54 protein-coding genes (2 of these 54 cut by a window edge) are annotated in these 56589 nt (G+C 61.2%); 28 read left to right on the top strand and 26 right to left on the bottom strand.

Annotated elements, in window-relative coordinates:
- Positions 1-1854: the 3' portion of a DNA polymerase I gene (gene polA / locus ACKJSM_RS20110; protein ID WP_410238627.1), read on the top strand. The gene continues 951 nt to the left of window position 1, outside the view; only the last 1854 of its 2805 coding nucleotides appear in the window; its start codon lies beyond the left edge, outside the window; the stop codon is at positions 1852-1854.
- 332 nt (positions 1855-2186) lie between these two features.
- Here polA and yihA read toward each other — a convergent pair whose 3' ends face one another.
- Entirely contained in the window at positions 2187-2837 is a 651-nt protein-coding gene (yihA, locus tag ACKJSM_RS20115) for a ribosome biogenesis GTP-binding protein YihA/YsxC (protein ID WP_085696556.1), read from the bottom strand.
- 191 nt (positions 2838-3028) lie between these two features.
- On the opposite strand from yihA, the gene ACKJSM_RS20120 reads away from it, so the two are divergent.
- The 7 genes from ACKJSM_RS20120 (at position 3029) to ACKJSM_RS20150 (ending at position 10370) form a co-directional block, all read left to right on the top strand.
- Positions 3029-3334: a c-type cytochrome gene (locus ACKJSM_RS20120; protein WP_236180025.1), complete on the top strand. Its 306-nt coding sequence runs from the start codon at positions 3029-3031 to the stop codon at positions 3332-3334.
- A 32-nt stretch (positions 3335-3366) separates the two neighbouring features.
- Positions 3367-3978: a c-type cytochrome gene (locus ACKJSM_RS20125; RefSeq protein ID WP_236180023.1), complete on the top strand. Its 612-nt coding sequence runs from the start codon at positions 3367-3369 to the stop codon at positions 3976-3978.
- A 200-nt stretch (positions 3979-4178) separates the two neighbouring features.
- Positions 4179-4820 carry a thiol:disulfide interchange protein DsbA/DsbL gene (locus tag ACKJSM_RS20130; protein ID WP_236180021.1) on the top strand — a complete coding sequence of 214 codons (642 nt, stop codon included), beginning with the start codon at positions 4179-4181 and terminating at the stop codon, positions 4818-4820.
- 14 nt (positions 4821-4834) lie between these two features.
- A complete protein-coding gene (locus tag ACKJSM_RS20135; RefSeq protein ID WP_236180019.1) occupies positions 4835-5713 on the top strand; it encodes an endonuclease/exonuclease/phosphatase family protein in 879 nt (292 codons plus the stop codon).
- Positions 5710-7800: a GGDEF domain-containing protein gene (locus tag ACKJSM_RS20140; RefSeq protein WP_410238628.1), complete on the top strand. Its 2091-nt coding sequence runs from the start codon at positions 5710-5712 to the stop codon at positions 7798-7800. The genes ACKJSM_RS20135 and ACKJSM_RS20140 overlap by 4 nt, the downstream gene beginning before the upstream one ends.
- A 101-nt stretch (positions 7801-7901) precedes the next feature.
- Complete coding sequence (locus ACKJSM_RS20145; RefSeq protein ID WP_236180015.1) at positions 7902-8681, top strand: N-acetylmuramoyl-L-alanine amidase; 780 nt, start codon at positions 7902-7904, stop codon at positions 8679-8681.
- Between the two features lie 72 nt (positions 8682-8753).
- Positions 8754-10370 carry an EAL domain-containing protein gene (locus ACKJSM_RS20150; RefSeq protein WP_410238629.1) on the top strand — a complete coding sequence of 539 codons (1617 nt, stop codon included), beginning with the start codon at positions 8754-8756 and terminating at the stop codon, positions 10368-10370.
- Here ACKJSM_RS20150 and ACKJSM_RS20155 read toward each other — a convergent pair.
- Positions 10367-12157: an ATP-binding protein gene (locus ACKJSM_RS20155; RefSeq protein ID WP_410238630.1), complete on the bottom strand. Its 1791-nt coding sequence runs from the start codon at positions 12155-12157 to the stop codon at positions 10367-10369. The genes ACKJSM_RS20150 and ACKJSM_RS20155 overlap by 4 nt on opposite strands.
- A gap of 10 nt (positions 12158-12167) precedes the next feature.
- Positions 12168-13514: a sigma-54-dependent response regulator transcription factor AlgB gene (gene algB, locus ACKJSM_RS20160; RefSeq protein WP_236180009.1), complete on the bottom strand. Its 1347-nt coding sequence runs from the start codon at positions 13512-13514 to the stop codon at positions 12168-12170.
- A 427-nt stretch (positions 13515-13941) separates the two neighbouring features.
- Here algB and ACKJSM_RS20165 point away from each other — a divergent pair, with 427 nt between their 5' ends.
- From ACKJSM_RS20165 to ACKJSM_RS20185, 5 genes are all read left to right on the top strand, one after another.
- Positions 13942-14226, top strand: coding sequence for a hypothetical protein (locus tag ACKJSM_RS20165; RefSeq protein ID WP_236180007.1), 285 nt, complete (start codon positions 13942-13944; stop codon positions 14224-14226).
- A gap of 67 nt (positions 14227-14293) precedes the next feature.
- Entirely contained in the window at positions 14294-14458 is a 165-nt protein-coding gene (locus ACKJSM_RS20170; RefSeq protein ID WP_003177151.1) for a DUF1328 domain-containing protein, read from the top strand.
- Positions 14459-14460: 2 nt separating this feature from the next.
- Positions 14461-14925: an inhibitor of vertebrate lysozyme family protein gene (locus ACKJSM_RS20175; protein ID WP_410238631.1), complete on the top strand. Its 465-nt coding sequence runs from the start codon at positions 14461-14463 to the stop codon at positions 14923-14925.
- A gap of 697 nt (positions 14926-15622) precedes the next feature.
- Positions 15623-16954, top strand: a complete 1332-nt coding sequence (gene gltP / locus ACKJSM_RS20180) for a glutamate/aspartate:proton symporter GltP (RefSeq protein WP_236180004.1) — start codon at positions 15623-15625, stop codon at positions 16952-16954.
- Between the two features lie 102 nt (positions 16955-17056).
- Entirely contained in the window at positions 17057-18286 is a 1230-nt protein-coding gene (locus ACKJSM_RS20185) for a nucleoside recognition domain-containing protein (RefSeq protein ID WP_236180002.1), read from the top strand.
- A 3-nt stretch (positions 18287-18289) separates the two neighbouring features.
- On the opposite strand, the gene ACKJSM_RS20190 is transcribed toward ACKJSM_RS20185, so the two are convergent.
- The 9 genes from ACKJSM_RS20190 to ACKJSM_RS20230 all read right to left on the bottom strand — a co-directional run bounded on the left by ACKJSM_RS20190 (position 18290) and on the right by ACKJSM_RS20230 (position 28467).
- A complete protein-coding gene (locus ACKJSM_RS20190; RefSeq protein WP_410238632.1) occupies positions 18290-18916 on the bottom strand; it encodes an ABC-type transport auxiliary lipoprotein family protein in 627 nt (208 codons plus the stop codon).
- The gene (locus ACKJSM_RS20195; protein WP_236179998.1) at positions 18913-19851 is read right to left on the bottom strand and encodes an MlaD family protein; all 939 of its coding nucleotides are present in this window, start codon (positions 19849-19851) and stop codon (positions 18913-18915) included. Before ACKJSM_RS20195 ends, ACKJSM_RS20190 begins: the two co-directional genes overlap by 4 nt.
- Before the next feature lies 1 nt (position 19852).
- Complete coding sequence (locus tag ACKJSM_RS20200) at positions 19853-20656, bottom strand: ABC transporter ATP-binding protein (RefSeq protein WP_410238633.1); 804 nt, start codon at positions 20654-20656, stop codon at positions 19853-19855.
- Positions 20653-21801 carry an ABC transporter permease gene (locus tag ACKJSM_RS20205; protein ID WP_179693144.1) on the bottom strand — a complete coding sequence of 383 codons (1149 nt, stop codon included), beginning with the start codon at positions 21799-21801 and terminating at the stop codon, positions 20653-20655. The genes ACKJSM_RS20200 and ACKJSM_RS20205 overlap by 4 nt, the downstream gene beginning before the upstream one ends.
- A 55-nt stretch (positions 21802-21856) precedes the next feature.
- The gene (locus tag ACKJSM_RS20210) at positions 21857-22885 is read right to left on the bottom strand and encodes a DUF5924 family protein (RefSeq protein ID WP_236179995.1); all 1029 of its coding nucleotides are present in this window, start codon (positions 22883-22885) and stop codon (positions 21857-21859) included.
- 76 nt (positions 22886-22961) lie between these two features.
- Positions 22962-24353 carry a M16 family metallopeptidase gene (locus ACKJSM_RS20215; protein WP_410238634.1) on the bottom strand — a complete coding sequence of 464 codons (1392 nt, stop codon included), beginning with the start codon at positions 24351-24353 and terminating at the stop codon, positions 22962-22964.
- Positions 24354-24447: 94 nt separating this feature from the next.
- Entirely contained in the window at positions 24448-26106 is a 1659-nt protein-coding gene (locus ACKJSM_RS20220; protein ID WP_236179991.1) for a Na/Pi cotransporter family protein, read from the bottom strand.
- Between the two features lie 214 nt (positions 26107-26320).
- On the bottom strand, positions 26321-27088 hold the full coding sequence (locus ACKJSM_RS20225) for a TerC family protein (protein WP_236179989.1): 768 nt from the start codon (positions 27086-27088) through the stop codon (positions 26321-26323).
- Between the two features lie 71 nt (positions 27089-27159).
- Positions 27160-28467 (bottom strand): CitMHS family transporter, encoded by a 1308-nt coding sequence (locus tag ACKJSM_RS20230; RefSeq protein WP_236179987.1) that lies wholly within the window; start codon positions 28465-28467, stop codon positions 27160-27162.
- Positions 28468-28791: 324 nt separating this feature from the next.
- On the opposite strand from ACKJSM_RS20230, the gene ACKJSM_RS20235 reads away from it, so the two are divergent.
- Entirely contained in the window at positions 28792-29193 is a 402-nt protein-coding gene (locus tag ACKJSM_RS20235; protein ID WP_236179985.1) for a GFA family protein, read from the top strand.
- Here ACKJSM_RS20235 and ACKJSM_RS20240 read toward each other — a convergent pair whose 3' ends face one another.
- Positions 29194-29520 (bottom strand): DOPA 4,5-dioxygenase family protein, encoded by a 327-nt coding sequence (locus ACKJSM_RS20240; RefSeq protein ID WP_011331757.1) that lies wholly within the window; start codon positions 29518-29520, stop codon positions 29194-29196. It lies immediately after the preceding gene.
- An 84-nt stretch (positions 29521-29604) separates the two neighbouring features.
- On the opposite strand from ACKJSM_RS20240, the gene ACKJSM_RS20245 reads away from it, so the two are divergent.
- A complete protein-coding gene (locus ACKJSM_RS20245; RefSeq protein ID WP_410238635.1) occupies positions 29605-30264 on the top strand; it encodes an NAD(P)-dependent oxidoreductase in 660 nt (219 codons plus the stop codon).
- A gap of 4 nt (positions 30265-30268) precedes the next feature.
- On the opposite strand, the gene ACKJSM_RS20250 is transcribed toward ACKJSM_RS20245, so the two are convergent.
- Complete coding sequence (locus ACKJSM_RS20250; RefSeq protein WP_410238636.1) at positions 30269-31219, bottom strand: choline sulfate utilization transcriptional regulator; 951 nt, start codon at positions 31217-31219, stop codon at positions 30269-30271.
- Between the two features lie 114 nt (positions 31220-31333).
- On the opposite strand from ACKJSM_RS20250, the gene betC reads away from it, so the two are divergent.
- The 3 genes from betC to ACKJSM_RS20265 all read left to right on the top strand — a co-directional run bounded on the left by betC (position 31334) and on the right by ACKJSM_RS20265 (position 35453).
- Positions 31334-32848: a choline-sulfatase gene (betC, locus tag ACKJSM_RS20255; protein WP_410238637.1), complete on the top strand. Its 1515-nt coding sequence runs from the start codon at positions 31334-31336 to the stop codon at positions 32846-32848.
- A gap of 16 nt (positions 32849-32864) precedes the next feature.
- A complete protein-coding gene (choX, locus tag ACKJSM_RS20260; RefSeq protein WP_410238638.1) occupies positions 32865-33782 on the top strand; it encodes a choline ABC transporter substrate-binding protein in 918 nt (305 codons plus the stop codon).
- A gap of 102 nt (positions 33783-33884) precedes the next feature.
- Positions 33885-35453 (top strand): SulP family inorganic anion transporter, encoded by a 1569-nt coding sequence (locus ACKJSM_RS20265; RefSeq protein ID WP_410238639.1) that lies wholly within the window; start codon positions 33885-33887, stop codon positions 35451-35453.
- 7 nt (positions 35454-35460) lie between these two features.
- Here ACKJSM_RS20265 and aroE read toward each other — a convergent pair whose 3' ends face one another.
- Together aroE and hemF are read right to left on the bottom strand one after the other, a co-directional pair.
- The gene (gene aroE, locus ACKJSM_RS20270; protein WP_236179966.1) at positions 35461-36282 is read right to left on the bottom strand and encodes a shikimate dehydrogenase; all 822 of its coding nucleotides are present in this window, start codon (positions 36280-36282) and stop codon (positions 35461-35463) included.
- A 9-nt stretch (positions 36283-36291) separates the two neighbouring features.
- Positions 36292-37206 carry an oxygen-dependent coproporphyrinogen oxidase gene (gene hemF / locus ACKJSM_RS20275; RefSeq protein ID WP_236179964.1) on the bottom strand — a complete coding sequence of 305 codons (915 nt, stop codon included), beginning with the start codon at positions 37204-37206 and terminating at the stop codon, positions 36292-36294.
- Positions 37207-37353: 147 nt separating this feature from the next.
- Between hemF and ACKJSM_RS20280 the strand changes: the two genes are divergently transcribed.
- Entirely contained in the window at positions 37354-38331 is a 978-nt protein-coding gene (locus ACKJSM_RS20280) for a quinone oxidoreductase family protein (protein ID WP_410238640.1), read from the top strand.
- A 23-nt stretch (positions 38332-38354) separates the two neighbouring features.
- Here ACKJSM_RS20280 and ACKJSM_RS20285 read toward each other — a convergent pair whose 3' ends face one another.
- The 8 genes from ACKJSM_RS20285 to ACKJSM_RS20320 form a co-directional block, all read right to left on the bottom strand.
- Positions 38355-39686 carry a phenylacetate--CoA ligase family protein gene (locus ACKJSM_RS20285; protein ID WP_410238641.1) on the bottom strand — a complete coding sequence of 444 codons (1332 nt, stop codon included), beginning with the start codon at positions 39684-39686 and terminating at the stop codon, positions 38355-38357.
- Positions 39643-40911 (bottom strand): aminotransferase class I/II-fold pyridoxal phosphate-dependent enzyme, encoded by a 1269-nt coding sequence (locus tag ACKJSM_RS20290; protein ID WP_410238642.1) that lies wholly within the window; start codon positions 40909-40911, stop codon positions 39643-39645. The genes ACKJSM_RS20285 and ACKJSM_RS20290 overlap by 44 nt, the downstream gene beginning before the upstream one ends.
- Positions 40908-42002 carry a DUF3419 family protein gene (locus ACKJSM_RS20295; RefSeq protein WP_236179950.1) on the bottom strand — a complete coding sequence of 365 codons (1095 nt, stop codon included), beginning with the start codon at positions 42000-42002 and terminating at the stop codon, positions 40908-40910. The genes ACKJSM_RS20290 and ACKJSM_RS20295 overlap by 4 nt, the downstream gene beginning before the upstream one ends.
- Before the next feature lie 42 nt (positions 42003-42044).
- Complete coding sequence (locus ACKJSM_RS20300; RefSeq protein ID WP_410238643.1) at positions 42045-42779, bottom strand: iron-containing redox enzyme family protein; 735 nt, start codon at positions 42777-42779, stop codon at positions 42045-42047.
- Entirely contained in the window at positions 42757-43428 is a 672-nt protein-coding gene (locus tag ACKJSM_RS20305) for a hypothetical protein (protein ID WP_236179945.1), read from the bottom strand. The genes ACKJSM_RS20300 and ACKJSM_RS20305 overlap by 23 nt, the downstream gene beginning before the upstream one ends.
- Positions 43429-43699: 271 nt before the next feature.
- Complete coding sequence (locus ACKJSM_RS20310) at positions 43700-44257, bottom strand: L-threonylcarbamoyladenylate synthase (protein WP_236179943.1); 558 nt, start codon at positions 44255-44257, stop codon at positions 43700-43702.
- Between the two features lie 54 nt (positions 44258-44311).
- Entirely contained in the window at positions 44312-45412 is a 1101-nt protein-coding gene (dprA, locus tag ACKJSM_RS20315) for a DNA-processing protein DprA (protein WP_410238644.1), read from the bottom strand.
- A 79-nt stretch (positions 45413-45491) separates the two neighbouring features.
- Positions 45492-46517, bottom strand: a complete 1026-nt coding sequence (locus ACKJSM_RS20320; RefSeq protein ID WP_410238645.1) for a LysM peptidoglycan-binding domain-containing protein — start codon at positions 46515-46517, stop codon at positions 45492-45494.
- 169 nt (positions 46518-46686) lie between these two features.
- Here ACKJSM_RS20320 and def point away from each other — a divergent pair, with 169 nt between their 5' ends.
- The 5 genes from def to ACKJSM_RS20345 are packed head-to-tail and all read left to right on the top strand — an operon-like array spanning position 46687 to position 51250.
- Positions 46687-47193, top strand: coding sequence for a peptide deformylase (gene def / locus ACKJSM_RS20325; RefSeq protein WP_039764933.1), 507 nt, complete (start codon positions 46687-46689; stop codon positions 47191-47193).
- 56 nt (positions 47194-47249) lie between these two features.
- Positions 47250-48209 carry a methionyl-tRNA formyltransferase gene (gene fmt, locus ACKJSM_RS20330; protein WP_410238646.1) on the top strand — a complete coding sequence of 320 codons (960 nt, stop codon included), beginning with the start codon at positions 47250-47252 and terminating at the stop codon, positions 48207-48209.
- The gene (rsmB, locus tag ACKJSM_RS20335) at positions 48206-49516 is read left to right on the top strand and encodes a 16S rRNA (cytosine(967)-C(5))-methyltransferase RsmB (protein ID WP_410238647.1); all 1311 of its coding nucleotides are present in this window, start codon (positions 48206-48208) and stop codon (positions 49514-49516) included. Before fmt ends, rsmB begins: the two co-directional genes overlap by 4 nt.
- Positions 49517-49538: 22 nt before the next feature.
- Positions 49539-50915, top strand: coding sequence for a Trk system potassium transporter TrkA (gene trkA, locus ACKJSM_RS20340; RefSeq protein WP_236179934.1), 1377 nt, complete (start codon positions 49539-49541; stop codon positions 50913-50915).
- Positions 50916-50935: 20 nt separating this feature from the next.
- Positions 50936-51250, top strand: a complete 315-nt coding sequence (locus tag ACKJSM_RS20345) for a tetratricopeptide repeat protein (protein WP_410238648.1) — start codon at positions 50936-50938, stop codon at positions 51248-51250.
- Positions 51251-51301: 51 nt separating this feature from the next.
- Here ACKJSM_RS20345 and ACKJSM_RS20350 read toward each other — a convergent pair whose 3' ends face one another.
- Both ACKJSM_RS20350 and tag read right to left on the bottom strand, forming a co-directional pair.
- A complete protein-coding gene (locus ACKJSM_RS20350) occupies positions 51302-52189 on the bottom strand; it encodes a lysophospholipid acyltransferase (protein ID WP_410238649.1) in 888 nt (295 codons plus the stop codon).
- Positions 52190-52229: 40 nt separating this feature from the next.
- Positions 52230-52787 (bottom strand): DNA-3-methyladenine glycosylase I, encoded by a 558-nt coding sequence (gene tag / locus ACKJSM_RS20355; RefSeq protein WP_064592405.1) that lies wholly within the window; start codon positions 52785-52787, stop codon positions 52230-52232.
- 80 nt (positions 52788-52867) lie between these two features.
- Here tag and glyQ point away from each other — a divergent pair, with 80 nt between their 5' ends.
- The 4 genes from glyQ to ACKJSM_RS20375 form a co-directional block, all read left to right on the top strand.
- Entirely contained in the window at positions 52868-53821 is a 954-nt protein-coding gene (gene glyQ / locus ACKJSM_RS20360; RefSeq protein WP_003187265.1) for a glycine--tRNA ligase subunit alpha, read from the top strand.
- The gene (gene glyS / locus ACKJSM_RS20365; RefSeq protein WP_339486214.1) at positions 53818-55872 is read left to right on the top strand and encodes a glycine--tRNA ligase subunit beta; all 2055 of its coding nucleotides are present in this window, start codon (positions 53818-53820) and stop codon (positions 55870-55872) included. The genes glyQ and glyS overlap by 4 nt, the downstream gene beginning before the upstream one ends.
- Before the next feature lie 4 nt (positions 55873-55876).
- The gene (gene gmhB, locus ACKJSM_RS20370) at positions 55877-56416 is read left to right on the top strand and encodes a D-glycero-beta-D-manno-heptose 1,7-bisphosphate 7-phosphatase (protein ID WP_339486771.1); all 540 of its coding nucleotides are present in this window, start codon (positions 55877-55879) and stop codon (positions 56414-56416) included.
- Positions 56417-56498: 82 nt separating this feature from the next.
- A protein-coding gene (locus ACKJSM_RS20375; protein ID WP_236179929.1) for a lysophospholipid acyltransferase family protein crosses the window boundary here: on the top strand, positions 56499-56589 show its beginning. The gene runs 689 nt beyond the window's last position; 91 of the gene's 780 nt are visible here — the first part of the coding sequence; it begins with the start codon at positions 56499-56501; its stop codon lies off the right edge, out of view.

The following is a 56589-nucleotide window of genomic DNA, read 5'->3' on the forward strand; positions in this document are numbered from 1 at the left end:
GTGCCTGCCGCTCCGGCTGATGCCGTGTACGAAACCATCCTCGACCAGGCGCGATTCGACGTCTGGCTGGAAAAGCTGAAGAACGCCAAGCTGTTCGCCTTCGACACCGAAACCACCGGCATCGACGCGCAGCAGGCGCAACTGGTCGGGCTTTCCTTCGCGGTGCAGGCTAATGAGGCGGCCTATATCCCGCTGACCCACTCCTACATCGGCGTGCCGGAGCAGCTGAATCGCGACACCGTGCTGCGTGCGCTCAAGCCGATCCTCGAAGACCCGAACAAGCTCAAGGTCGGCCAGCATGCCAAGTTCGACATGAACATCCTGGCCAACTGCGCTATCGGTGGCGATCAGAATGCAGGCATCACCGTGCGCGGAATTGCCTTCGACACGATGCTCGAGTCTTACGTGCTCAACTCCACCGCCACCCGTCACGACATGGACAGCCTGGCGCAAAAGTACCTGGACCACACCACCGTGAGCTTCCAGGACATCGCCGGTAAAGGCGCCAAGCAGCTGACCTTCGACCAGATCGCTCTGGAACAGGCCGGGCCGTATGCCGCCGAAGATGCCGACGTGACCCTGCGCCTGCACCAGACGCTGTTCGAGAAACTCAGCGCCATCCCGAGTCTGGCCAGCGTGCTGACCGACATCGAAATTCCGCTGGTGCCGGTGCTTGCTCGCATCGAGCGCCAGGGCGCGTTCGTCGACGCTGAACTGCTCGGCATTCAGAGCATTGAGCTGGGCAACAAGATGGTCGCGCTGGAGCGTGAAGCCTTCGAGATTGCCGGTGAAGAATTCAACCTAGGCTCGCCGAAGCAACTGGGCGTGATCCTCTACGAAAAGCTCGGCCTGCCGGTGCTGAAGAAAACCGCCAAGGGCCAGCCGTCCACCGCCGAGGAAGTGCTGGCGAAACTGGCCGAAGACGACCACCGCTTGCCGAAAGTGCTGATGGAACACCGTTCCATGAGCAAGCTGAAGAGCACCTACACCGATCGCCTGCCGGAGCAGATCAACCCGCGTACCGGGCGTATTCACACTTCTTACCATCAGGCCGTTGCGTCGACCGGTCGTTTGTCGTCAAGCGATCCGAACCTGCAGAACATCCCGGTGCGCACTGCCGAAGGCCGGCGCATCCGTCAGGCTTTTGTCGCACCGAAAGGCTACAAACTGCTGGCGGCGGACTACTCACAGATCGAACTGCGGATCATGGCCCACCTGTCCCGCGACGAAGGCTTGATGAACGCCTTCCGCAACAACCTGGACGTGCACACCGCCACCGCCGCCGAAGTGTTCAAGGTCGAACTGAACGAAGTGACGTCCGATCAGCGCCGTGGCGCCAAGGCGATCAACTTCGGTCTGATCTACGGCATGGGCGCACAGAAGCTGGGCAAGGACATCGGCGTCGACACCAAGACTGCCAAGGCCTACATCGACACCTACTTCGCGCGCTACCCCGGTGTTCGCGATTACATGGATCGCACCCGCGCCCAGGCAGCGGATCAAGGCTATGTGGAAACGATCTTCGGTCGTCGCCTGTATCTGCCGGACATCAACTCCAACAAGCCGCAGGAACGCGCCGCCGCCGAACGCACGGCGATCAACGCGCCGATGCAGGGCACCGCAGCGGACATCATCAAGAAAGCCATGGTGGCGGTGGATAACTGGCTGAGCGCTTCCGGGCTGGACGCCAGGGTCATCCTGCAGGTACACGACGAATTGGTGCTGGAGGTTCGCGAGGATCTGGTCGATCAGGTTCGCGAAGAGATTCGCGTGCATATGAGCGAAGCGGCGAAACTGGACGTGCCGTTGCTGGTTGAAGTGGGGGTTGGCAACAACTGGGACGAGGCGCACTGAGGCCTCTGGAACGGGGTTTTGCCGCGGCACAACGTCGCGGCAAAGGCATCGGAAAGCGCTTAGGTCTGATCGTTCTCGAGCTTATTCCAAAGTTTTTTGAAAAGAATCTGAACTAATCTTGCGCCAGAGCACTCAGAGATACTGAATGGCTGGTGAAGCCCTTCGATGCTCCTATGTTGTGTTAAGTGTTGGCAGATATCTGAACCCCGCCCTAGCGGTTCGGAACTTGAACCCCGGAACTTCTCCCTCCCCATATGAAGTCCGGGGCTTTTTTTGCCTCAAAACTGCCTGTGGCGCAGCCATGCAGTGCCACAGGCAGTTTTGAAATCCCCTTATTCTGCCTCGGTCGCCGCTTCGGCGCCTTTGTCCGCCAGTTCCATCCAGCCCGCCAACACAGTGTAGGCCTCTTCCAGGCCCATGCGTTTTGGGGCGGAGAACAGTTGGATCGTCACTTGATCGCCCCACCCTTTACGGATTTCCGACTGCACCTTGAGCAGCGTGTTCTTGGCTGCGCCGTAGGTCAGCTTGTCGGCTTTGGTCAGCAGGATGTGCATCGGCATGCCGGCGGCAACGGCCCAATCGAGCATCAGCAGGTCGAAGTCGGTCATTGGATGACGGATGTCCATCATCAGAATCAAACCCTTCAAACTCTCGCGGCCGCCGAGATAAGCCTCGAGGTGACGCTGCCAGTGTTGCTTGAGCGGGATCGGTACTTTTGCATAACCGTAGCCCGGAAGGTCGACCAGACGCCGTTCATCGTCTAGCTTGAAGAAGTTCAACAGCTGTGTGCGACCCGGGGTTTTCGAGGTGCGCGCCAGGCTGGCGTGAGTCAGAGTATTCAACGCGCTGGATTTACCGGCGTTGGAGCGACCGGCGAACGCCACTTCGAAGCCTTCGTCGTCGGGGCACTGATCGACCTTGGCGGCACTGAGCATGAACGTGGACTGTTGGCACAGGCCGAGGATGGGATTCTTGAGTTGCATGGGATTTCCGATGTGGGCGGCGCCGGGATTAGGCGCGGAACGCGGTGTCGCTTCCGTTTCAGTGGCGCCAGTATATAATGCCGCAGATTTTGTGTGTGCTTTGTCCCAGCGAAGGATGAAGTTCACGAGAGCGACAGACCTTTATTGCGCATTAGAACGCAGAACGCTCTCAACCCTGAAAAGGTCGTTTTATGACGAAATGGCTGCTGGCTGCCGGAGTCTTGATGCCGCTTTACAGCGCACAGGCTACACAGGATCCGGAAGCCGTGTACAACCGTGTTTGTGGAGCCTGTCATTCCGGCCAACTCCCCATGGCGCCCAGAAGAGGCGATCAGGCAGCTTGGACGCCGAGGTTGGCGAAAGGTATGGAGACGCTGGTGCAACACGTGACCCAGGGTTTCAAGGCGATGCCGCCGCGTGGTTTGTGCATGGACTGCAGTGCCGAGGATTACCAGGCCCTCATCCTCTGGATGAGCGAGAGTAAGCCCGGTCCATAACTCTTAACCCTTAGCCGTAGTTGGATTAGCTGATGAACAAACTGATCGTGAGTCTGCTGTTGACCGTGGGAATCTCAGGCTTCGCCCATGCCGCCGGTGATGCAGCCGCAGGCCAGGCAAAAGCCGCCGTATGCGGCGCCTGCCATGGCCCGGATGGCAACAGCATGGCGCCAAACTTTCCAAAACTGGCCGGACAGGGTGAACGCTACCTGACCAAGCAGCTCCACGACATCAAGTCGGGCAAGCGCACCGTTCTGGAAATGACCGGCCTGCTGACCAACCTGAGCGATCAGGACATGGCCGATATCGCCGCCTACTTCGCCAGCCAGAAAGGTAGCGTTGGCGCCGCCGATCCGAAGATCGTCGCTCGCGGTGAGGCCCTGTTCCGCGGCGGCAACCTCGAGAAAGGCCTGCCAGCCTGCACCGGTTGCCACTCGCCGAACGGCGCCGGCAACGCAGCCGCCGGCTTCCCGCACCTGGGTGGCCAACACGCTCAATACATCGCCAAACAGCTGACCGATTTCCGCAAGGAAGAAGCCGGCCGTAACAACGACGGCGACGCGATGACCATGCGCACCATCGCCCGTAAGCTGAGCGACGAAGACATTGCGGCAGTCTCCAGCTACATTCAGGGCCTGCACTAAGACGCACGATCCGAGCGTTGCGTGCGATGGCCAGCGCCTGCCACGTTAACGCTCGATTAATCCGTCGCAGCAAGTATAAAAAGGGTGGCTTTGGCCGCCCTTTTTTGTGGCCGCTGCCGTTACACTACAGAACTCATGCCCGCCAGGATCTGTCTGAAAACAGGTCGCGCGAGGCGACCAAAATTGTCCAGGAGTAAAGCATGCGTAATCTGATCATCAGCGCCGCCCTCGTCGCTGCCAGCCTGTTCGGCGTGACCGCCCAGGCCGCCGAAGCCCCTGCTGCCCCTTACGTCGAACTGAGCAACCCGGTACCGGTCGCCGTGCCTGGCAAGATCGAAGTGGTCGAGCTGTTCTGGTATGGCTGCCCGCACTGCTACGCGTTCGAGCCGGTGATCAATCCATGGGTTGAAAAACTGCCGTCCGACGTCAACTTCGTGCGCATTCCTGCAATGTTCGGTGGCCCATGGGACGCTCACGGCCAGCTGTTCCTGACCCTGGAAGCCATGGGCGTCGAGCACAACGTGCACGCAGCCGTTTTCAACGCAATCCAGAAAGAACACAAGAAACTCACCGACAAGAACGACATGGCCGACTTCCTCGCCACCCAAGGCGTGGACAAGGAGAAATTCCTGGCGACCTTCGATTCGTTCGCGATCAAAGGGCAGATCGTGAAAGCCCGCGAGCTGGCCAAGAAATATGAAATCTCCGGCGTTCCCACCATGATCGTCAACGGTAAGTACCGCTTCGACATCGGCTCCGCCGGCGGCGCCGAACAGGCACTGAAGCTGGCTGACCAACTGGTGGCCAAAGAGCGAGCGGCCAACAAGGCAGCTGCCAACTAAGCGCGGCAATCGCCATGCGCCGCTGGGGGTCCGAACGCGTCGTCGGCCTGCATGATCCGCAGGTCAACGAACATCACCTGGAATCGACGGGCCTGCCCGCAGACAGCCGTCTGCGCTTGCTCAGCTTCAATATTCAGGTCGGCATCAGCACTGAGCGCTATCGGCACTATCTCACCCGCAGCTGGCAGCATCTGCTGCCGCACCCCGGGCGCTCCACCAATCTGCAAAAGATCGGCAATCTGCTCGGCGACTTCGATCTGGTCGCCCTGCAGGAAGCCGATGGCGGCAGCCTGCGTTCAGGCTACGTCAATCAAGTCGAACACCTGGCTCACCTCGGTGCCTTCCCCTACTGGTATCAACAGCTCAATCGCAACCTTGGCCGACTGGCCCAGCACAGCAATGGCGTGCTCAGTCGCCTGCGGCCGTGGGCGATCGAGGACCACCCACTGCCGGGTCCGAAAGGGCGCGGTGCAATTCTGGTGCGTTTTGGCGAAGGCCCGGAAGCGCTGGTGGTGGTGATGATGCATCTGGCGCTCGGCGCTCGCGTGCGCAGCATGCAACTGGCCTACATCCGCGAGCTGATCGGCGGCTACAAGCATCAGGTGCTGATGGGCGACATGAACACCCACGCCAGCGATCTTCTGCAACACTCGCCGTTGCGTGACCTCGGCCTGCTGGCCCCGCAACTCGAAGCGACATTCCCCAGCTGGCGCCCCCAACGCTGCCTGGACCATATTCTGCTCAGCCCGACCCTGACCCTGGAAAAGGTCGAAGTGCTGGCACAGCCGATTTCCGATCACCTGCCGGTCGCGGTAGAGATTCGTCTGCCGGGTTCGCTCACGGCCGATGCATTGCCCGCGTTGAGCACTGCCCTTCGCGGAACCCCTGAATGAGCGACGAAGCCCAACGCTGGAAAGAGAAATACCTCAAAAGCATCGAACAACAGGAAAAGCTCGAACGTCGATGGGACGCCCGGCTCGACCTGCTGCGCCGCGGCCTGGTGCGCAGCACCCTGGCAGCGGAAGGCACCGACCGCGTGGTCGATCAGTGCATGAAAGAGATGCGCGACGTGGTGCGCACCGATGACATGGACGCCGGCCTCGCCGCCCTGCTGCCACGCCTGGAAAAAGCCGTGCTCGATTCCGAGCAGCGCCGGGAAACCCGGATCGAACAGGTCAGCACCGCACTGACGGCGCTGGTCACTCAGTTGCAATCCCTGCCCCTGCCTCGCGATGTGGCTCAGCCGCTGAAGAAATTTGCCAAGCAACTGGACGGCCGGGTGAGTCAGGCCAGAGAAATGCCGCTGCTGCTCAGCGAACTCAGCGGCCTGCAGGGCAAGGCCTTGAGCCAGCTGGCAACGCCGGCGGAACCGGGACGCCCGGGCTTGTTGCAGCGTCTGTTCGGCAGTCGCGACAGCGAGGAAACGCCTGCGCCAGTGGCTCAGGCCGCTGCGGTCGCACCACCAGTGCAGCCAGAGCAAGCGCCCGTCACACATGAAGCTGCACCAGCGCCGCAAGCGCCTGTTACAAGCGCCGAACCGGTTGCCACTGCGAGCATAAGCCAAGCGCCGATCGCCGCCCCCGCGGCCGAACCATCCAACGCTCCAGAGCCAATCCCTGAGGACCATGCGGAGCCGGAGGTGGTCGCATTTGAGCCGGCCAGAATCCTCACCGAAGCGCCCACCGCCCCCAGCGAACCAGAACCCGTCGAGCCGGAAGCAGAGCACCAAGCCTTCACGCCTCCTCCGGTTTTCGCGCCGGCAGTGCACACGACCATCAACCCCGACGAGTTGATCCACCCCGGCGATACCCCGCCGCCCGTGATCCTCGACAGCCTGCCTCTGCCCGAGCCCATCGCCCAGGCATTGGCCGCCATCGATCCGGAGCAATCCGAGCACGACATTCTCTACGCCCTGCCGGATTCGCCGGAGCCGTCCTACAGCTCGGTCGCCAAACACATCGAAGACACGCTGATCGGATTGCTGGATGACCTGACCCTGCCGGAGCGCCATCGCCCGCAAGCCGAGGCCATGCGCGATCGCTTGAAAAACGGCCTGAACTGGTACGAATTGCTGCCGATCCTCGACGATCTGGCGACCTTGATGCTGGCCATTACCGACAGCGGCCAGCACGAATTCGAAGCCTACCTGCAGCAACTCAACGAGCGCCTCGAAGCGTTCCAGAGCAACTTGCAGGCCGCCAGCGAAGGCCACGCCGACAACAGTTCTGCGGCGCGAGCGATGGACACGCAGATCCGCGAACAGGTCGACGGCCTGCAAAACAGCGTGCAGGAAGCGGCCGATCTGGATGATTTGAAGCAGGTCCTGGAAAACCACCTCGAAGGCCTGCTCGGTACCATGGACCAGCACCGGAAACAGCGCGACGCCCGGGAACAGGAAGTCGCCGCACGCCTGAAAAGCCTGGCCGAGCGCGTCGCGCACATGGAGCAGGAAGCGCAGGGTTATCGCGAACACCTCGAAGAGCAACGCCAGAAAGCCCTGATCGATCCGCTCACCGGTCTGCCCAACCGCGCCGCCTGGAGCGAACGACTCGAACATGAAATCGCCCAATGGCAGCAGCACGGCAACACCCTGAGCCTGGCCATGCTCGACCTTGATCACTTCAAGCGGATCAACGACAACTACGGCCACCTGGCCGGTGACAAAGTGTTGAAGATCATCGCCACCGTGCTGCGCAAACGCATGCGTGGCAATGATTTCATTGCCCGTTTCGGCGGTGAAGAGTTTGTCCTGCTGCTGCCAGCAACTCCGCCGGCCGTCGGCGCCAAGCTTCTGGAAACCCTGCGTGCCGCCATCGAAGCCTGCCCGTTTCACTTCAAGGGCGAGCGCGTCACGATCACGGTTTCCATGGGACTGGCAGCGTTCCGGCCAGGAGAACACAGCGATCTGGTGCTCAAAAGAGCCGATCAGGCGCTTTACCGGGCGAAAAACGCAGGGCGTAACCGGGTGGAGCTGGGCTGAGGCAATTGTTCCATATTGTTTAAATCAGTCCTTTGAGCATCGAAGCGCAAGGCGATACGTTACACTGTTGCATTATCGTCTTGCGTGTACTGCCCTCTGCTATGAAATTTTTTACCCTCCTCGCGTCGCTGATCCTCTTGGCCGGTTGTGCCAACGGTCCGCGTTTTGACACCAGCCATCCTTCGGTCAATCACGACAGTCGCGTGCAGTTTGTGATCGTGCACTACACCTCCGCCTCGCTGGAACGCTCACTGCAATTGCTGACCCACGGCGAAGTCAGCAGCCATTACCTGATCGGCGACGACAAGAACGCCACCATCTACAAGCTGATGGACGAAAACCTGCGTGCCTGGCATGCCGGCGAAAGCGAATGGCAAGGCCGCACCTGGCTCAACTCCAGCTCGATCGGCATCGAAATCGTCAATCCGGGCTTCAAAGACACGCCGACCGGTCGCCTCTGGTATCCCTACAGCGAAGCCCAGGTGCAATCGCTGATCGTCCTGCTCAAGGACATCAGCAAACGCCAGGGCATCAGCCCGCGCCACATCATCGGCCACAGTGACATCGCCCCGTTGCGCAAACTCGACCCGGGGCCGTTGTTCCCCTGGAAGCGCCTGGCGGCCGAAGGACTGGGGCTCTGGCCCGACGAGCAAGCCGTGGCACGCCAGCAGGCGCAGTTCGACGTCGAGCTGCCAAGCATCACTTGGTTCCAGAGCCAACTGGCGCGCCTGGGCTACTCGACGCCACAGACCGGCGAACTGGATGTGGCGACCCGTCATGTGCTCGCGGCCTTCCAGATGCACTACCGCCCTGCGCGTTTTGACGGCACGCCGGATGCGCAAACGGCAGCGTTGCTGCTGGTACTGAATCAGACAAAATAATGACGCCCGCCCGACGGTCAGGGCGAAAACGCAATCAGCAGCTATAACTCATTGGTAATTCTTCGGATATCCATGATGGTTGCTACCCGAGAGACGCTGCGTAGCTGGTTTTATCGCCCCTGGTTTCTGGCGATGATCGCGGCTGTCCTCAGTGCGAGCCTGCTGATCACCGGCGGGCTGTTCGTGGCCATGCGCCAGGTCGAGCAAAGCGAAAGCCAGGAAATGAACGCTCAGGGCGAGCGGTTCCTGGCGCGTCTGGAGCAACTGTTCGGCCAGTTGCGCGAAAGCCTCGATGACCTCGAAGCCCAGCCCCTGCGCAGCTGCGACGACGAAATGATCGCCACGTTGCAGCAAGTGACGTTCAACTATCGCTTCGTCTATGAAGCCGCCTATATGGACGCCACGCGGATCTGCTCCAACCGTCCGCGCCAGGATGGCCTGTCGGTGATCCGTCCGCCGGACATCAAAGGTCCGACCTACAGCTACTGGCTGAACACCACCACCGAACCCGATGAAAACCGCGCGGCACTGATGCTCGGGCGCGGCAACTTTCGCGTGGCCACCTCACGCGGGCATCTGACCGACATGGTCGACCTGTCGCCCGGCAGCAGTCTTCTGGTAGTGCTGGATCGCGGGACTCGGGCGATTCCGGTGCTCGGCGTTCCGCAAGCCTGGCCGCCCACCGAGCCCTGGCCACCGAAAACCCCGAGTGCGCTGCAAGTTACCCAGTCGCACCTGATCTACCGCATGCCCACTGACAGTCCGGAATACCAACTGGTGCTGATCAGCCCGCGCACGGGCATGCACATTCCGCAGCTCTGGTGGTGGATGGTGCCGTTCTGTCTGGTGCTCGGTGCGCTGGTGGGCGTTCTGGTGTTCTGGATCGTACGCCAGCGCCAGTCGCTGGACGCCGAGTTGCACGGCGCGATTCGCCGGGGCGAGTTACAGGTGCTTTATCAACCGATCTTCGATCTCGACAGCCGCAATTGTGTCGGCGCCGAGGCTCTGCTGCGCTGGCGACGACCGGACGGCACGCTGACCAGCCCCGACCTGTTCATCCCGATGGCCGAGAACACCGGGCAGATTCGCCAGATGACCGACTTCGTCCTGCAACGTCTGCTCGAGCAGTTGGGCCAGTTGCTGCGGGCCAATCCGCAGCTGTACATCTCGGTGAACCTGGCCGCCTGCGACGTGATGGTGCCGCGCATCGGCCAGGTCATGGCGCGGCTGCTGACCTTGCACCGGGTTGCCGCGCGGCAGATTGCTTTCGAGGTGACCGAACGCGGTCTGATCGATGTGGTGGTGGCCCGGGAAAACCTGCAGGCGCTGCGGGATGTCGGGCATCAGGTGCTGATCGACGATTTCGGCACCGGCTATTGCAGCCTGGCATACCTGCAAACCTTGCCGGTGGACTGCCTGAAGATCGACAAGTCTTTTATCGACGCCCTCGGCCATGACGCCGCCAGCAGCGGTGTCGCGCCGCACATCATTCACATGGCCCAGGCGCTGGATCTGAAAGTGATCGCCGAAGGCATCGAATATGAGTCCCAGGCCGAACTGCTGAGCAGCGAAGGGGTGAAATTCGGTCAGGGCTGGCTGTTCGCCCACGCCTTGAGCGCTGTCCAGTTCATCGAGCTGATCACCCGCGGACGGCGCCTCGCCGGGCGCCGGCTGGACGACGAAGCCTAGACCGCCAGCGCCATGTAGAACTGCGTGCCCTGCCCCGGCCGCGAATAAACACCCATGCGCCCGCCGTGCAGCTGGACGATTTCCTTGCACAGCGCCAGACCCAACCCGGCGCCACCCTTTTTACGGCCGACCTGGACGAAGGGTTCGAAAATCCGCCCTTGCTGACCGTAGGCAATCCCTTCGCCATTGTCCTCGACGCTGATGATCACTCGCTCGCCATGACGACGGGCCTGCAAGCGAATCAGCCCGTCGCGCGCCGTATGGCGCAGAGCGTTATCGATCAAATTGTCCAGGACACGATCGAGCTGCGCCTGATCCACCTGTAACCGCGGCAAAGGGCCCTGCGTTTCGACATTCAGGGCAACACCCTTCTGCGCCGCCGACTCGGCGAAACGCAAACGCGCCTGTTCCAGCAGATCCTCGATGGAGCACGGCGCCAGCGTGAGCTTCTGCAAACCGCTCTGATAGCGCGAGAAGTTAAGCAGGTCGTTGATCAATTGCATCAGGCGCTGCATCTCTTCGTTGACCGTGTCGAGCAGGTCCGACTCGCGAGACTCCTGTGGAAACTTCGCCCGCTCGCGAAACAGCCCGAACGCCATGTGCATGCCCGTGACCGGCGTGCGCAATTCGTGGGATGCACGCAACACGAACTCGCTGCGCACCCGCTCAAAGGCGCGCTGCTCGGTGACGTCGTGCAAGACCATCACGGCGCCGAGGATATGCCCCTGGGTATGGCTGACCGGCGTCAGGCTGTACGTCAGCAGACGCGATTCGCCATCGACCTCGATGCTCAGGTCTTCCGGCGCCCGTTCAAGGGTGCCGCCGCGCAATACCAGTTGCAGCTGTGCATCCAGCTCCGGACGCTGCAGCGCCGTGCCCAGGCCTTCGCCGAAGCGGTCGCTGTCCCAGCCCAGTTGTCGCTGGGCCACGGGGTTCAAATGCTCCAGACGCCCCTGACGGTCGATCATCAACAAGCCGTCATCGATGCTGTCGAGTACCGCTTGCAGGCGCTGCTGGCCGGCGAGCAATTCGTCGATGTTGGTCGCCTGATGTTGGCGCAGGGCTTCGGCCATCAACCCGAAGCGGCGCGTCAACAGGTTGATCTCCATCGCCGAGGACACCGGCAGGGTCACTTCGAAATTGCCCTGGCCGATATTGTCCGCCGCCTTGGCCAGCGCTTCGATCGGCGCACCAAAACGCCGGGCAATGCCTTGGGCGGTGATGAAACCGATGATTAGCACCGCCAGCCCCACCAGCCCGAGCAGACCGGCGATCAGCAACGCACGGTCGCGGGCGGCATGCTGGACCGCATTGATGTTGTTCAGCGAGTGTTTGTGTTCGGTGATCAATCCGTTGCGCAGGGTGTTGAAGCGCTCGCGCAGGTCACCAGCGCCACTCAGCGCGCCGGCCGGGTCTCGGCTGATGTCAAACGCCTCGAGAAAGCTCAGGTAATCGGCTTTGGCCTGACTGAACCCATACTGGCGGTCGTCGCGCTTCTGCTCCTGGGCGATGCCCTCGTCGAGCAGTTGGAAGTAATGCTGTTTGGACGCTTCGAACGCAATGGGATCGGGCTTTTCGGCGAGCATCATGATCAGCTGATCGCCGAGGGTCTTGCGCAGCTTGAGGCCGAGATCGAGGGTGACGAAGTTGTTGCGGACCAGCGCCTCCTGAGTGCTTGCCATTTGCATCACGCTGACCAGACCGAGCATCAACCCGAGCAAGGCCACGGTGATCAATGCGGAAATGCTCAGGAACAAGCGGGTCCGCAACTTCATCGCCAGTTTCATCGGCGGATGCTCACAGGTTGTACTGCTTGCGCTTGCGATACAGGGTCGAGGCGTCGATCCCCAGGGTCTTGGCGGCCTGATCGAGGGTCCCGGCGGTCGCCAGTACGGCGCCGATGTGAGCCTTTTCCAGCTCGTCGAGGCTCAGCGCGGCGCCGACCCGTGGCGCATTGTTCGCCGGTTGTTCGGCCATGCCGAGGTGGCTGATTTCCACACGCTCCTGCGGGCAAATGATGCTGGCCCGCTCGACCACGTTGCGCAGCTCACGAATGTTGCCGGGCCAGCGATAACCCAGCAACGCTTCGCGAGCCTCGTCACTGAAGCCCCGCGCCGGGCGCGCGTATTCCTTCACGAAGCGGGCGAGGAAACGGTCGGCCAGGGTCAGGATGTCCTCGGCACGTTCACGCAGCGGCGGCAGATGCAGAGTGATGACGTTCAGGCGATAAAGCAGATCTTCGCGAAAACGTCCGTCGCGCACCATGTCCTCCAGGTTGAGGTTGGTGGCCGCCAGAATACGCACATCGGCGCGGCGAGTGACCGGATCCCCTACCCGCTCATATTCCTTGTCCTGAATGAAACGCAGCAACTTGGGTTGCAACGTCAGGGGAAAATCGCCGATTTCGTCGAGAAACAACGTACCGCCATCGGCCTGATTGACCCGGCCCAGCGTGCTTTCACTGGCCCCGGTGAACGCGCCGCGGCTGTGACCGAATAGCTCGCTTTCCATCAGTTCGGCGGTCAGCGACGGGCAATTGATGGTGACGCAGGATTTCTTCTCGCGCTTGCTCCAGCCGTGAATGGCTCGGGCCAGTTCACCTTTACCGGTGCCGGATTCGCCGAGGATCAGGATGTTGGCGTCGGTGCCCGCCACTTGCCGCGCCGTTTCCAGTACGACTTTCATCGCCGGACTGTGGGAATCGAGGCCGTCCCTGGGTTTGCGGATCTCGCCTTCAAGGGCTTCCAGACGCGCCGACAGCTGGCGCACTTCCAGTTGTTTGGCAGTCGCCAGGCGCAATTGATCCGGGCTGCACGGTTTGACCAGATAATCGGCGGCACCGGCCTGAATCGCATCCACCGCGGTGTCGACGGCCGAATGGGCGGTGACGATCACCACCCGCATCCACGGCGCCTGGATGCGCATCTGCGCCAGTACATCAAGACCGTTGTCTTCGCCCAGACGCAAATCCAGAAAGCACAGATCGAACACCTGACGTTGCAACAGCGCGTCAGCCTGGGCCGCGCTGTTGGCGGTGGCGACGGAATAACCTTCGTCTTCGAGGCAATAACGGAAGGTTCGCAGGATGGCGGACTCATCGTCCACCAGCAGAATGCGGCCTTGGTGCTCAGTGGCTGATTCCATTTTTCCTACGCTCCATAAGTGAATGTCTTGGGTTAGTCCCGGAAAAATCGGGCAAGTTGCATGGTCGATTCTGATCGATTCCAGTCATAGCAGGGTAGCTCTCTCCTGCAATCACGGTTAATTCGCTGATTTTGTTGATTTTTTAAACACGGCACAGTTTCAAGGCGGTTTCCTGCCTGCTTTTCTGACATCCGCACCCCGCCCTCAATTCAAAAAGAATGATTTCTCCTACGAAATAATCGTGCATTACGCACGACCCCGCGAGGGTCATCGTGCAGGATGCGTCGTCAGGATTTTTCTCATCATCTATAACTATCTGATTTTATTAGATTTTTTCAAACAAAAAAGCTGGCATGCGGGCTGCAATACCTCTCTCAGCCCGGGCAGAAATGCACTGCCCCAACCGAACAAGAGTGAGGAACCCAGGATGACTCGCCCACGTGCCGCCCAAATGCGTATCTCGCCACTGCACCTGCAGCAGGCCCTGTTTGGCGCACTTGCGCTGCTGATCACTCTGATCGCCTGCCAGCAGTACCTGCGCTGGGAACACCGTCAGCAACCTGAGCCCCTGATTTCCATGCAACACGCGACGCAGACGCACTTCAGCGCTGTCAGCAGCAGCCAGGCCGACAACGGCGCAATGCGCATGATGGACGTCGACCAGCCACAACCACTGGGTGACATGCCCCGTGAAGAGCGCTGGGTTTTCTGATCAACGAATCTGGGCGCACCCGCGCCGAGACCGGCAACACCCCTAAATAGAAGCAAGGAGAATCACCATGTTGAGCTGGGCAATTACATTCCTGATCATTGCCATCATCGCTGCAGTACTGGGCTTCGGTGGTATCGCGGGCACCGCCACGGGTATCGCCAAGATTCTCTTTGTGGTGTTCCTGGTGATGTTCATCGCTTCCTTCTTCTTTGGCCGTCGCGGTCGAGGTTGAACATGAAGGGTTTAAAGACACTGGCAGCCGCCCTGCTTCTGGGCGGCAATGCCATGGCGATGGCGGCCAATGACGGCCAGGCGCGGGTCAACGAACTGTTGAGTTCCGACCCGCAATACAGGGAAACCTGGGAAGGCGTGGTGAAAAAGGAAGAACGCCTGCCGGAATGGGTGATGAACCTGTCCGGCACGCCTGATCAGCAGATGAATGCCGTGACTGAAGATGGCGACAAGTATCTGGTCGGCCCGCTCTGCGAATCCGCCGACAAGTGCCTGAATCACCGCTTGATCGTCGCGTTCAGTTTCGACAAGAGAGATGCTTACGCCATGCTTGTGGATGTGCCCGAAGGACTGCCGGCCGACAAGTCGCCAACGCGACATGCCACCTACCGCTTCCTCGGCAAGCCTGATCAGGGCATGCAGGATCTGTTGATGGAAACGCTCAAGAAAGATCCGAACTGGTATTGAACAAGAGGACAGCTGAAAGGCTGTCCTCCATTGCACCCGCCCGAGGAAGGCCGGTGCATGACCAGGGGGCCGGGATGTTCTGACTGTTGCAGGGTCGGAGTGACCTACGGGTACAGGGAGTGCCTGCGATGAGGGCCGGGTCAGGGTAAAAGCTGCGACGCAAGTTCGCCAACCGTAGCGGTTCGACGGACTTGCGCTGAGCTTTCTGCGTAACAAAACGTTGATCCAGAGCGTTCTGCTCGTCTTTTTTTCCCCTCACACTGCGTGCGAAAGCATTTCGCGGTGTTTCCTGGCGACCGTATATCGAGAAAGAGTCGATCGAGTAAGTCGGACATTTAGCTTCCGAACGTAGGCTTTTTCCTAAATTTTTCGTCGAAATCACTCGTTCAAAAAACAACCAACCTACGCTGTAATGGCCGGTTCACGGCACTTATGCCTGCAGAAATGTCGTATTCGAACCGGTTGGGACGCCAGTTTCATTTGAAAAAACTCATGCCGATTCGGCATAGGGTAGGCGCTTACGGCATTAGACGGCGCAACCTTGCGTCGGAATAGTTGCGCCTTTTTTCGCCCGCCAGAGAGCCGTAAACACGCACTTCGGGGCACCTTATACGGAGGCAGATGCACAGACTTTTCCGCTGATGAGCGTTCCAGTTCCTGCATGTGCCTGAGTCAAACGCAAGTAAGGGTAAAGATAATGAAGAAGGCAAAGCTTAGCCTCGCCTGGCAGATCCTCATCGGTCTGGTATTGGGGATTGCAATCGGTGCGTTGCTCAACCATTTCAGTGCCGAGAAGGCCTGGTGGATCAGCAACGTCCTGCAACCGGCAGGCGATATCTTTATCCGTCTGATCAAGATGATCGTGATCCCGATCGTCATCTCTTCCCTGATCGTCGGCATCGCCGGCGTGGGCGACGCCAAGAAGCTCGGGCGCATCGGCCTGAAGACCATCATCTACTTCGAAATCGTCACCACTATCGCCATTGTCGTCGGCCTGCTGCTGGCCAACCTGTTCCATCCGGGTGCCGGCATCGACATGAGCACCCTGGGTACTGTGGATATCTCCAAGTACCAGGCGACCGCCGCGGAAGTGCAGCATGAACACGCGTTCATCGAGACCATCCTCAACCTGATCCCGTCGAACATCTTCGCGGCCATGGCCCGCGGCGAAATGCTGCCGATCATCTTCTTCTCCGTGCTGTTCGGTCTCGGTCTGTCGAGCCTGCAGTCAGACCTGCGCGAGCCGCTGGTGAAGATGTTCCAGGGTGTCTCGGAAAGCATGTTCAAGGTCACCCACATGATCATGAACTACGCCCCGATCGGCGTATTCGCCCTGATCGCGGTGACCGTGGCCAACTTCGGTTTCGCCTCGCTGCTGCCACTGGCCAAACTGGTGATCCTGGTTTACGTCGCCATCGCCTTCTTCGCCTTTGTGGTGTTGGGCCTGATCGCCAAGATGTTCGGCTTCTCGGTGATCAAGCTGATGCGCATCTTCAAGGATGAGCTGGTCCTGGCTTACTCCACCGCCTCCTCGGAAACCGTGCTGCCACGCGTGATCGAGAAGATGGAAGCCTACGGCGCACCGAAAGCCATCTGCAGCTTCGTGGTGCCGACCGGCTACTCGTTCAACCTCGACGGCTCGACCCTGTACCAGTCCATCGCGGCGATCTTCATTGCCCAGCTGTACGGGATCGACCTGTCGATCAGCCAGCAACTGCTGCTGGTCCTGACCCTGATGGTGACCTCCAAAGGTATCGCCGGCGTACCGGGCGTGTCCTTCGTGGTACTGCTGGCCACCCTGGGCAGCGTGGGTATTCCGCTGGAAGGCCTGGCGTTCATCGCCGGTGTCGACCGCGTGATGGACATGGCGCGGACCGCCCTGAATGTGATCGGCAATGCCCTCGCCGTGCTGGTCATCGCCCGTTGGGAAGGCATGTACGACGACGCCAAGGGCCAGCGCTACTGGAACTCGCTGCCGCACTGGCGCAGCAAGGAAAAACTGCCGGCCGGTGAAGTTTCGAAAAACTGATCCCCGCCCGCCAGGTACCCTGACAAACCCCGGAGAAATCCGGGGTTTGTCGTTTCTGGCGACCCCGCTATCATTCGCCGCATCTTCCGGGGGATTTGACTGATGCTTAATGGCCTGTGGCTTGGCTTCTTCATCGTGGCAGCCGTTTCGGCACTGGGGCAGTGGCTGATCGGCGGCAACGCCGGGATCTTCGCGGCGGTGGTGGAAAGCATTTTTGCCATGGCCAAGCTGTCGGTCGAAGTCATGGTGCTGCTGTTCGGCACGCTGACCCTGTGGCTGGGTTTTCTGCGTATTGCAGAGAAGGCCGGAATCGTTGAATGGCTGGCCAAAGTGCTCGGGCCACTGTTCCTGCGGCTGATGCCGGAGGTGCCGGCCGGGCATCCAGCGCTGGGCCTGATCACCCTGAACTTCGCGGCCAACGGCCTGGGCCTGGACAACGCCGCTACGCCGATCGGCCTCAAAGCCATGAAGGCGCTGCAGGAGCTCAATCCCAGCTCGACCATCGCCAGCAACGCGCAGATCCTGTTCCTCGTGCTCAACGCTTCGTCCCTGACGCTGTTGCCGGTGACGATCTTCATGTACCGCGCCCAGCAAGGCGCAGCGGACCCGACGCTGGTGTTCCTGCCGATCCTGCTGGCCACCAGTTGCTCGACCATCGTCGGCTTCCTGTCGGTGGCGTTCATGCAGCGCCTGCGGGTGTGGGACCCGGTGGTGCTGGCTTATCTGATTCCCGGTGCGCTGATCCTCGGCGGCTTCATGGCGCTGCTCGCGACGATGTCGGCCACGGCGCTGGCGGGGCTGTCATCGATCCTCGGCAACCTGACGCTGTTCGGCCTGATCATGTTGTTCCTGGTGATCGGCGCGTTGCGCAAGGTGAAGGTCTACGAGGCGTTCGTCGAAGGCGCGAAGGAAGGTTTCGACGTTGCCAGAAACCTGCTGCCGTATCTGGTGGCGATGCTTTGCGCGATCGGCGTATTGCGCGCGTCAGGTGCGCTGGACTTCGGCCTCGACGGCATTCGCCATCTGGTGGAGTGGGCAGGGTGGGACACGCGCTTCGTTGATGCACTGCCGACCGCCATGGTCAAACCGTTCTCCGGCAGCGCCGCCCGGGCGATGCTGATCGAAACGATGAAGACCTCGGGCGTGGACAGCTTCCCGGCGCTGGTGGCGGCGACGGTTCAAGGCAGCACCGAAACCACCTTCTACGTACTGGCGGTGTACTTCGGCGCGGTGGGCATCCAGCGCGCCCGGCACGCCGTCGGTTGCGCGCTGCTGGCCGAACTCGCGGGCGTGCTCGGCGCTATCGGCGTCTGCTACTGGTTCTTCGGCTGATATTCAGGGCCGGGCGGTCGGCGCGAGCTTCTGGCCTTGCTCCACCGCCCACGCCACGACTTTCGCGGTGAGGCGATCACTGGCCTGGCCAAACCCGGCCACCACCGCCGGCACCTGCACGTCGTTCAGCGGCTGACGTTCTTCGAAACGGCGACTGGCGAGAATCCGCTGGTCGTAACCGCGCACCAGCAACGCATCGACACGCACCACCACGCTGGCCTGAGTGCCCTGATACTCGGTCTGAAATGCCTGCAGGCTGCCGCCCAGTTCCAGATCCGCCTGGAAGTTGCTGTCGTCGGTACTCAACAGCGATACCCGGCCATCGCGCTGAAAACCATCGAGCAACCGGTTACGCACCAGCACCGGCGCCGGATCGCTCCAGCGCGAGGCCTTGTAGCTACTGATCACATCACCCTGAGGAATCACAGCCATGCTCGGTCGGTTCAGCGCTTCGCTGGCCTGCAGTTTGTTCAGCCGCAGCGACCAGTGCTGAGCCGCCGCCGAACCGGTCGAGGCGGGCGCCTGTGCCGTCGGCAGGCGGTAGACATCCGACGGTTCGGACTTGGGCAGGATCGAGCACGCGCTGATCAGCGTGAAGCCGGCGAGGAGGGCGAGGTGAGTCAGCTTCATGGCGTGAACTCCTTGTTCTTGTCACTGCCCAGCAGGTAACCGCTGGGGTTGGCCTCCAGGCGTTGAGAAATGGTGCGCAGCGAGTTCAGGGTTTCACGCAGTTCGCGGATCGCCGGGGCCAGACCGTTGAGACCCTGCAGGCCGCTGTCGAGGGAATTCTGATTCTTGCTGAGCAGGCCGTTGATGGTGACGCTGCTTTGCTCCAGGGATTTCATCGCCTGTTCAGCACTGCCGAGCGCCTGTTTGCCCTGATCGTTGAGCAGGCCGTTGGCATTGCGCATCAGCGCGGACGTCTGTTCGAGCATGTTGCCGGCCTGTTTGCCGACCGTCGCCAGTTGCTGCATGGCCTGACGCAAATCGCCGCGCTGATCGTTGATCGAACCGGTGGTCTGCTCCAGATGCTCGAGGGTCTTGCTCACGCGCTCGATGTTGTCGGCAGAGAACATCTGATTGGCATTATTGAGCAACGTCGTGACCCCGCTCATCAAATCGTTGCTGTCGCTGAGCAGCCGCGAGATGGGCGAGGGCGAGGCGACGATGGTCGGCAGGTTGCCGTCATGCCCCTTGAGTTTCGGGCTTTGCGGCGTGCCTCCACTGAGCTGGATGATCGAGGTGCCAGTGATCCCGGCCAGGGCCAGTTTGGCTTCCGTGTCTTCCTTGACCGGCGTGTCCCCCGCCAGACGAATGCGCGCCAGCACCCGACGCGGGTCCTTCGGGTCGAGGCGCAGACTGACCACATCGCCGACCTTGATCCCGCTGTACTGCACCGGACTGCCCCGGGACAGACCGCTGACCGCCTCGTTGAAGACGACTTCGTAATCCTTGAACTCGGTGTCGACACTGGACTTGGCCAGCCACAGACCGAAGAGCAGGGCGCCTGCCACCACAATCACCGTGAACAGGCCGATCAATACATGATGGGCTCGGGTTTCCATGTCAGACCTCGTTGAGCTGTTTGGCGGCGTCCAGCGCCGAGCGGCCGCGAGGGCCGTGGAAGTATTCGTGAATCCACGCGTCGTCGGTTTCCGAGACCACGTCGATGGGACCGGCCACCAACACCTTCTTCTGCGCCAGTACCGCGACGCGGTCGGTGATGGTGTAGAGCGTGTCGAGGTCGTGGGTCACCAGAAACACGCTCAGGCCCAGCGCATCGCGCAGGGTCAGGATCAATTGGTCGAACTGCGCGGCGCCAATCGGATCGAGGCCGGCGGTGGGCTCGTCGAGAAACAGGATGTCCGGATCCAGCGCCAGTGCCCGGGCCAGCGCCGCACGCTTGATCATGCCGCCGGACAGTGAGGCCGGGTACTTGTCCGCCGCCGACAGCGGCAGCCCGGCCAGTGCCAGCTTCACCGCCGCCAGATGCTCGGCGTCGTCGCGGCTGAGCCCGGCGTGTTCGATGAGAGGCAGGGCGACGTTCTCGGTGACGGTCAGCGATGAAAACAGCGCGCCTTTCTGAAACAGCACGCCAAAGCGCCGCTCGATCAGCGAACGCTCATGCTCCGGCAGGCTCGGCAGGTTCTGGCCGAATACCTTGACCATGCCTTCACTGGGCTGGCGCAGGCCGACGATGCTGCGCAGCAACACCGACTTGCCGCTGCCGGAGCCGCCGACCACGGCCAGGATCTCGCCTTTGTACAAATCGAGGTCGAGGTTCTCGTGCACGTTCTGGCTGCCGAAGCGATTGCACAGGCCACGCACTTCGATCACCGCCTCGGAGGGCGCGCGGGGTAGACGACTCACCAGCCCATCTCCATGAAGAACAGCGCAGCAACCGCGTCGAGCACGATCACCACGAAAATCGATTGCACCACGCTGGAGGTGGTGTGGGCGCCGACCGATTCGGCGCTGCCACTGACCTTGAAGCCTTCCAGACAGCCGATGGCGGCGATCAGGAACGCAAAGATCGGCGCTTTGACCAGGCCCACCAGGAAATGTTGAATCCCTATGTCGCTTTGCAGCAGCGACAGGAACATCGCCGGCGAAATATCCAGCGACACCGCACAGACCACCGCGCCGCCGACGATCCCGCAGATCATCGCGAGGAAGGTCAGCATCGGCAGCGCCACCAGCAGCGCCAGCACCCGCGGCACCACCAGCAACTCCATGGGATCGAGGCCGAGGGTGCGAATCGCGTCGATTTCCTCGTTGGCCTTCATCGAGCCGATCTGCGCGGTGAAGGCACTGGCGGTACGGCCAGCCATCAGAATCGCCGTGAGCAGTACGCCGAATTCCCGCAGAAAGGCGAAGCCCACCAGATCCACGGTGAACACGCTGGCGCCGAAACTGGCCAGCACCGTCGCCCCGAGAAACGCCACCACCGCCCCCACCAGAAAGGTCAGCAACGCCACGATGGGCGCGGCGTCGAGGCCGGTCTGTTCGATGTGGGCGATCATCGGCGTGATCCGCCAGCGCTTGGGCCGGAACAGGCTGCGGGCGATGGTTTCGAGAATCAGGCCGACGAAGCCGAGCAATTGCAGGGTGTCCTGCCAGACTGTGTCCACGGCCCGGCCGATGCGCGTCAGCAGTTGCACACTGACGCTGATTTCCGGTTCCTTGATCGGCACACAGAAATCGGTCAGCGAGCGATACACGGTTTGCAGCAAGGCGCGGTCGGCATTGGAAATCGTGCAGTCTGGGTGTTCGGCAGACTTGCCCAGCCGCTCCGAGCCGAGCAGTTCCACCAGCAGCGACGCGCCGGCGGTGTCGAGGGCACCAAGGCCGTTGAGGTCGATGGGGGTGTTGGCGTCGTACTGGCCGTGGAGCGTTTCACTCAGTTGCTTGAGGTCGGCGTAATGGGCAAGCGTCCAGTCCCCGGTGACCCGCAGGCGGGCAGGGGTGATCGAGGTGTCCAGGCGGGCACTGCCGGTCATTGGGCTGCTGGTCATAAGCTCCGTGCTTGTTCGGCTATCGAGACGAACCTACGTAATAGCACGAACCCGGTTACTTTTCTTTGGTCGGTGTGCTGTCCGTGACCTCGAAGCGCAGCACGCCGATCACCTGACCGTCCTCGGTCAACACCCGCACCTGCCACTTGCCCGCCGGGTTGCCGGGGAAGTTCTGCTTGTGGGTCCAGGCCCGGTAGCCTTCCTTGCGCCCGCCGTGAATGTCGAGGGCGATGCGGTCGACCTCTTTGCCGTTGAACTGCCAGACGTGATAAATCCGCTCGTCGAGCCCGCGCGGCGCGTTGATCGCGGTGTAGGCGTAGAGCCCGCCGCCACGGATCTGCTCGGCGCTGACTTCCTTGAGGCTGGCGCCCGGAACCCGGTCCAGCACCTGGGTGCTGATCGCCACGTCAGTCATCCACAACGTCGCCGGCGGCACCCACGAACGCAGGACCCAGCCCACGCCGCCGATACCGATGGTGATGCTGAGGATTGCCAGCGCGTTGCGCACGCTGCGGATCGGGAAGATCGACGCCAGGCTCGGGAACGACAGCAGCACCGCAATCCCCAGCGCCCACTTGAAGCTCTGCGAGGTGGTCAAGTGCATGATCACCGGCAGCGCCGTGAGCAGGGCGGCGAACAGGGTCAGGGTGTGCAGCGCGAGGAACGCCCAGCGCCGTGGCGCCAGCCATTTGTAGTAGAGCGGGTCGACGATCGAGATCAGTGCCGCGATGCACAGCAGCCCGGTGAAAAACAGCTGGCCGCTGTTCCAGGTGGTGGTGATAAAGAAGAACGGCAGGACGAAAAACAGGCTTTCCTGATGAATCATCTGCGTCGCGTAACGCAGCAGCGGCTGGGGGATTTCCCGTTTGAAGATCCGCGTGAACAGCCTGGTCAGGCTGTTTTCCAGCATCAGCCAGATCCAGCTCAGCAGCATGATCGTGGTGATCCAGCTCGCCAGCCCCTGTTGCCGGTCGACCAGAATGAAGCTGCCGACCCCGGAGATGAAACCACCGAACGCAATGACCCCGGGGTAGCGCTTCATCAGTTCGAGAAGGCGCTGGATCAGGAGGGTCAATTTAGACATGGGGGCGGTTCACGACTGGATAGGAAAAAAACCTCGACAGAGTACCGCCCGCCGGGCCCTGTGGCGAGGCTGCCGGTCAGTCTGGATCGACGGACTTGCGCCGATGCAGGCGCCAGCCGAGCAGAATCAGCACCAGCACACCCAATCCGCCCGACAACAGCCACAACACCTGATCGTCGCTGAGCAGCGGTTTCTCGATCCGCAGATAGCCCGGTTGCAGCAGCAACTCGCGCATCGCCTTGTTCGCCGCTTCCAGCGTCACACCTTGCAGCTCCCGGGCGGGATCGGCGAAACGACCATCCTCATAATCGCCCAGCGCACTCCAGTAATAGTCGGCCATGGCGCTGTTGCCTTGTACCGCCCAGGCCTGATGAGCAATGGCAGCCTGTTTGAGGCGATTGAAGGTGTCGGCGTCGAGGCCGTTTTTCAGCAGGTCGGCCTTGAGGTCTTCCAGTACCTGTTCGGCTTCGGCGATATCGCCGCGATCCAGGTCGGCGTTGAGGCTCATGAAACCGACACCGCCGAACACCTCGCGCTCGGCCCACGGCCCGTAGGACAAACCGTGGTTCAGGCGCAATTGGCGGTACAGCGCCCACTCCAGGTACTCCTTGAGCAGGTCGAAGGTTTGGTCGTACTGGTCGTCCAGCACCGGCTCCGGCACCAGCCAGTGCAGCTTGGCGCTGTTGCCGATGAAGCCGCGGGTGATTGTGCGTTCGTGAGCGGCGCTGGCACGGATGTCCGGCAACGGACGGTGCTCGCTCGGCTCAACCGCTTCGAGTGCGCCCCACGCCCGTTCCAGATAGGCCGGCAGCAGTTTGTCGAGGTCACCGACGACGATCAGGGTCATGTTGTTCGGCGCGTACCAGGCCTCGCGCACCTTCTCCAGCTGTTCCCGGGTCAGGCCGTCAACCTCGGCCCGTTGCGGGCATTTGAGGCCCAGTTCGACCGCCAGTTGATTGCTCGCGGTGTGGCCCAGATCCTGGCGGTCGAGGAAGCGTTGCAGACGGGTGTAATGGCCGCCGTCCTCGCGCTCGACCACCCGTTTGGCGGCGTTGATCGCGTTATCGTCGAAGCGGGTCTGGGTCAGCAGGTCCAGCAGCAGGTCGAGCACCTTGCGCTGGTTTTTCGCCGGGGCTTCGATGACGAACGTGGTGTCGGCGTTACTGGTGAAAGCGTTCCAGTCACCGCCGAGGGCCTGCATGCGCTCCTCGAGACCACCTTCGCCGGTGGCGTCGATGCCGCTGAACAGCAAGTGCTCGAGCAGGTGCGGCAACTCCTTTTCATTGCAGTCGAAATCGTCGAGACCGACGCCGATCACCAGCCGGATCGCCACGTGCCCCCGCTCGGTGCCGGGCTTGAGCAGCAATTGCAGACCGTTGGGCAGCGCATAGCCTTCGACCTGAAAGCGATCCAGGGCGAAGGCGGGCAGGGAACCGAGCAACAGACAGGCGAACAACAGGCAACGCATAACGAGCTTCCATACGGCTGAATTGGAGATCCGTGTCGTCAGTCCGGCCGCGAGGCCGAACCTTGAGTTACTGACTGACCACAACCCCAGACGTTCAAGGCGAATGCGTGATGTCCGCCATATCGTCCGCCGCCAGCGCGCCGGTATCGGAAGTTTCCAGCACCACATAGGCGCTGCTGCAGAACAGCGAATTCAGGCGTTTCATGTCGGCAATCAACTCCAGGTGCAACGAACTGGTCTCGATACTCTGCACGATCTTGCGTTGCAACCGGCTGACATGGGCGTGGGCCAGACGCCGCTCCTGGGCGCGAAAGCGCCGTTTCTCGCGCAGCAACTGGCGGGCGCTTTCCTTGTCACCACTGAGGAACACCGACAGCCCCAGCCGCAGGTTGGCGATCAATTGCTGGTGCAGACCGGCCAGTTCTTCCAGCCCGTCTTCGGAAAACGACCGGCGTTGCGAAGTCTTCTGCTGCTGCACCTTGCGCAGCATGCGTTCGATCAGGTCGCTGGCGAGTTTGAGGTTGATCGCCAGCTCGATGATCTCCGCCCAGCGCCGACTGTCCTGTTCGCCGAGATCTTCGCGGGGCATCTGCGCCAGGTACAGCTTGATCGCGCTGTACAGCGCTTCGACGTCATCGGTCAGCTTGCGCATTTCCTGGGTGACGGCGGTCTGTTTGCCGCGCAGCACGTCGAGGGTCGCGTCGAGCATGTTGTCGATCAGGTCGCCCATGCGCAGGGTTTCCCGGGCGGCGTTGGCCAGCGCCAGACTCGGCGTGACCAGTGCGGAGGCATCAAGGTGGCGGGGCTTGGCGGTGCCGTTGACCTCCGGACGCTCCGGCAGCAGCCAGGCACACAGCCGCGCCATCGGCCCGACGCTCGGCAGCAGGATAAGGCAACGCGCGGTGTTGTAGAGCAGGTGGAAGCCGATGACCATTTCCTGAGGGCTGAAATCCAGGCTGTCGATCCAGTGCACCAGCGGATCAAGCACCGGAATGATCAGCAACAGCCCGATCAGCTTGTACAACAGGCTGCCCAGCGCCACCTGCCGGCCGGCGGCGTTCTGCATGCTGGTGCTCATGAACGCCAGCACACCGCTGCCGATGTTGGCGCCGATCACCAGACCGATCGCCACCGGCAGGCTGATCACCGCCGCGCCGGCGAGCGTGGCGGTCAGCAGCACGGCGGCGAGGCTGGAGTAGGAAATCATCGCGAACAGCGCGCCGACCAGGGCGTCGAGCAGGATATCACCGGTCAGCGAGGCGAAAATCACCTTCACCCCTTGGGCATGGGTGATCGGCGCGGCGGCCTCGACGATCAGTTGCAGCGCCAGAATGATCAGCCCCAGCCCAATGGACACGCGGCCCATCTGCCCGAGCCGCGTCTGTTTGCGCGACAGAAAGAAAATCACCCCAATGAAAATCAGCAGCGGCGACAGCCACGACAGGTCGAACGTCAACACCCGCGCCATCAGCGCCGTTCCGACGTCGGCACCGAGCATGGTCGCCAGGGCCGGGGTCAACGCCATCAGGCCCTGACCGACAAAGGACGTCACGAGCATGGCGGTGGCGTTGCTGCTCTGCACCATCGCCGTGACGAGGATACCGGCAACAAAGGCCAGCCAGCGTCTGGACATGTTCTGGCCGATCACGTGGCGCAGGTTGGTGCCGTACACCCGCAGGATGCCGGTTCGGACGATATGCGTGCCCCAGATCAGCAGAGCCACGGCAGACAGCAAATTGAGCAGGGTGAGCATGCAGACCCCCTGTAATCGCAGCGCCCCAGAGGGGCAAGTGGACGGTACCGCGCAATTTCTACGTTCTGATACTTAAGCTGTAGTTGGCTAACGGTCTCGGCGCCAGCATTGCACAGCTAAAGCGGGGATTGAAACAAAAGTGTCATGAAAACAGGTTCATGCGGCCATGAAAAAAGGGCCCGAAGGCCCTTTGATCTTTTGCGCAGCGTCCGGATTACTGACCCGGAATGTCCTTGCGCAGTTTCACCGGATCCTGCTGTTTGCGTTTTTTCGCGATGGCGGTGCGCATCTTGATGTTGATCGCTTCGACCGCCAGCGAGAACGCCATGGCGAAGTAGACGTAGCCTTTCGGTACGTGCACGTCGAACGATTCGGCAATCAGCACGGTGCCGACCACCAGCAGGAACGACAGCGCGAGCATTTTCAGCGACGGGTGCTGGTCGATGAACTCGCTGATCTTGCCCGAGGCCAGCATCATCACCAGCACGGCCACGATGATCGCGGCGACCATCACAGGTACGTGGGACACCATGCCGACGGCGGTGATCACCGAGTCCAGCGAGAACACGATGTCGATGATCGCGATCTGGATGATGGTGTAGAGGAAGTTGCCGCCCTTGCCCGAAGGCTCGTCGCCGGTTTCGTCTTCACCTTCCAGTGCGTGGTACATCTCCTGGGAGCTTTTCCACAGCAGGAACAGGCCACCGAAGAACAGGATCAGGTCGCGACCGGAAATGCCCTGGCCGAACACTTCGAACAGGTCGGCGGTGAGGCGCATGACCCAGGTGATCGACAGCAGCAACAGGATCCGCGTGATCATGGCCAGGCCAAGGCCGAAGATCCGGGTGCGCTGCTGCATGTGTTTGGGCATGCGGCTGACCAGGATCGAAATCATGATGATGTTATCGATGCCCAGAACGATTTCCAGGGCGGTCAGGGTGAAGAAGGCAACCCAGATCTCAGGGTTGGTCAGCCATTCCATGTGTATTCCTTTGAGCGAGTGTTAAACCATGACGCCAGCAATCAGCTGGCGTCATGGTGAGTTGGGTACCGTTACAACGTGCCGAACAGCGGGAAAGTCCCCAGCAGCAAGGCGGCTGCCAGTATGCACAGGCAGACCAGCACCGCCCACTTCAGGGTGAAACGCTGGTGATCGCCGAACTCGATCCCCGCCAGTGCCACCAGCAGGTATGTCGACGGCACCAGTGGACTCAGCAGGTGAACCGGCTGACCGACGATCGAGGCACGGGCCATTTCCACCGCCGTGATGCCGTAATGGCTGGCCGCTTCGGACAACACCGGCAATACACCGTAGTAGAACGCGTCGTTCGACATGAAGAACGTGAACGGCATGCTCACCAGCGCCGTGATCACCGCCAGGTACGGGCCGAGGACATCAGGGATCACCGCCAGCAGGCTTTTCGACATCGCGTCGACCATGCCGGTGCCCGACAGGATACCGGTGAAAATGCCTGCCGCGAAGATCAGACTGACCACCGACAGCACGCTGCCGGCGTGGGCCGCGACGCGATCCTTCTGCATTTGCAGGCAAGGGTAATTGACGATCATGGCAATACTGAATGCCACCATGAACAGCACCGGCAGCGGCAACAGGCCGGCGATCAACGTGCACATCAGGGCCAAGGTCAGCAGGCCGTTGAACCAGATCAGTTTCGGACGGCGGGCATCCGGGAATTGCGAGACGCTGATTTCGCTGTGATCGATTTCGTCGCCGATCAGGTGCAGCTCACCCAGACGCGCACGCTCACGTTTGCCGTAGAAGTAGGCAATGATCAGGATCGCCACCACACCGGCAGCCATCGCCGGGATCATCGGTACGAAAATGTCCGACGGGTCGACGTGCAGCGCACTGGCGGCACGGGCGGTCGGGCCACCCCATGGGGTCATGTTCATCACGCCACCGGCGAGGATGATCAGACCGGCCATGATCCGCGGGCTCATGCCGATACGGCTGTACAGCGGCAGCATGGCGGCCACGCAGATCATATAAGTGGTCGCGCCGTCACCATCGAGGGAAACGACGAGCGCCAGTACGGCGGTACCGACCGAAACTTTCAGCGGGTCGCCCTTGACCAGTTTGAGGATCTTGCGCACGGCCGGGTCGAACAGGCCGGAATCGATCATCAGGGCGAAATACAGAATGGCGAACATCAGCATCACGCCGGTCGGCGCAAGCTTGGTAATACCTTCGAGCATCATCGGGCCGATCTTCGGGGCGAAGCCACCGAACAGGGCGAACAGGATCGGGATGATGATCAGAGCGATCAGCGCAGACAGGCGCTTGGTCATGATCAGGAACATGAACGTGATGACCATGGCGAAGCCAAGGAAAGTCAGCATGGGAATACTCCAGGCGTAGCGCGGCTAAGTAAGTGAGCGGATCGGACGGGATCAGCGCAGAACGGGAAGCACGAGGCGTACGGGCGGAGTTACAGCGAAGAGGCGGGTTGCAGAGGACATCAGAATCACCATTGTTGTTGTTAATCGGGCCTGACGTGCGGGCAATCACACGCGTTGGCCAACCGGTCTGGTGCCGGCAGTGGGGGCGATCCTAATCGGGGAACCTTTCGGCTACCTTTCGCGCAGCAAAGCTCTGGGCGAACGGCCAACAGGCCGTCGGATGCGGGCTAGAGTCAATGAACACGGGAAGCGGAGGGCAGGGCGATGACTGAGTTGCACGGCGGCGGCTGCCACTGCGGACATATCCGCTATCAGTTCAGCGGAGCGTTGCACGACATTGCCCACTGCCATTGTTCGGTCTGTCGAAAGGTCAGCGGCGGCATCGTCACGACCTGGATCACGGTGCCGGCGGCGAACTTCCAGTGGCTGGCCGGGACGCCTTCGCGCTATGACTCATCGACCACCTGCGCCCGGTTTTTCTGCCCGAACTGCGGCGCACAACTGGCGCTGGTGACGTTGCTCAGCCCCGAGAGCATCGATCTGACGGTGGCCACGCTGGATCATCCGGAGCAGGCCGCCGCCGAGCGGCATATCTGGACCGACAGCCAGATACCATGGCTGCATCTGGACGAGCATTTGCCGGGCGAACCCGAAGAAACCATCTGATTAAAAAACAGACAGATCCAGCGGCCGCATCGCGCCCATCCAGATCGCGTGCTCGGTGTGATCGAGCAAGTCATCGCCGGTGTCCGGGTGCAGGAACACCACCAGCCCCTTGCGATTGAGCGCCAGCCACGGCAACACGTCGCCGATCAGTTCCGGGCCGAAGGCCAGCTGGCAGCTCCAGTCCGGGTGCGGGCCGACCGGGCGTTCATGCACGCGACCCATCTTCAATGGAAACAGCGCCGCCGCCTGCTCACACAGCGCCCGCGCCTGTTTGATCGTGCTGGCGTCGTAATAAACGTGGGCGTGATAACCCTTGATCGTCTGCATCGCAAACCCTCTGAATCGGTTCGAACCCTCGGCGTTGCCCGTATGTCACACGCCATACAAGGGAAAACAAAAGGAACCTCAGCCATGAAAAATGCCGAAACCCCGGCGGTGAAAGTGGTGCTCTATGGTGCCATGAGTAGCCTGGGCAGTGCGTTGATGGCTGAACTGCTGCGCCGCCAGCACGAAGTCATTGCCATCCTCGACGATTTGACGGCGCTCGCCCCACGGCCGGGGCTGCGCACTAAAAGTGGTGACCTGCTCGATGCCGAGCGGGTCAATCAGAGCGTGGCCGGCAGCTCGGCAGTGATTTGCCTGCTCAATGCACCGGGCTTGCCGCTGAGCAGCGATCATGTCGAGAAATCCGTGGTGCTGGGGCCGGTAGAACAGGTGCTGGCGGTGGATGCGCTGATCGATGGGCTACAGGCGGCAAACGTCTCGCGGCTGTTTGTCATCGGCGAATTCGAAGCACTGGACGATCCGGAAAACGCCGACCCGCTGCAACGCCACGCCGCCGAAGAAGTGCACGAAGCCCTGCAAAGCAGCCCGCTGCACTGGACGCTGGTCAACGCACCACGCAGCGTCGCCGGGCTGACGATCGAGCATTTCAGTCAGGTCGGCCGCACGCTGGAACCGGGTCTGGCCGAACCGCTGGAACGCCTGAACCGGGTGGCGGTGGGGATTGCCGATGAGCTGCGGCTGAATCTGCATATCCGTCAGCACGTGGATTTTGTCGCCGCCTGCTGATCCTTCAAACCGCAATGGACGGCAGCGGCAGCCCGGCCAGGGATTCGGCGCTGCTGGCCTGTTCGGCCATCAGCCAGTCCACGAAGGTCTGGATCAACGCGCCCCGGCGCTTGCGCTGTGGCAGCACTACGTAATAACCGAGGCGCGACAAGGTGGTTTCGGCGATCGGTCGGCACAACAGACCTTGGGTCAGCAAGTTATCCACAAGGTGCCGCCAGCCGATGGCCACGCCCTGACCGCCAATCGCCGCTTGAATCAGTAAGGTGTAATTGTCGAAGCGCAGCTGTCCCGGCGCGGGCGGCGTGTTGATGCCTAGTTCGCGGAACAGGCCGCTCCACTCGAACCAGTTGCTGCTGTTCTCCCCGCGCAGGTGCAACAGCGCAAACTCCAGCAAAGCCTGGGGCGGCAAAGGCAGAGCGCGATCCTTGAGCAATTGCGGGCTGCACACCGGAAACACTTCTTCGCTGAACAGCCAGTGACTTTCGCCCTGTTTGAAGCGACCGTCGCCGAACAGCACGGCAACGTCGATATCCGGGCGCAGCATGTTGTGATTGCGCTCACTGGTGACCAGGCTGACATCGACCTGCGGATTGGCTTCGTGAAAACGGTGCAGACGCGGCATCAACCAGTACGCGGCAAAGGCGAAATCGGTGGCGACCTGCAGCACTTCATGTTGCTGTTGTGCGCTGATCGCGCTTAATCCTGCGTCGATATTCTGCAAACCGAGGGTGACTTGCTCGAAAAGGATCGAACCGACCTCGGTCATCTCGATACCTCGGTAGATCCGGTCGAACAGCCGTGTTCCGAGCTGTTCCTCCAGCCGTTTGATCTGCTGACTGATGGCTGGCTGAGTGGTCCCGAGTTCCACCGCCGCAGCGGTAAAACTGCGATGACGAGCCGCCGCCTCGAAGACGCGCAGCAGATCCAGGGACAAATCACCGAGGGCTTCATACATAAGCTGTGCTTATCCTAGTTATTGCCCGGCGCGGGCTTTACCGGAAAATGCATGGAATCCATGCTCAATCGCAGCAATGTCGCATAAATATTCACTATGGAATGCCGCGATCACATGAAGCGCAAGAACATTCTTTTCATCATGGCCGATCAAATGGCCGCGCCAATGTTGCCGTTCTACGGTCCTTCGCCCATCAAACTGCCGAATCTCAGCCGCCTCGCCGAACAAGGCGTGGTGTTCGATGCCGCGTATTGCAACAGCCCGTTGTGCGCGCCGTCGCGTTTCACCTTGGTCAGTGGCCAGTTGCCGAGCAAGATAGGCGCCTACGACAACGCCGCCGATTTCCCCGCCGACATTCCCACTTATGCCCATTACCTGCGCCGCCTGGGCTATCGCACCGCGCTGTCAGGCAAGATGCATTTCTGCGGCCCCGATCAACTGCACGGCTACGAAGAACGCCTGACCAGCGACATCTACCCGGCCGACTACGGCTGGGCCGTGAATTGGGACGAGCCCGATGTACGGCCGAGCTGGTATCACAACATGTCTTCGGTGCTTCAGGCCGGGCCGTGTGTACGCACCAACCAGCTCGACTTCGATGAAGAGGTGGTGTTCAAGGCTCAGCAATACCTGTTCGACCATATCCGCGAGGACGGCGACCAGCCGTTCTGCCTGACCGTGTCGATGACTCACCCTCACGACCCGTACACGATTCCCAAGGCGTTCTGGGATTTGTACGACGATGCGGATATCCCGCTTCCGACGACCCCGGATCAACATTCACTCGATCCGCACTCCCAGCGTTTGCTCAAGGTTTATGACCTGTGGGACAAGCCGCTGCCTGTGGATAAAATCCGCGATGCGCGACGCGCATACTTTGGTGCGTGCAGCTATATCGACGCCAACGTCGGCAAACTTCTGCAAACCCTCGAAGACTGTGGGCTGATGGACGACACCGTTATCGTGTTTTCCGGTGACCATGGCGACATGCTGGGAGAAAAGGGCCTCTGGTACAAAATGCACTGGTTCGAGATGGCCGCCCGGGTGCCCCTGTTGATAAGTGCGCCCGGTCAGTTCAAATCGGGCCGCGTCAGTGCCGCTGTGTCCACCGCCGATCTGTTGCCGACCTTCGTCGAACTGGCCGGCGGCAGCCTGGAACCTAACCTCCCACTGGACGGACGCTCGTTGGTTCCACACCTGCAGGGGCAGGGCGGTCACGACGAAGTGTTCGGCGAATACATGGCCGAGGGCACCGTCAGTCCGCTGATGATGATCCGTCGTGGCGCCTTCAAATTTATCTACAGCGAAACCGACCCTTGCCTACTCTTCGATGTGGATAACGATCCACGCGAACAGGAAGAACTCAGCCAATCACCACAACATCGCCAGCTGTTCGACGATTTTCTTGCCGAAGCGCGAGCCAAGTGGGACCTCCCGGCGATTCACCGCGATGTCCTCGAAAGTCAACGCCGCCGGCGTTTCGTCGCCGAGGCGCTGACGATCGGCAAATTGAAGAGCTGGGATCACCAGCCGCTGGTGGACGCCAGCCAACAATACATGCGCAACCACATCGACCTCGATGACCTGGAGCGCAAGGCCCGTTATCCACAACCCTGCCAAAACCAATAACGTTAAGGGGAAGTCCATGGTCAAGTTATCCACAGTCGTGACGGTCAGTCTGCTGGCACTGGGCAGCGCATCCGCGTTCGCCGAGAGCTGCGACACGGTGAAAATGGCCGATCCCGGCTGGAGCGACATCGCCGCAACCAACGCCATCACCGGGTTTCTGCTCGATGGCATGGGCTACAAGGCCAAGGTCGACACCCTCGCAGTGCCGATCACCTTCGGCGGCTTGAAGGATGGCCAGGTCGACGTGTTCCTCGGCAACTGGATGCCGGCGCAGCAGGGTTTCTACGACAAGTTCGTCGCCACCGGTGACGTCACCCAATTGGCGAAGAACCTCGACGGCACCGAATTCACCCTGGCCGTGCCGGATTACGTGTGGGATGCGGGTGTGCATAACTTTGCTGACCTGAACAAATATGCGGACAAGTTCGAGCGCAAGATCTACGGCATCGGCTCCGGCGCGCCGGCAAACATTTCGCTGCAAGAAATCATCAAGAAGAACGACTTCGACATGGGCCAGTGGAAGCTGATTGAGTCCAGCGAACAGGCGATGCTGGCCGAAGTCTCGCGGGCGGTGAAGAAGCAGAAATTCGTCACCTTCCTCGGCTGGACCCCGCACCCGATGAACGTGCAGCTGAAAATGCATTACCTCAAGGGTGGCGAGAAGTACTTTGGCGACACGGGTAGCGTCTACACCCTGACTCGCAAGGGCTACGCCGAGGCCTGTCCGAATGTGGGTAAATTGCTGACCAATCTTTCGTTCACTCAGGAGATGGAGAACAGCATCATGGCCGAAGTGGTGAACAAGAAGGTCAGCAATGCGGAGGCGGCGAAGGCGTGGATCAAGGCCAATCCGGGGGTGTTGGACAAGTGGCTTGATGGTGTGAAGACCGTGGACGGCAAAGATGCGTTGCCGGCCGTTAAGTCCAAACTGTAACTGCGCGGGCCGATCGTTCCCACGCTCTGCGTGGGAACGCCGCAATGGACGCTCCGCGTCCCGGACTGCGTACAATGCGCAAAATTTCACCCGAGAGGATCCATGGCCCTCCCCAGCCGTCGCTCACTTTTCCCCTTCCTGACCTGGCTGCCCCGGCAGACCCGCGCCAGCGTCGGGCGGGACCTGGTCGTCGGCCTCAGCGGGGCGATTCTCGCGTTGCCTCAGTCGATTGCCTACGCCCTGATCGCCGGTCTCCCACCGGAATATGGTCTCTATGCCGCCATCGTTCCGGTGTTGATCGCCTGTCTGTGGGGCTCGTCGTGGCATCTGATCTGCGGGCCGACAGCGGCCATTTCGATTGTGCTGTTCGCCAGTGTCAGCCCGCTGGCCGTGCCTGCGTCACAGGACTACATCACCCTGATCCTGCTGCTGACCTTCCTTGCCGGGATTTTCCAGTGGCTGCTCGGCCTGCTGCGCTTCGGTGCACTGGTGAATTTCGTCTCGCATTCCGTGGTGCTGGGCTTCACCCTCGGCGCGGCGGTCGTGATTGCCATCGGTCAATTGCCGAACCTGCTGGGGCTGGATCTGCCGGCCAAGGCCACGGCGCTGGACAGCCTGATGGATCTGCTGCGCCATCTAGGGGCGGTGGATAAACCGTCGCTGGTCCTTGGTGTGGCGACGGTTGTGGTTGGCGCCTTGCTCAAACAATGGCTGCCGCGCTGGCCGACGTTGTTGATGACATTAGTGCTCGGCAGTCTGGTGGTGTGGCTGTGGCCGGCGATGTTCGGGCATGTTCAACGGGTCAGCGCGTTTGTCGGGCGCTTGCCGCCGTTCAGTGGATTGCCGCTGGATATGGATCTGATCCTGCGCCTGCTGCCCAGTGCCGTGGCGGTGGGCATGCTCGGGTTGGTCACCAGCCTGTCGATTGCCCGTTCGATTTCCGCACGTTCACAACAGTTGCTCGACGCCAATCAGGAAGTCCGTGCGCAGGGGCTGTCGAACATTGTCGGGGCATTCTTTTCGGGATCGTTGTCCGCCGGCTCGTTCACCCGCTCCGGGTTGAGCCATGAGGCCGGGGCGTGTTCGCCACTGGCCGGAGTGTTTTCGGCGTTGTGGGTGGCGTTGTTCGCGATTTTCGGTGCCGGGCTGATCGCGCACATTCCGATTCCGGCCATGGCCGGCAGCATTTTGTTGATCGCCTGGGGACTGGTGGATCATCGCGGCATTCGTGCACTGCTGCGAGTCAGCCGGGCCGAATTTGTGGTGATGTGTCTGACCTGCGTCGCCACGTTGTTGCTGGAATTGCAGACGGCGATCTATGCCGGCGTGCTGGCCTCGCTATTCTTCTACCTCAAGCGCACCTCACAGCCGAGGGTGCAGCACTGGCGCGATGGCGAAGACGATGTACTGCGGGTCGGCGGGTCGATCTTTTTCGGCGCCAGCCACTATCTGCAAGTGCGCCTGCAACGGATGCACGGTGCGCGGGTGGTGATCGAGGCGCAGCAGATCAACTTCATCGACTATTCAGGCGTGGAAATGCTCCATCAGGAAGCCCGGCGCCTGCTGCGCCAGGATCGCAGCCTGACCTTGCGTCAGGCGCGACCGCAGGTGGTGGAAGAATTGCGCAAGCTCGAAGGGCCGGAGAAATGCCCGATCCGCTTCGAAGACTGAGGGCGTCTTAAAGCGCCAACTGCCGACGCAATTCCGCCAGAACCGGCGCCGTGTCGGGACGTACGCCGCGCCACAGGAAGAACGCCTCGGCAGCCTGTTCGGCCAACATGCCCAAGCCATCCATCACCACGGCCGCGCCATGCTCACTGGCCCAGCGGCAGAACGCGGTCGGTTCCTTGCCGTACATCATGTCGTAGCACAGCGTCTTGCCGGGTTCTATCAGGCTAGGGGCAATCGGCGGCACGTCGCCAGTGAGGCTGGCAGACGTTGCGTTGATGATCACGTCCACCGGCTCGCGCAACCAGTCGTAACCACTGGCCGATACCGGCCCCAGATCACAGAACAGCTCGGCCAACAGCTCGGCCTTGTCCACCGTGCGATTGGCGATGATGACCGAGGCCGGCTGCTGCGCCAGCAACGGCTCCAGCGCACCGCGCACCGCGCCGCCGGCGCCGAGCAGCAGAATGCGTTTGCCGGTGAGGCTGAACCCGGCGTTGACCGTCAGATCCCGCACCAGCCCGGCGCCGTCGGTGTTATCGCCGAGCAGGCTGCCATCGGCCAGTTTGCTCAGAGTGTTCACCGCACCGGCGCGCTGGGCGCGGGCGGTCAGGCTGTTGGCGAGGCGATAGGCGTCTTCCTTGAACGGCACGGTCACGTTGGCGCCGCGACCGTCCTGGAAAAACGCCGTGGCGCAGCCGGAAAAGTCCTCGAGCGGCGCCAGCAGGGTGCTGTAGTCGAGGCTCTGCCCGGTCTGTTCGGCGAACAGTTTGTGAATCATCGGCGATTTGCTGTGACCGATCGGGTTACCGAAAACGACGTAACGATCCATCAGAAATCCTCAGGCCTGGGCCAGCCAGTCGCGATCTTGCAGGAAGTATTCGGTCAGGCGCGCTTCTTCGCTGCCCGGCTCGGCTTTCCAGTCGTAGGCCCAGCGCACTTGCGGCGGCAGCGACATCAGGATCGACTCCGTACGCCCGCCCGATTGCAGGCCGAACAGGGTGCCACGGTCGTAAACCAGGTTGAACTCAACGTAGCGGCCACGGCGGAATTCCTGGAACTCGCGCTGTTTGGCGGTGAAGGCGTCGTTCTTGCGGCGCTGCACGATCGGCAGGTAAGCGTCGATGTACGCATCGCCGATGGCGCGCATGAAGGCGAAACTGGTGTCGAAGTCCCACTCGTTCAGGTCATCGAAGAACAGCCCGCCAATACCGCGTGGCTCGTGGCGATGCTTGATGTGAAAGTAGGTGTCGCACCAGGCCTTGTAGCGCGAGTAGACGTCCGGGCCGAATGGCGCGCAAGCCTGCTCGGCGACACGGTGCCAGTGGATGCAGTCTTCTTCGTTGCCGTAGTACGGAGTCAGGTCGAAGCCACCGCCGAACCACCAGACCGGTTCTTCACCTTCCTTCTCGGCAATGAAAAAGCGCACGTTGGCGTGGGACGTCGGCACATGCGGGTTATGCGGGTGAATCACCAGCGACACGCCGAGGGCTTCGAAGCCACGCCCGGCCAGTTCCGGCCGATGGGCACTGGCGGACGGTGGCAGGCCACTGCCGAAGACGTGGGAAAAGTTGACGCCGCCCTTTTCGATCACCGTGCCGTTCTCGATCACCCGGGTCCGACCGCCACCGCCGGCCGGACGGGTCCAGGCGTCTTCGACGAAGCGCGTGCCGCCGTCTTCGGTTTCCAGCGCGGCGCAGATGCGGTCTTGCAGGTCGAGCAGATAGGCCTTTACGGCGTCGGTGCGGGTCGTCATGGCTTCACCTTGGATCGGGCGGAACTGCGCGGCGCCCCGCGCAAATGGGCGCGTAGCATACCATCGCAAACCGGCACGCCGCAGTTGACGAAGATCAAGCATGAGCGTTCGATAGGGACCTTCCCGAATGACCCAAGGAGTAGGCAGATGGCCAAGCGAATCCAGTTCCGCGCCCACGGCGGCCCCGAAGTGCTCGAGTACGTTGACTATCAACCCGCCGAGCCCGGTCCGCAGCAGGTTCGCGTGAGCAACAAGGCCATCGGCCTGAACTTCATCGACACCTACTACCGCAGCGGCTTGTACGCGCCACCGGCGTTGCCTTCGGGCGTGGGTTCGGAAGGCGCTGGCATCGTCGAGGCCGTGGGCAGCGAGGTCACCCGGTTCAAGGTCGGTGATCGCGTGGCCTATGGCAGCGGCCCGTTGGGCGCGTACAGCGACGTCCACGTATTGCCCGAGGCGAATCTGGTGCACCTGCCGAGCGCCATCGACTTCGAAACCGCCGCCGGCGTGATGCTCAAGGGCCTGACCGTGCAGTACCTGCTGCGCCAGACCTACGAACTCAAGGGCGGCGAAACCATTCTGTTCCATGCAGCGGCCGGCGGCGTTGGCTTGCTTGCCTGCCAATGGGCCAAGTCTCTGGGCGTGAAGCTGATCGGCACCGTCAGTTCGCAAGCGAAAGCCAAACTGGCGAAGGCCCACGGTGCTTGGGAAACCATCGATTACAGCCACGAAAACGTTGCTCAACGGGTGCTGGAATTGACCGACGGGAAGAAAGTCCCGGTGGTCTACGACGGCGTCGGCAAGGACACCTGGCCAGCCTCGCTGGACAGCGTGGCACCCCGAGGCCTGGTCGTGAGCTTCGGTAACGCATCGGGCGCGGTGGACGGGGTGAACCTGGGGATACTGGCGGCAAAAGGTTCGCTTTACGTCACCCGGCCAACGCTGGCGACCTACGCCAACAACGCCGAAAACCTGCAGCGGATGGCCGATGAGCTGTTCGGGATGATCACCAGCGGCAAGCTGAAAGTGGATATCAGCCAGCGTTATCCACTGGCTGACGCCGCCCAGGCGCAGACCGAACTGTCGGCACGGCGCACCACCGGCTCGACTGTCCTGCTGCCCTGACCACCGATGACCCCGGCGTACTTTCACAACGGTACCGGGGTCTGTTCCAACGTCACAAAAAACGGTGTCTTGCTGGCCTGGGTGGTTTCGAACTCCTGCGGGGCAAGGCGCTTCACCTCCAACCCCAAAACGCCCGGCAGCCTGAGCAATGCACTGGCCTGTCCTTCGACCTGCAACGCATCTTCAATGACGCTCTGTGTGTCGGCTGTCAGTGCGTCCTCTGCTATGACCAGACGCATGCGTGCCCCCTCGGGCCGTCGATCAATCTGCACCTGGACATCGGCGGCCTGCAACTGCGGCATAAACTGTCGGAGTATGTGCAACACCTGTGACTGAGTGATGAGCGCGCCCCCCAGTTTGATCGATGTTTCCACCCGCCCCTCAAGCGCCAGCACCGGCAGGGAACTGCCACAGGCGCACTTCGTCACGGTGCGCAGGATTCGCCCACGATCGCCGATCCGGTAACGCAACAACGGCACATGATCGGGGAGCAAGGGTGTCAGCAGAAACTCACCGGTCTGCTCTACGGCCAAGGCTTGCTGGGTCAGAGAATCAACCACCTCGAGCAACATGGCGTCCGCATGCAGGTGATAAAAACCATGCTCCAGATGGGCGCACTGAAAACCGATGGGACCGGTCTCCGTCGAGCTGTATCCCAGCGAGCGGATCTTCAGCATCGGCCAGTCCCGGGCCAACTGGTCGCGCAGCGTTTTACTGCAGGGTTCTCCAATGTAGTAAAGCCACTTCAGACTGCCCAACTGCACGGCGCCGACTTTCTCATGGTTGAACAAGGCGGCGGCGAAGGAGGGAGTGCATATCAACGCATCGGCCATGTGTGCCTGAATCAGCTCGGCGACGCGCTGCACACCCATCTGTGAACCGGCAGGCAACAACCGTGCGCCAACGTGCTGGACGATGGCTGACGCGTATTGAAAGGCTCCCTGCATTTGCGCGGCTGTCAGGCAGTTGATGACCACCTCGGGGCGTTCGTCCGTCGCACCGAACATCCTTGCTCCCAAAGGCACAATTGCAGCGTTGAACGCCCAGGAATGGGTGATCTGTTTGCGATTGCCGGTGCTGCCTCCCGAGGTCAGGGTCAGCCCGCCGCCCGGTGCTTGATGTGAAGCTTGAGCGAGCACGGAAAACAGCACGCCGCCGGACTCGTCTTCCACCGCCAGAACCGGCAGTCGATGCAGATCGGCCAATCCCTGCACTTCCTGGATTCGCGGATACAGAGCATGGAGCCAGGGCAGTGAACGCGCGTGGGCCAATTTGCACGCAAACGCCTCGGCCGAGACATCCGCGACGGGGTCATTGTGCATCGCCGCGTCCTCCCCGACGAATGCCCAGCTCATCGAATCCGCTACGGACGGCGTTCGCCAGAGATTCCAACTGGCGCTGACTGTGACTCGCACTGATGGCCAGACGCAAAATGGCCTCGCCCTTGGCGACCACCGGAAACACTGCGGTGGTGACCGCAATTCCCAGCCGGCGCAAATACTGCCCCAGGCTTATCGCCTCTCTCTCGGCCCCGACGCGGATAAAACGAATGGGGGACGCGACGTGATGATTGCCGAGCACTGGCCCCAGCAAACCGTCGACCGTGGCGATATTTCGCCACAGCAACGCCTGCAATTGACTCAGTTCCGGGGACAAATGGATTTTCCCCGAAGCGACAGCCGCACCTACCCCGCCAACAGACAATGGCCCGCCAAACGTATAAGTCGATGCATGGCGCCGAATCATCTCGGCATCGGCTTCGGTGCGCACAGTGATCGCCCCGCCGGTGGCACCGAACGCCTTGGACAAAGACGACAGGAGGATCAGCCGGCCGTGCTGTCGTTCATCCACCGCGTCCAGCGCGTAACCTCCTCCGGCGACACCATGGATCGAGGTACCGTGGGCGTCATCCGCATAGAGATAACCGTCAAAACGCTCCGCCAGTTGCAGCAGGCGATTTATCGGATACACACCACGCATCGAACCAATGCTGTCGGTCAGGATAATGGGCGTGTTACCCGCCGCGACTGCCGTTGAACAGGCTTCTTCCACCTGCTCTACATCGCTGCAATCGCGGCGCTGAATCGGGCCGAATTGCCAGAGAATGCCTTGCAGCACTTGCATCGACGCATGAGCGGCACGGTCGACTATCCAGCAGGGGCCACGGCGCATGGGATAAGAGGGCATCTCACCGGAACCGAGCAGCGGCAGACAGCCAAGATGCGCACTGCCTACCGAGTTGAAGGTGACTGCGTGTCCCTGAAATATCCGGTTCAGCAGGTCGTCCAGCTCACGCATGGGCGGCAACAGGGCTCGGGTTCGTGCAGCGGCGAACTGCACGCCGAAAGACTCCGCAGCGCTCACCGCTCCTTGAATCAGGCGTGGATCACACTCCAGCCCCAGATAAGAGCAGGAAAGGAACTCGGTCAGCCGTTCGCCGCTGTCGAGTTCGATCTCTTTGCCTTCACGTTTAGCCAGCTTCAAGCCGTTCAGCCCCGCGTCGAATAGCTGTTGCTGATCGTCACGCGCTTGCCGGACACGGTTTTTGACCCAATTGACGGTCGGTTGAAAAGTGTTCATCGGGATACCTGCAAAGAGGGAGTGCGGCGATAGACCTGGACATGCCAGAGCTGGGTTCTTTCGCGTGCGATGTCTGACTGGTACTGGTGGGTGACATTGCAAAAGCCTGCACAATCGGGTTGCACCACATGCAGATGCCCCCGCATGACCACCTGTGCGTTTTCCGACAGAGCCGGAGCCAGGCGCTGCAAAATGTTTTTTCCGGCCGCTTCGGGCATGAAGGAAGGCACGTCCGACAGCGATATGAAATCGATGGCTGTTTCCCCGGCAGCACAGCCAAGGATGTCCGCCTGCACCACGCGTAACTCGCACTGCTGAAGTCCCTCGCGGGCCTGCTGAAAAATGGCCGGATCACACTCCAGCGGAAAGCCTTGCGGATAGCGCAGCTCACCGAAAAACAGCATTTGCAGGAAAAAACTCTCGCGGACCACCTGAGTGGTGAACAACGTATGGAAAATTTCCAGATACGCCGCGCGCGAGCTGATCCCCAGGTTGTTGGGTGGAAACGCGCCCTTGTACAGCAGCGAATTGAGCACTGCTGCATTTCCCAGCAAACCGATCACTGCCTTCCAGCGCTTGAGGGGAAAGCGGTTTCGGTAATATTCCGTTTGTTCGTCAAGCCGGCTGAACTGAAAAATGCCCCGGCCCGCCTTACCGGTAAACAGTGCGGTGATCTTCGCCAACCGCTTCAGGGTCTGCTCGAATGCCCCCATGTAAATCGGTGCTTCCCAACGTCGGGACTGGAAGAACGCGGACAGCCAGCGACGATCCGCCGGCGGTAAGACCAGTTGCTGGAAAATGGAGCGGCGTCGCGCCCTCAGGCTTTCCATTCGATAGCCCATGAACGCCATGAACGACTCGTGATCGGTCTGTTCCAGCAGGGCAAAACGCAATCGGGTGAACGCCAGTTGCGGTGCGCTGATATCGGTACAGGTCATGCGTGACGGGGCAGCGGCCAGCAACGGCAACAGCCGGCCGCCGCATCCGGCGATCCCCAGGACATGTCTGGCATGTCTGGGCAGGATCGCGTACTCGAGCGCGGTGTCCTCATCCCCCAGCGTGTAGTTGAGCCGGTCGAAATAATCAGCCATGTCTGCCTCCAGCCATCAGATTTGAAGATGGGTGTAAGGCCTTCATTGGTTGTCCAGGACCTGGAGGAAGTCATAGCGGGGCGCCAACCCGTTTTGCCAGGCCTCAAACTGCTCATAAACCGCCTCAAGCATGGCGCCGGTCAGGCGCAGGCTGGTTTCCATGACAGTGGTGATCGCATCCCAGTCCTCCTGACATTTGCAGGTGCGCTGCAGCATGAGTTTGATTTCGTTGAAATGCTCGATATCAATGTCGGAATGTGCAATGAAAAATGTCAGTTGAGCGGGTTTCAGATCCAGAACTTCACTCAAGTTGTTAATAAGCGGAGTGATGAACTGGTAGGCGTTTTCTGCCCAATAACTATAACCAAGCCGTTGTAACGGGTTACCGGTAAAGGAGACCCAGTATAAATAAGCGATCAGCACATCGGTGGCCGGAAGGGCAGGTGGAATATCGAACACTTCATTCTTCAGACCAAGACTCATGACATCATGCAGTGCCATTTTTTCATGACCGATTTCTTGTGCCGCATGTTCGAAACAGAACTTGGCATACACCGGATTATCCGCGTGTCGAACTCCGACCAATCCTTGATTTCGCGCATTGTGCGCCGTGTAGTGAAAAGTCTGGATCATGTAGATCGCGTATAAGGCTTTTGAAACGCTGCCTTCGCGGATGGCTTTTACCAGTCGCGAACTTTCCAGAATATCGGCCCATGTTTTTTCGATTCGCTCATCGAGCAGGCTTAATTGTTGTTCAAAACTGAGAGGCGCATTCATTAACTGGATTCTCCAATGGGTTGGCGAGCAGGTGGGCGGACTGCAGAAGTGCTGTGAAGATTTGCTGCCATTGAGCCGAGAGCAGCCAGTAATCGCCGCGCTGGCGCTGTTCGATGCGCAGGGCGTCGGTGGTGATCGGCGTCAGGCCGAAGCGCTGGAACAATCGCCGTTGCGGTGTTCGGCAGAGCGCGGTAACGCCCTCATAACCGCGCTTGATCGCCCATTCCGTGGCAGCTGCCAGCAGGCCGTTGATCGACATGGGGAATTGAGTTTGCGAGTGACAGATCAAGCGACTGAATTCGACATGGCGCGACAGCGTTGTGGCAGGAGACAGTTGCTGCTGCGCCAGTGAGGCCCATTCGAACGGCGCAGGGGTCACTCTCAACACGGCCGTGGGCCTGTCATGCTGATACAACAGAAAGTGGGTACTGCGCGAAGTAATCGCCAGACGTGTTTCAAGTAACCTGGCTTTGGGTGTCAACATGTAGTGTTGCAATCGCAGCCGAAAATGACGGGAAACAAACCGTTCAAACTCTCGCGTGTCTGATCCTGCTTCGAGAATAACGATGCGATAGTTCTCATGACGCCTTTTAAGGCTCGCCTGAAGTTCCTGCAGATAATCCGTTAACTGTGAATCCCTGATATCCATTTCTTCTCCGCAGCCGTTAACTTTTCGAAGTTTTCTGAGCGCATTGAAATAATGAATGGTTTTAGAAAAATCGCCACTGTGTGGCTTCTGAGAATAACGTCGGAAAAATTACAATAACTGAATACTTACGGATTGATCTGACGCAGAAAGGAAAAAATCAAATCAAGAACCGGGCTAAAAATTCAGGTATATGAAGGAAAAATCGCAGGCACATGTAGTACTCCTCGCCATGGAAGCCGAGGAGTACGCACTAATTTGACTGAGGGTGATATCAGGCCGGGCGCACAATTTTGCCGGTGGCCAGATCCCGAATCAGGCTCGGGTTCTTGCGACCGCCCAGCGCTCCGCCGAGCACCAGATCGACCTGACCACGGAAATACTGCTCGACCCGCAAGCGACTCTTTGCCGCCGGCCGTCCCTGCGGATTGGCCGACGTCGAAATCAACGGCCCCACCAACGAGCACAGATCCCGCACCTGCGGATGATCACTGACCCGCAATGCCACGGTGTCATGCACCCCGGTCACCCACTCCGGCAACAGGTTCTGATGGGGTACCAGCCAGGTGTTCGGGCCTGGCCAGGTGCTGGCCATGCGATCGATCCAGTCCTGCGGGAAATCCTCGAACAGAAAATCGAACTGATGAATGTTGTCGGCAACCAGGATCAGCCCCTTGTCCACCGAACGGTTCTTGATCGCCAACAGACGATCCACCGCTTCTTCATTCCAAGGATCGCACCCCAGCCCCCAGACGGCTTCGGTTGGATAGGCAATCACCGCCCCGGCGCGAATCTCTCGTGCGGCTTGTTGCACACGCCAACTGTTGACCATGAAAAACTCTCCGCAAACAGGTTTCGCGCAGTTTACCGATCTTCAATGTAAAACCTAGCTTACGCGCGCAAACCAGCGGCCGTTTTCGCACACCGCGCGACCATCCATCTCCAGTTCGGTCAATGCCGCCAGGACTTTGGGTAACGCCCAGCCACTGCTGTCAGCCAGGCCCTCGCTGGTGTGCGGCGCGGCGTGCAACAGGTCCAGCAGAGGATGATCGGGATCCGGCACTGCAGCGGATGGCGGCAACTGCTGCCAGCCGCGCAGGGCTTCGAGAATGTGCTCGATGGTTTCCACCAGCACCGCTCCGTCACGGATCAGTTGATGACAGCCCCGAGCGCCGGGGTGATGGATCGAACCCGGAATGGCGTACACCTCGCGCCCCTGTTCTGCCGCCAGCCGCGCGGTGATCAGGGAACCGCTGGCCACGCTGGCCTCGACCACCAGCACGCCGAGGGACAGGCCGCTGATGATCCGGTTGCGTCTTGGGAAGTTGCTCGCCGTCGGCCCGGTGTCCAGAGGGAATTCCGAAAGCACCGCACTGCCGGACGCAATCATCGCATCCGCCAATCGCCGATTGCGCTGTGGATAAAAGTTTTCCAGACCGGTACCCAGCACGCCGACCGTTTGCCCGCCGACGTCAACAGCGGCTTGATGCGCCGCCGCGTCGATACCCAGCGCCAGGCCACTGGTGATCACAAATCCGGCACCCGCAAGGCTGCGGGAAAATGCAGCGGCGGTGTCCATGCCGGGGCGGGAAGCGCGGCGACTGCCGACCATCGCCAGTTGCGGTTTTTCCAGTATCTGCGGATCGCCCGCGACGAACAGCAAGGGTGGCGGGTCGGGAATCTGCGCCAGCAAGGCCGGGTAATCCGCTTGGTCCCACATCAGTAAATGTTGATCCGGACGCTCTAACCAGCGCAATGCGTGGCTGGCGCCGTCGCGAACGTCAGGGCAGCGCCGGGCCTCGGCGCAAGCCGCCGGCAAACCCAACGAGCGCCAGGCGCTGGCCGGCGCGCTGATCGCCTTCGAGGCGCAGCCGAAGGCTTCGAGCAATTTGGTGAAACGTTTGGGACCGATTTCCGGCAAGCGGTGCAGGCGCAGGCGCGCTTCCAGTTCTGCCGGCGAGACCGACGGGGAGACAGGCATCATCATGGATCATCCTTGATCGTTATAAGGCCCGAACCTTTCGGAACAAGCTGTGGATAACTCTGTTGGTAACTTGTGAAGTCAGCTAAGGATTTCGTACCTTGTCCAGCACCGCCAGTGAGCGCGATGCGTTCAGCACAAGGCCGTAACTGAGTTTGTCGTAAGTGCGGAACACCATCAGCAAGCCTGCGCGTTCATCGGGAATTTTCAGCGGTTGACCGGTGATCCGGTCGCGTACGGTTTCCCCGGTTTTCATTACCACCAGCACGTTGCCTTCAGCCAGACCGTCGCGTTTGCCCTTGTTCAGTGTCACCACGTCCATCGCGCCGATCTGCGTGACGCCGCGCGGCACATCGATAATCAGGCCGTTGATGTCGGTGGAGGGCGCGCTGGGCATGAAGGTCGAGTTGATCGAACGCTCTTCACCACTGAACAAGCGGTCGCCGAGGCGCACTTCCTGGGTCGTGCGTTGCAGCGCGAGGGTGGCGACGTCGCCTTCGGTGGCGACGATTTCACCACCGCCGATGTCATCGGCGTTGATCCCCAGGAACTCCTTGCTCTGCGGATCGGTGTAGACCTTGCCCTGGCGGAAGATCCCGTAGACCGGCTGGTTCGGGTCGAAGTGGCCTCGGGCGAAAATCCGGTCGCCGGTGCCGCTGAGCACCCGTTCGGCGTCGCCGGCAACGATATAAGGCGCCTTGTCGAAGTCCTCGACCTTGTCGACGATGCGGTTGCTCAGCAGAAAGCTGCTGATCGATTTGAGCGGAATGCTCGGAATCGCCTCGGCCACCGGGCTTGTACGAATGCGCGGCGACAGCTTGATGGTGCCGCGCGACTCGCCGCGATTGACCGTGAGGCGCGGCTGGCCGTTGACGTAACTGAGCGTCAGAGTGTCGCCCGGATAGATCAGGTTGGGGTTTTCGATCTGCGGATTGGCCCGCCACAACTGTGGCCACTGCCAGGGTTCGCGCAAATATTTACCGGAGATGTCCCAGAGTGTATCCCCCGAAACCACCGTGTATTGCTGTGGAAAACCTTCCTTGAGTTGCACTTGCCCGTGCGCGGCGCCGGCCGAGGCCAGAAACAGCAGGGCGAGTAGTGATTTCCTCATGCGGTGAATCCCTTTATCATGTGCGTTCGCGTGAAACGCCAGAGCCCCCGTGGCTCGCTCCCTGCTCTATGCTGAAAAGCAGGGCGCTACGTTTCACAACGGTAGCCTGCATCTTCGGACCCGCCAGGCCATCGCCCGACTTTACCTCACACGTGCAGCAATCAAGCTTATGGCCATTTTGAACATCCTCGAATTTCCGGACCCGCGTCTGCGCACTATCGCCAAACCTGTGGCTGTAGTGGACGACGAAGTGCGTCAGCTGGTCGATGACATGTTTGAAACAATGTATGAAGCGCCGGGCATCGGCCTTGCCGCGACCCAGGTCAATGTGCACAAACGTATCGTCGTGATGGACCTTTCCGAAGACCGCACCGAACCGCGGGTGTTCATCAACCCCGAGTTCGAGCCGCTGACCGACGAAATGGAGCAATACCAGGAAGGCTGCCTCTCGGTGCCGGGCTTCTACGAAAATGTCGACCGCCCGCAAAAGGTCAAGATCAAGGCACTTGATCGTGACGGCAAGCCTTACGAACTGATCGCCGAAGGCCTGCTCGCGGTGTGCATCCAGCACGAATGCGACCACCTCAACGGCAAGTTGTTCGTCGATTACCTGTCCACGCTCAAACGCGACCGGATCAAGAAGAAACTGGAAAAGCAGCACCGCCAGAACGCTTGATGCCCCTCTTCAAAGGCTTGCTGCGGCAAGCCTTTTTCTTTTTATGAGACTCCCCCATGACTGAGCCACTGCGCATCGTTTTTGCCGGCACCCCGGAATTCGCCGCCGAACACCTCAAGGCCCTGTTGGACAGCCCTCACGAGATCGTTGCGGTCTACACCCAACCGGATCGTCCGGCCGGTCGTGGGCAAAAACTGATGCCGAGCCCGGTCAAACAGCTCGCCCTGGAAAACAATATCCAGGTGTTGCAGCCGCCGACCCTGCGCAACGCTGACGCTCAAGCCGAGCTCGCCGCGTTGAAGCCTGACTTGATGGTGGTAGTCGCCTACGGCCTGATCCTGCCGCAAGCGGTGCTGGATATTCCGCGTCTGGGTTGCATCAACAGTCACGCCTCCCTGCTGCCGCGCTGGCGCGGTGCGGCGCCGATCCAGCGCGCTGTGGAAGCAGGCGATGCCGAGAGCGGTGTGACCGTGATGCGTATGGAAGCCGGCCTCGATACCGGGCCGATGCTGCTCAAGGTCGTGACTCCGATCAGCGCCGACGACACCGGCGGCAGCCTCCATGATCGCCTCGCCGAGATGGGCCCGCCCGCCGTGGTGCAAGCGATTGCCGGTCTGGCCGCTGGCACGCTGGAAGGCGAAGTCCAGAACGACGAGCTCGCCACCTACGCGCACAAACTGAACAAGGACGAAGCACGCATTGACTGGAGCCGTCCGGCCGTTGAGCTGGAACGTCTGGTCCGCGCCTTCAACCCATGGCCGATCACCCACAGCACGCTCAACGGCGAAGCGCTGAAAGTGCTGGCGGCGACACTGGCCGAAGGCAAAGGCGCACCGGGCACGATTCTCGGCGCCAGCAAGGACGGTCTGCTCGTCGCCTGTGGCGAACAGGCGCTGTGCCTGACTCGCCTGCAATTGCCCGGCGGCAAGGCGCTGAACTTCAGCGATCTGTTCAACAGTCGTCGTGAGAAATTCGCCACCGGCATCGTGCTGGGCGCAGCGGTGGACGCGCAATGAATCCGCGTCTGGCCGCCGCCAAGGCACTCGCCGCTGTCCTGAGCGGCAAGGCTTCGCTCAACAGTTCCCTGCCGACGCAACTGGACAAGGTCGAGGATCGCGATCGCGGCTTCACCCAGGACCTCGCGTTCGGCACCGCACGCTGGCAGCCGCGTTTATCGGCGCTGGCGGAAAAGCTGTTACAGAAACCGTTCAAGGCGGCGGACGCCGATGTCGAGGCGTTGCTGCTGATCGGTCTCTACCAGTTGCTCTACACCCGCGTCCCGCCGCACGCCGCCATCGGCGAAACCGTCGGTTGCGCCGACAAGCTGAAAAAACCGTGGGCCAAGGGCCTGCTCAACGCCGTGTTGCGCAATGCCCAACGGGAAAGTGAGGCGATCTTCGCCGAACTGGAACGCGATCCGGTGGTGCGCACTGCCCACCCGCGCTGGCTGCAAAAATCCCTCAAGGCCTTCTGGCCCGAGCAATGGGAAGCCATCTGCGAAGCCAACAACGCGCATCCACCGATGATCCTGCGGGTCAATCGCCGTCATCACAGCCGCGATGCCTACCTGAGTCTGCTGACCGAAGCGGGTATCGCCGCACAGCCGTGCACCTTCAGCCGCGACGGCATTGTCCTCGACGCTGCCGCCGACGTGCGCAGCCTGCGGGGTTTCGCCGAAGGCTGGATCAGCGTGCAGGACGAAGCCGCGCAACTGGCCGCCGACCTGCTCGACCTCGCGCCGGGTCAGCGAGTGCTGGACGCCTGCTGCGCGCCGGGCGGCAAGACGTGCCATATCCTCGAAGCCGAACCGGCGCTGGCCGGTGTGGTGGCGGTGGACCTGGAAGCCAAACGTCTGGTGCGGGTAAAGGAAAACCTCGAACGTCTCGGTTTGAGTGCCGAACTGATTGCCGCCGACGGTCGCGACACGGCAGCGTGGTGGGATGGCAAACCGTTCCAGCGCATCCTGCTCGACGCACCGTGCTCGGCCACCGGGGTGATTCGCCGTCATCCGGACATCAAACTGACCCGTCAGGCCGACGACATCGCTGCCCTCGCGCAACTGCAAGGCGAGTTGCTCGACGCGATGTGGAAAACCCTCGAGGTGGGCGGCATCCTGCTCTACGCCACCTGCTCGACCTTGCCGACCGAGAACACCGAAGTGATCGCCGCTTTCCTTGGGCGCACACCGGGCGCACGGGAGCTGGATCTGGCCACCGCCGCCGGGATCAAGCAGCCCCATGGTCGCCAATTGCTGGCCCAGCAGGGCGGGCACGACGGGTTCTACTACGCCAAGCTGATCAAGATCGCTGCCGCGCGCAGCTAAACGGATTCAATGGAGTGACTGGATGAAAATCATCATCCTCGGTGCGGGACAGGTCGGCGGTTCGCTGGCTGAACATCTGGCCAGCGAGGCCAATGACATCACGGTGGTTGACACTGACGGCGACCGTCTGCGCGATCTTGGCGACCGCCTCGACATCCGCACCGTGCAGGGTCGTGGCTCACTGCCGACCGTGCTGCGTCAGGCCGGCGCCGACGACGCCGACATGCTGGTGGCGGTGACCAACAGCGACGAAACCAACATGGTCGCCTGCCAGGTTGCTCACACCCTGTTCCACACCCCGACCAAGATTGCCCGGGTGCGCGAAGCGTCGTACCTGACCCGCGAGGAGCAACTGTTCCAGAACGAGGCGATTCCGGTCGACGTGCTGATCAGCCCCGAGCAAGTGGTCACCAACTACATCAAGCGTTTGATCCAGCACCCCGGCGCCTTGCAGGTGATCGATTTCGCCGAAGGCCAGGCGCAACTGGTGGCGGTGCGCGCCTACTACGGCGGGCCGCTGGTGGGTCAGCAACTGCGCCAGTTGCGCGAACACATGCCGAATGTGGAAACCCGAGTGGCCGCAATTTTCCGCCGCGACCGACCGATTCTTCCCCAGGGCGACACGGTGATCGAGGCGGACGATGAAGTTTTCTTCATCGCCGCCCGTGCGAATATTCGCGCGGTGATGAGCGAAATGCGCCGGCTCGACGAAAGCTACAAGCGCATTGTCATCGCCGGTGGCGGGCAGATCGGCGAACGGCTGGCCGAGGCCATCGAAAGCCGCTATCAGGTGAAGATCATCGAGATGAACCCGGCTCGCTGCCGTTATCTCTCCGACACCCTCGACAGCACCGTGGTGCTGCAGGGCAGCGCGTCGGATCGCGACTTGCTGATGGAAGAGAACATCGCCGACGCGGATATCTTCCTCGCCCTGACCAACGATGACGAAGCCAACATCATGTCATCGCTGCTGGCCAAGCGTCTGGGCGCGAAGAAGGTGATGACGATCATCAACAACCCGGCCTACGTCGACTTGATCCAGGGCGGTGATATCGACATCGCCATCAGCCCGCAACTGGCGACCATCGGCACCTTGCTGGCCCACGTACGGCGCGGCGATATCGTCAGCGTGCACTCACTGCGCCGGGGCGCGGCGGAAGCCATCGAAGCGGTAGCCCATGGCGATTCGAAGTCGAGCAAAGTCATCGGCAAGGCCATTGAAAACATCGCGCTGCCTCCGGGCACCACCATCGGCGCGATCATCCGCGATGAAGAAGTGATCATCGCCCACGACGACACGGTGATTGCCGCGGGCGACCATGTGATTCTGTTCCTTGTGGATAAAAAGCACATTCGCGATGTGGAGAAGCTGTTCCACGTGGGCCTGAGTTTCTTCTGACCGACCAAGAGGCGAGAGCGATGATCGAATCCCTGGAAAAAATGCTCGCCAAGGGTGTGGATAACTCATTGCTGCGCTTTGGCCTCGGCAAGGGCTATCTGGATCGGGGGGAGAACGCGAAGGCGGCCGAGCATTTCCAGCAGTGTGTCGGTTTCGACCCGAAGTATTCGGCCGCGTGGAAACTGTTGGGCAAGGCGCAACTGGCACTGGGTGATCTGGTGGCTGCGCGACAGGCGTGGGAGCAGGGACTGGAAGCGGCCCGGGTCCATGGCGACAAGCAGGCCGAAAAGGAAATGACGGTGTTTCTGAAGAAGCTCGATCGGCAGAAACCGTGACGGCTGTGGATAACCCGTTGGGTCAGGTTATCCACCCATGTACATCGCCGATCAGTACCAGCGCGCCTCACCCGGCGGACGCTTCTTGAAGCGCTTCATGCTCCACATGTACTGGCTCGGGTAAGCCGCCACATAACGCTCGACCACCTGACTCATCGCCGCGCAGGACGTTTCGGTGTCGGAGCTGTACATCGCTTCCGGCGCTGCCTCAAGGATCACCTTATAGCCGGAACCGTCCGGCAGACGCAGCGCATGCAGGAATACGCCGACGGCCTTGCCACCGGCGAGCATGTTCGGCACGAACTTGCTGGTCAGGGCCTGAGTGGCGAAGAACGGCACGAAAATCCCGGCCGACTCCGCCGGCTCCGGATCCGCGGGAATCCCCACCTGACCACCCTTGCGCACTTCCTTGATGACGCTGAGGATGCCTTCTTTGGTCGACGCAGCGACCTTGTTGCCCAGTTGCACGCGCTGTTTGCGCAGCAATTCATCCACCGCTTTGAGCTTCGGCGGCCGGTAGAAAATGATCGGTTTGCACTGGCTGCAGTAGAAGTGGTTGAGCACTTCCCAGTTGCCCAGGTGACTGGTGATGCCGACCACGCCCTTGCCCGAGGCCAGCGCGTCTTTCAGCACTTCAAGGCCTTCGACTTCGCGCACCAGGTCGATGGAGCGCTGGGCAGGCCAGATCCAGGCGCAGGCGCTTTCGGTCAGAGACTTGCCGATGTCTTTCAAGCTTTGACCGACCAGACGCTCGCGTTCGGCCGGGTCCATCTGTGGAAAACATTTGGCCAGGTTGATCCGCACCACATCGCGGGAACGGTTGGGGGTTTTCCACATGATCCAGCCGATTGCCGAACCCACGGCCTGCACGGCCCGCCACGGCAGCAGGGCAAACAGCCGCAGAGCGCCAACCAGCATGGCGCCTTTAAACTTTTCCACAGGTCACTCCTGATCTTGTGCTGTGCGCGAGGCGGCCATTCTAACCGCCGTTGACGAGCTGCGCGTAGCGATCGCAGTCCTGAGTGTGATCCATGACCATGCCCGAGGCCTGCATCAGTGCGTAGCAGATGGTCGGACCGACGAACGTGAAACCGGCCTTTTTCAGGCCTTTGCTCATGGCCACAGCCTGCGGGGTGATGGCCGGGACTTCGCTGCGATCCTTGAAATGATTGATCACCGGGCGGTTATCCACAAACGACCAGAGGAAGGCCACCGGATCTTCCAGCGCCAGCCAGGCCTGGGCATTGCGCCGAGCGGCATTGAGCTTGAGGCGGTTGCGGATGATCCCCGGATCGAGCATCAATTCGTCGATTTCCGCGTCGCTCATCTGCGCCACGCGCTGTACGTCGAAGCCGAACAACACCTCGCGATATCGCTCGCGCTTGCGCAGCACGGTGATCCACGACAGCCCGGCCTGGAACCCTTCGAGCAAAAGCAACTCGAACAAACCCTGCGCATCGCGTAGCGGCGTACCCCACTCCTGATCGTGGTAAGCCATGTACAGCGGATCTTCGTTGCACCAAAAGCAGCGTGGCATAAGGCTCCAGGGGTGGAGGTGCGACTGAATCGGGTATACTCCCGCTCTTTAAATCGCAGCCCAAGAAACAGGTGAATTTCGTGAGCCAGCCTACGCCAGCCGTGCGTACCTTCCAAGACTTGATCCTCGCGCTCCAGCAATACTGGGCCGAGCAAGGTTGTGTGGTACTTCAGCCCTACGATATGGAAGTAGGCGCCGGCACTTTCCACACCGCGACATTCCTGCGCGCCATCGGCCCGGAAACCTGGAACGCCGCCTACGTGCAGCCAAGCCGCCGTCCGACTGACGGCCGTTACGGCGAAAACCCGAACCGTCTGCAGCACTACTACCAGTTCCAGGTGGTCCTGAAGCCGAACCCGGACAACTTCCAGGAGCTGTACCTGGGCTCCCTCAAGCATGTCGGCCTGGACCCGCTGGTCCACGACATCCGCTTCGTCGAAGACAACTGGGAATCGCCGACCCTCGGCGCCTGGGGTCTGGGCTGGGAAGTCTGGCTGAACGGCATGGAAGTGACTCAGTTCACCTACTTCCAGCAAGCGGGCGGCATTGAGTGCTACCCGGTGACCGGCGAGATCACCTACGGTCTCGAGCGTCTGGCCATGTATCTGCAAGGCGTGGATTCGGTCTACGACCTGGTCTGGGCTGACGGTCCGTTCGGCAAAGTGACTTACGGCGACGTGTTCCACCAGAACGAAGTGGAGCAATCCACCTATAACTTCGAACACGCCAACGTCGACAAACTGTTCGAACTGTTCGACTTCTATGAAAGCGAAGCCAAGCGCCTGATCGAACTCGACCAGCCGCTGCCGTTGCCAAGCTACGAAATGGTTCTGAAGGCCTCGCACACCTTCAACCTGCTGGATGCGCGCCGGGCAATCTCGGTGACCGCGCGTCAGCAATACATTCTGCGCGTTCGCACCCTGGCGCGTTCCGTCGCCCAAGCCTACCTGCTGGCCCGTGCCAAGCTGGGCTTCCCGATGGCAACCCCGGACCTGCGTGACGAAGTACTGGCCAAGCTGGAGGCTGCACAATGAGTGCTCAAGATTTTCTGGTTGAACTGGGCACCGAAGAACTGCCACCCAAAGCCCTGAACACCCTGGCCGAAGCGTTCCTGGCCGGTATCGACAAGGGCCTGCAAGCCGCCGGTCTGAATTACGAGAGCAAAACCGTCTACGCCGCGCCGCGTCGTCTGGCTGTGCTGATCACTGCGCTGGCCACCCAGCAGCCGGATCGCAGCATCAACCTCGACGGCCCGCCGCGTCAGGCCGCGTTCGATGCCGAAGGCAACCCGACTCAAGCGGCACTGGGTTTTGCCAAGAAGTGCGGCGTCGAGCTGAGCGAGATCGACCAGAGCGGTCCGAAACTGCGCTACAGCCAGAACATCGCCGGCAAGCCGACCGCCAGCCTGCTGCCGACCATCGTCGAAGACTCGCTGAACGACCTGCCGATCCCGAAACGCATGCGTTGGGGTGCGCGCAAGGAAGAGTTCGTGCGTCCGACCCAGTGGCTGGTGATGCTGCTCGGCGACCAGGTCATCGACTGCACGATCCTCGCGCAGAAGGCTGGCCGTGAATCCCGTGGCCACCGCTTCCACCACCCGCAAAGCGTGCGCATCGGTTCACCGGCGAGCTACCTGGCCGACCTGCGTGCCGCCTACGTGCTGGCCGACGCCAACGAACGTCGCGAGATCATCAGCAAGCGCACCGAAGAGCTGGCGACCCGCCAGGAAGGCACCGCGATCGTGCCGCCGGCGTTGCTCGACGAAGTGACCGCGCTGGTCGAGTGGCCAGTGCCGCTGGTGTGCTCGTTCGAGGAACGTTTCCTCGACGTGCCGCAGGAAGCGCTGATCACCACCATGCAGGACAACCAGAAGTACTTCTGCCTGCTGGATGCCGACGGCAAGTTGCTGCCGCGTTTCATCACTGTGGCCAACATCGAATCCAAAGACCCGCAGCAGATCATCGCCGGTAACGAGAAGGTGGTTCGCCCACGTCTGACCGACGCCGAGTTCTTCTTCAAGCAGGACAAGAAGCAGAAGCTCGAAGCGTTCAACGATCGCCTGCAGAACGTGGTGTTCCAGGAAAAACTCGGCAGCGTCTACGACAAGGCCGAACGCGTCTCGAAACTGGCCGCGTACATCGCCGCACGCATCGGCGGCAACGCTTCGTGGGCTGCCCGTGCAGGCTTGCTGTCCAAGTGCGACCTGGCGACCGAAATGGTCGGCGAGTTCCCGGAGATGCAAGGTGTCGCCGGCTACTACTACGCCCTCAATGACGGCGAACCGGAAGACGTCGCCCTGGCGCTGAACGAGCAGTACATGCCACGCGGTGCCGGCGCTGAACTGCCTGCCACTCTGACCGGTGCGGCCGTGGCCATCGCCGACAAGCTCGACACCCTGGTCGGCATCTTCGGCATCGGCATGCTGCCGACCGGCAGCAAAGACCCGTATGCCCTGCGCCGCGCGGCACTGGGCGTGCTGCGGATCCTGATCGAGAAACAACTGGACCTGGACCTGAACGACGCCGTGGCGTTCGCCGTGAATGCCTTCGGTGCCAAGGTCAAGGCTGTCGGCCTGAACGACGCCGTGCTGGAGTTCATCTTCGACCGTCTGCGTGCCCGTTACGAAGACGAAGGCGTGGATGTGGCCACCTACCTGTCGGTGCGTGCCCTGAAGCCGGGTTCGGCGCTGGACTTCGACCAGCGTGTGCAAGCGGTTCAGGCCTTCCGCAAACTGCCGGAAGCGGCGGCGCTGGCGGCGGTGAACAAGCGCGTATCGAACCTGTTGAGCAAGGTGGAAGGCTCGGTGCCGACCGAAGTCCAGGCCAAGTACTTCGACAACGCCAACGAGTTCTCGCTGTACTCGGCGATCCAGCAAGCGGACCAGGCTGTACAGCCAATGGCTGCGGCGCGTCAGTACAACGAATCGCTGGCACGTCTGGCCGCCCTGCGCGAGCCGGTGGACGCGTTCTTCGACGCGGTGATGGTCAATGCCGAAGACGCCAACGTGCGGGCCAACCGCTATGCACTGCTGGCGCGTCTGCGTGGCCTGTTCCTGGGCGTTGCCGACATTTCGCTGCTGGGTTGAGGGACTGCTGTTGAAACTGCTGATTCTCGATCGGGACGGAGTGATCAATCACGACTCCGACGCTTACATCAAGTCGGTGGAGGAGTGGATTCCGCTGCCCGGCTCGATCGAAGCGATTGCGCAGTTGAGCAAGGCCGGCTGGACGGTGGCAGTCGCCACCAACCAGTCGGGCATTGCTCGCGGCTACTACGACCTCGCCACCCTCGATGCCATGCACGCGCGCCTGCGCGAACTGGTGGCGGAGCAGGGCGGTGAAGTCGGGCTGATCGTGTATTGCCCGCATGGGCCGGATGAGGGTTGCGACTGCCGCAAGCCGAAACCGGGGATGTTGAAAACCATCGCACAGCATTACAACGTCGCGCTGACGAATGTCTGGTTCGTCGGCGACAGCCTTGGTGACCTGGAGGCCGCCAAAGCCGTCGATTCACAGCCCGTTTTGGTAAAGACCGGGAAAGGCGAAAAGACTCAGGCCAAGACCTTGCCGGTGGGCACCCTGATTTTTGACGATCTCGCGGCGATTGCCGCAGAACTTATCCACAACTAGAGTGCTTCTGAAGTTCCTGACCAGGGATTGATCGGGAGTGCGCTTGAACAGTCGGGCATTGCCCGTAACGGTAAACGTCGCCATGTCGATACTGCAGGCCATCAGAATCTTCCTCTTTTACCTGCTGCTGGGTACCACCGCTCTGCTGTGGTGCAGCCTGAGCTTTTTTATCG

The sequence above is a fragment of the Pseudomonas sp. PHC1 genome (genome assembly GCF_046487845.1).
GTDB classification, from domain to species: Bacteria; Pseudomonadota; Gammaproteobacteria; order Pseudomonadales; family Pseudomonadaceae; genus Aquipseudomonas; species Aquipseudomonas sputi.

Bases quoted from the DNA above. Each gene is read 5' to 3' on its own strand.
- ACKJSM_RS20215 (WP_410238634.1), bottom strand. From the start codon at position 24,353: ATGCGTTGCCTGTTGTTCGCCTGTCTGTTGCTCGGTTCCCTGCCCGCC.
- ACKJSM_RS20185 (WP_236180002.1), top strand. From the start codon at position 17,057: ATGCTTAATGGCCTGTGGCTTGGCTTCTTCATCGTGGCAGCCGTTTCG.
- ACKJSM_RS20175 (WP_410238631.1), top strand. From the start codon at position 14,461: ATGAAGGGTTTAAAGACACTGGCAGCCGCCCTGCTTCTGGGCGGCAAT.
- ACKJSM_RS20145 (WP_236180015.1), top strand. From the start codon at position 7,902: ATGAAATTTTTTACCCTCCTCGCGTCGCTGATCCTCTTGGCCGGTTGT.
- ACKJSM_RS20280 (WP_410238640.1), top strand. From the start codon at position 37,354: ATGGCCAAGCGAATCCAGTTCCGCGCCCACGGCGGCCCCGAAGTGCTC.
- ACKJSM_RS20265 (WP_410238639.1), top strand. From the start codon at position 33,885: ATGGCCCTCCCCAGCCGTCGCTCACTTTTCCCCTTCCTGACCTGGCTG.
- ACKJSM_RS20230 (WP_236179987.1), bottom strand. From the start codon at position 28,467: ATGCTGACTTTCCTTGGCTTCGCCATGGTCATCACGTTCATGTTCCTG.
- ACKJSM_RS20310 (WP_236179943.1), bottom strand. From the start codon at position 44,257: ATGGTCAACAGTTGGCGTGTGCAACAAGCCGCACGAGAGATTCGCGCC.
- ACKJSM_RS20220 (WP_236179991.1), bottom strand. From the start codon at position 26,106: ATGCTCACCCTGCTCAATTTGCTGTCTGCCGTGGCTCTGCTGATCTGG.
- glyS (WP_339486214.1), top strand. From the start codon at position 53,818: ATGAGTGCTCAAGATTTTCTGGTTGAACTGGGCACCGAAGAACTGCCA.
- yihA (WP_085696556.1), bottom strand. From the start codon at position 2,837: ATGCAACTCAAGAATCCCATCCTCGGCCTGTGCCAACAGTCCACGTTC.
- ACKJSM_RS20155 (WP_410238630.1), bottom strand. From the start codon at position 12,157: ATGAAACTGGCGATGAAGTTGCGGACCCGCTTGTTCCTGAGCATTTCC.
- ACKJSM_RS20305 (WP_236179945.1), bottom strand. From the start codon at position 43,428: ATGGATATCAGGGATTCACAGTTAACGGATTATCTGCAGGAACTTCAG.
- ACKJSM_RS20345 (WP_410238648.1), top strand. From the start codon at position 50,936: ATGATCGAATCCCTGGAAAAAATGCTCGCCAAGGGTGTGGATAACTCA.
- ACKJSM_RS20125 (WP_236180023.1), top strand. From the start codon at position 3,367: ATGAACAAACTGATCGTGAGTCTGCTGTTGACCGTGGGAATCTCAGGC.
- ACKJSM_RS20240 (WP_011331757.1), bottom strand. From the start codon at position 29,520: ATGCAGACGATCAAGGGTTATCACGCCCACGTTTATTACGACGCCAGC.
- ACKJSM_RS20135 (WP_236180019.1), top strand. From the start codon at position 4,835: ATGCGCCGCTGGGGGTCCGAACGCGTCGTCGGCCTGCATGATCCGCAG.
- hemF (WP_236179964.1), bottom strand. From the start codon at position 37,206: ATGACGACCCGCACCGACGCCGTAAAGGCCTATCTGCTCGACCTGCAA.
- algB (WP_236180009.1), bottom strand. From the start codon at position 13,514: ATGGAATCAGCCACTGAGCACCAAGGCCGCATTCTGCTGGTGGACGAT.
- trkA (WP_236179934.1), top strand. From the start codon at position 49,539: ATGAAAATCATCATCCTCGGTGCGGGACAGGTCGGCGGTTCGCTGGCT.
- ACKJSM_RS20235 (WP_236179985.1), top strand. From the start codon at position 28,792: ATGACTGAGTTGCACGGCGGCGGCTGCCACTGCGGACATATCCGCTAT.
- aroE (WP_236179966.1), bottom strand. From the start codon at position 36,282: ATGGATCGTTACGTCGTTTTCGGTAACCCGATCGGTCACAGCAAATCG.
- rsmB (WP_410238647.1), top strand. From the start codon at position 48,206: ATGAATCCGCGTCTGGCCGCCGCCAAGGCACTCGCCGCTGTCCTGAGC.
- ACKJSM_RS20295 (WP_236179950.1), bottom strand. From the start codon at position 42,002: ATGGCTGATTATTTCGACCGGCTCAACTACACGCTGGGGGATGAGGAC.
- ACKJSM_RS20250 (WP_410238636.1), bottom strand. From the start codon at position 31,219: ATGTATGAAGCCCTCGGTGATTTGTCCCTGGATCTGCTGCGCGTCTTC.
- betC (WP_410238637.1), top strand. From the start codon at position 31,334: ATGAAGCGCAAGAACATTCTTTTCATCATGGCCGATCAAATGGCCGCG.
- ACKJSM_RS20320 (WP_410238645.1), bottom strand. From the start codon at position 46,517: ATGAGGAAATCACTACTCGCCCTGCTGTTTCTGGCCTCGGCCGGCGCC.
- ACKJSM_RS20120 (WP_236180025.1), top strand. From the start codon at position 3,029: ATGACGAAATGGCTGCTGGCTGCCGGAGTCTTGATGCCGCTTTACAGC.
- ACKJSM_RS20290 (WP_410238642.1), bottom strand. From the start codon at position 40,911: ATGAACACTTTTCAACCGACCGTCAATTGGGTCAAAAACCGTGTCCGG.
- ACKJSM_RS20300 (WP_410238643.1), bottom strand. From the start codon at position 42,779: ATGAATGCGCCTCTCAGTTTTGAACAACAATTAAGCCTGCTCGATGAG.
- ACKJSM_RS20190 (WP_410238632.1), bottom strand. From the start codon at position 18,916: ATGAAGCTGACTCACCTCGCCCTCCTCGCCGGCTTCACGCTGATCAGC.
- ACKJSM_RS20150 (WP_410238629.1), top strand. From the start codon at position 8,754: ATGATGGTTGCTACCCGAGAGACGCTGCGTAGCTGGTTTTATCGCCCC.
- ACKJSM_RS20225 (WP_236179989.1), bottom strand. From the start codon at position 27,088: ATGGAATGGCTGACCAACCCTGAGATCTGGGTTGCCTTCTTCACCCTG.
- ACKJSM_RS20165 (WP_236180007.1), top strand. From the start codon at position 13,942: ATGACTCGCCCACGTGCCGCCCAAATGCGTATCTCGCCACTGCACCTG.
- ACKJSM_RS20195 (WP_236179998.1), bottom strand. From the start codon at position 19,851: ATGGAAACCCGAGCCCATCATGTATTGATCGGCCTGTTCACGGTGATT.
- ACKJSM_RS20210 (WP_236179995.1), bottom strand. From the start codon at position 22,885: ATGTCTAAATTGACCCTCCTGATCCAGCGCCTTCTCGAACTGATGAAG.
- ACKJSM_RS20140 (WP_410238628.1), top strand. From the start codon at position 5,710: ATGAGCGACGAAGCCCAACGCTGGAAAGAGAAATACCTCAAAAGCATC.
- ACKJSM_RS20130 (WP_236180021.1), top strand. From the start codon at position 4,179: ATGCGTAATCTGATCATCAGCGCCGCCCTCGTCGCTGCCAGCCTGTTC.
- choX (WP_410238638.1), top strand. From the start codon at position 32,865: ATGGTCAAGTTATCCACAGTCGTGACGGTCAGTCTGCTGGCACTGGGC.
- ACKJSM_RS20170 (WP_003177151.1), top strand. From the start codon at position 14,294: ATGTTGAGCTGGGCAATTACATTCCTGATCATTGCCATCATCGCTGCA.
- fmt (WP_410238646.1), top strand. From the start codon at position 47,250: ATGACTGAGCCACTGCGCATCGTTTTTGCCGGCACCCCGGAATTCGCC.
- tag (WP_064592405.1), bottom strand. From the start codon at position 52,787: ATGCCACGCTGCTTTTGGTGCAACGAAGATCCGCTGTACATGGCTTAC.
- def (WP_039764933.1), top strand. From the start codon at position 46,687: ATGGCCATTTTGAACATCCTCGAATTTCCGGACCCGCGTCTGCGCACT.
- ACKJSM_RS20205 (WP_179693144.1), bottom strand. From the start codon at position 21,801: ATGACCAGCAGCCCAATGACCGGCAGTGCCCGCCTGGACACCTCGATC.
- ACKJSM_RS20285 (WP_410238641.1), bottom strand. From the start codon at position 39,686: ATGAGCTGGGCATTCGTCGGGGAGGACGCGGCGATGCACAATGACCCC.
- gltP (WP_236180004.1), top strand. From the start codon at position 15,623: ATGAAGAAGGCAAAGCTTAGCCTCGCCTGGCAGATCCTCATCGGTCTG.
- dprA (WP_410238644.1), bottom strand. From the start codon at position 45,412: ATGATGATGCCTGTCTCCCCGTCGGTCTCGCCGGCAGAACTGGAAGCG.
- ACKJSM_RS20245 (WP_410238635.1), top strand. From the start codon at position 29,605: ATGAAAAATGCCGAAACCCCGGCGGTGAAAGTGGTGCTCTATGGTGCC.